At 63.8% G+C, this 57,671-nt stretch carries 51 protein-coding genes, 1 tRNA gene and 1 pseudogene (2 of these 53 running past the window's edge); 32 read left to right on the top strand and 21 right to left on the bottom strand.

What is annotated here, in order from left to right; genetic code table 11:
* Positions 1-52, bottom strand: partial view of a DUF1345 domain-containing protein gene (locus CXY78_RS16635; RefSeq protein ID WP_233206222.1) — the start only. Its footprint begins 596 nt before the window's first position; the window shows 52 of its 648 coding nt (coding positions 1-52); its start codon is at positions 50-52; the stop codon falls past the left edge of the window.
* A gap of 134 nt (positions 53-186) precedes the next feature.
* Between CXY78_RS16635 and CXY78_RS16630 the strand changes: the two genes are divergently transcribed.
* Complete coding sequence (locus tag CXY78_RS16630) at positions 187-1,122, top strand: DnaJ domain-containing protein (protein ID WP_104090307.1); 936 nt, start codon at positions 187-189, stop codon at positions 1,120-1,122.
* Here CXY78_RS16630 and CXY78_RS16625 read toward each other — a convergent pair.
* Complete coding sequence (locus CXY78_RS16625) at positions 1,119-2,018, bottom strand: hypothetical protein (RefSeq protein ID WP_104090306.1); 900 nt, start codon at positions 2,016-2,018, stop codon at positions 1,119-1,121. The two genes, CXY78_RS16630 and CXY78_RS16625, sit on opposite strands and share 4 nt — an antisense overlap.
* Before the next feature lie 90 nt (positions 2,019-2,108).
* Here CXY78_RS16625 and CXY78_RS16620 point away from each other — a divergent pair, with 90 nt between their 5' ends.
* The 4 genes from CXY78_RS16620 to CXY78_RS16605 all read left to right on the top strand — a co-directional run bounded on the left by CXY78_RS16620 (position 2,109) and on the right by CXY78_RS16605 (position 5,520).
* Entirely contained in the window at positions 2,109-2,489 is a 381-nt protein-coding gene (locus CXY78_RS16620; RefSeq protein ID WP_092340146.1) for a hypothetical protein, read from the top strand.
* Positions 2,490-2,580: 91 nt separating this feature from the next.
* Positions 2,581-3,687: an outer membrane lipoprotein carrier protein LolA gene (locus tag CXY78_RS16615; protein WP_104090522.1), complete on the top strand. Its 1,107-nt coding sequence runs from the start codon at positions 2,581-2,583 to the stop codon at positions 3,685-3,687.
* The gene (locus CXY78_RS16610; protein WP_104090304.1) at positions 3,684-4,658 is read left to right on the top strand and encodes an ABC transporter ATP-binding protein; all 975 of its coding nucleotides are present in this window, start codon (positions 3,684-3,686) and stop codon (positions 4,656-4,658) included. The genes CXY78_RS16615 and CXY78_RS16610 overlap by 4 nt, the downstream gene beginning before the upstream one ends.
* Complete coding sequence (locus tag CXY78_RS16605; protein WP_092340148.1) at positions 4,645-5,520, top strand: ABC transporter permease; 876 nt, start codon at positions 4,645-4,647, stop codon at positions 5,518-5,520. Before CXY78_RS16610 ends, CXY78_RS16605 begins: the two co-directional genes overlap by 14 nt.
* A gap of 90 nt (positions 5,521-5,610) precedes the next feature.
* On the opposite strand, the gene CXY78_RS16600 is transcribed toward CXY78_RS16605, so the two are convergent.
* Positions 5,611-5,695, bottom strand: a tRNA-Leu gene (locus tag CXY78_RS16600).
* 106 nt (positions 5,696-5,801) lie between these two features.
* Between CXY78_RS16600 and CXY78_RS16595 the strand changes: the two genes are divergently transcribed.
* The 3 genes from CXY78_RS16595 to mshC all read left to right on the top strand — a co-directional run bounded on the left by CXY78_RS16595 (position 5,802) and on the right by mshC (position 9,469).
* Positions 5,802-7,169, top strand: a complete 1,368-nt coding sequence (locus CXY78_RS16595; protein WP_104090303.1) for a M20/M25/M40 family metallo-hydrolase — start codon at positions 5,802-5,804, stop codon at positions 7,167-7,169.
* Positions 7,170-7,240: 71 nt separating this feature from the next.
* Complete coding sequence (locus CXY78_RS16590; protein WP_104090301.1) at positions 7,241-8,095, top strand: undecaprenyl-diphosphate phosphatase; 855 nt, start codon at positions 7,241-7,243, stop codon at positions 8,093-8,095.
* Between the two features lie 66 nt (positions 8,096-8,161).
* The gene (mshC, locus tag CXY78_RS16585) at positions 8,162-9,469 is read left to right on the top strand and encodes a cysteine--1-D-myo-inosityl 2-amino-2-deoxy-alpha-D-glucopyranoside ligase (protein ID WP_092340151.1); all 1,308 of its coding nucleotides are present in this window, start codon (positions 8,162-8,164) and stop codon (positions 9,467-9,469) included.
* Between the two features lie 3 nt (positions 9,470-9,472).
* Here mshC and CXY78_RS16580 read toward each other — a convergent pair whose 3' ends face one another.
* Positions 9,473-10,441 carry a PAC2 family protein gene (locus CXY78_RS16580; protein WP_092340152.1) on the bottom strand — a complete coding sequence of 323 codons (969 nt, stop codon included), beginning with the start codon at positions 10,439-10,441 and terminating at the stop codon, positions 9,473-9,475.
* A gap of 81 nt (positions 10,442-10,522) precedes the next feature.
* Between CXY78_RS16580 and CXY78_RS16575 the strand changes: the two genes are divergently transcribed.
* From CXY78_RS16575 to lnt, 9 genes are all read left to right on the top strand, one after another.
* Positions 10,523-11,290, top strand: coding sequence for an HAD family phosphatase (locus tag CXY78_RS16575; protein WP_255410062.1), 768 nt, complete (start codon positions 10,523-10,525; stop codon positions 11,288-11,290).
* The gene (locus CXY78_RS16570) at positions 11,287-12,288 is read left to right on the top strand and encodes a tRNA (adenine-N1)-methyltransferase (protein WP_104090300.1); all 1,002 of its coding nucleotides are present in this window, start codon (positions 11,287-11,289) and stop codon (positions 12,286-12,288) included. The genes CXY78_RS16575 and CXY78_RS16570 overlap by 4 nt, the downstream gene beginning before the upstream one ends.
* A gap of 120 nt (positions 12,289-12,408) precedes the next feature.
* Positions 12,409-13,347 carry an FKBP-type peptidyl-prolyl cis-trans isomerase gene (locus CXY78_RS16565; RefSeq protein ID WP_092340154.1) on the top strand — a complete coding sequence of 313 codons (939 nt, stop codon included), beginning with the start codon at positions 12,409-12,411 and terminating at the stop codon, positions 13,345-13,347.
* 66 nt (positions 13,348-13,413) lie between these two features.
* Entirely contained in the window at positions 13,414-15,558 is a 2,145-nt protein-coding gene (locus tag CXY78_RS22195; protein WP_369827335.1) for a helix-turn-helix transcriptional regulator, read from the top strand.
* Positions 15,559-15,561: 3 nt separating this feature from the next.
* A complete protein-coding gene (locus CXY78_RS16550; protein WP_104090298.1) occupies positions 15,562-15,876 on the top strand; it encodes a hypothetical protein in 315 nt (104 codons plus the stop codon).
* A 46-nt stretch (positions 15,877-15,922) separates the two neighbouring features.
* A complete protein-coding gene (tatA, locus tag CXY78_RS21915; protein WP_092340156.1) occupies positions 15,923-16,180 on the top strand; it encodes a twin-arginine translocase TatA/TatE family subunit in 258 nt (85 codons plus the stop codon).
* A gap of 45 nt (positions 16,181-16,225) precedes the next feature.
* Complete coding sequence (gene tatC / locus CXY78_RS16540; protein ID WP_092340218.1) at positions 16,226-16,978, top strand: twin-arginine translocase subunit TatC; 753 nt, start codon at positions 16,226-16,228, stop codon at positions 16,976-16,978.
* A 38-nt stretch (positions 16,979-17,016) separates the two neighbouring features.
* On the top strand, positions 17,017-19,476 hold the full coding sequence (locus CXY78_RS16535; protein ID WP_092340157.1) for an RNA helicase: 2,460 nt from the start codon (positions 17,017-17,019) through the stop codon (positions 19,474-19,476).
* Positions 19,477-19,483: 7 nt separating this feature from the next.
* Positions 19,484-21,040 carry an apolipoprotein N-acyltransferase gene (lnt, locus tag CXY78_RS16530; protein WP_104090297.1) on the top strand — a complete coding sequence of 519 codons (1,557 nt, stop codon included), beginning with the start codon at positions 19,484-19,486 and terminating at the stop codon, positions 21,038-21,040.
* Positions 21,041-21,094: 54 nt separating this feature from the next.
* On the opposite strand, the gene CXY78_RS16525 is transcribed toward lnt, so the two are convergent.
* The 4 genes from CXY78_RS16525 to CXY78_RS16510 all read right to left on the bottom strand — a co-directional run bounded on the left by CXY78_RS16525 (position 21,095) and on the right by CXY78_RS16510 (position 23,798).
* Complete coding sequence (locus CXY78_RS16525; RefSeq protein WP_092340159.1) at positions 21,095-21,463, bottom strand: RNA polymerase-binding protein RbpA; 369 nt, start codon at positions 21,461-21,463, stop codon at positions 21,095-21,097.
* 111 nt (positions 21,464-21,574) lie between these two features.
* On the bottom strand, positions 21,575-22,339 hold the full coding sequence (locus CXY78_RS16520; RefSeq protein WP_233206221.1) for a glycerophosphodiester phosphodiesterase family protein: 765 nt from the start codon (positions 22,337-22,339) through the stop codon (positions 21,575-21,577).
* Between the two features lie 3 nt (positions 22,340-22,342).
* Positions 22,343-23,323: an SPFH domain-containing protein gene (locus tag CXY78_RS16515; RefSeq protein ID WP_104090295.1), complete on the bottom strand. Its 981-nt coding sequence runs from the start codon at positions 23,321-23,323 to the stop codon at positions 22,343-22,345.
* Positions 23,316-23,798, bottom strand: a complete 483-nt coding sequence (locus tag CXY78_RS16510; protein ID WP_104090294.1) for an NfeD family protein — start codon at positions 23,796-23,798, stop codon at positions 23,316-23,318. The genes CXY78_RS16515 and CXY78_RS16510 overlap by 8 nt, the downstream gene beginning before the upstream one ends.
* A 165-nt stretch (positions 23,799-23,963) precedes the next feature.
* Here CXY78_RS16510 and CXY78_RS16505 point away from each other — a divergent pair, with 165 nt between their 5' ends.
* From CXY78_RS16505 to CXY78_RS16495, 3 genes are read left to right on the top strand one after another with little or no spacing between them, the layout of a single operon-like run.
* Positions 23,964-24,728: an SDR family oxidoreductase gene (locus CXY78_RS16505; protein ID WP_104090292.1), complete on the top strand. Its 765-nt coding sequence runs from the start codon at positions 23,964-23,966 to the stop codon at positions 24,726-24,728.
* A gap of 14 nt (positions 24,729-24,742) precedes the next feature.
* Entirely contained in the window at positions 24,743-26,920 is a 2,178-nt protein-coding gene (locus CXY78_RS16500; protein ID WP_104090291.1) for a S9 family peptidase, read from the top strand.
* On the top strand, positions 26,883-29,273 hold the full coding sequence (locus CXY78_RS16495; RefSeq protein WP_104090289.1) for an excinuclease ABC subunit UvrA: 2,391 nt from the start codon (positions 26,883-26,885) through the stop codon (positions 29,271-29,273). The genes CXY78_RS16500 and CXY78_RS16495 overlap by 38 nt, the downstream gene beginning before the upstream one ends.
* 12 nt (positions 29,274-29,285) lie before the next feature.
* On the opposite strand, the gene CXY78_RS16490 is transcribed toward CXY78_RS16495, so the two are convergent.
* Positions 29,286-30,008, bottom strand: coding sequence for a hypothetical protein (locus tag CXY78_RS16490; RefSeq protein WP_369827334.1), 723 nt, complete (start codon positions 30,006-30,008; stop codon positions 29,286-29,288).
* A 561-nt stretch (positions 30,009-30,569) separates the two neighbouring features.
* Between CXY78_RS16490 and CXY78_RS16485 the strand changes: the two genes are divergently transcribed.
* From CXY78_RS16485 to CXY78_RS16475, 3 genes are all read left to right on the top strand, one after another.
* A complete protein-coding gene (locus CXY78_RS16485) occupies positions 30,570-31,145 on the top strand; it encodes a CPBP family intramembrane glutamic endopeptidase (RefSeq protein WP_158253338.1) in 576 nt (191 codons plus the stop codon).
* 632 nt (positions 31,146-31,777) lie between these two features.
* Positions 31,778-32,707 (top strand): aldo/keto reductase family oxidoreductase, encoded by a 930-nt coding sequence (locus CXY78_RS16480; protein ID WP_104090286.1) that lies wholly within the window; start codon positions 31,778-31,780, stop codon positions 32,705-32,707.
* A 30-nt stretch (positions 32,708-32,737) separates the two neighbouring features.
* Positions 32,738-34,636, top strand: a complete 1,899-nt coding sequence (locus CXY78_RS16475) for a Na+/H+ antiporter (RefSeq protein WP_104090284.1) — start codon at positions 32,738-32,740, stop codon at positions 34,634-34,636.
* On the opposite strand, the pseudogene CXY78_RS16470 reads toward CXY78_RS16475, so the two are convergent.
* From CXY78_RS16470 to dhaK, 4 genes and pseudogenes are all read right to left on the bottom strand, one after another.
* Positions 34,633-35,005: pseudogene (locus CXY78_RS16470) on the bottom strand (multidrug efflux SMR transporter). The gene CXY78_RS16475 and the pseudogene CXY78_RS16470 overlap by 4 nt on opposite strands.
* Positions 35,006-35,472: 467 nt before the next feature.
* Entirely contained in the window at positions 35,473-36,171 is a 699-nt protein-coding gene (dhaM, locus tag CXY78_RS16465; RefSeq protein WP_233206220.1) for a dihydroxyacetone kinase phosphoryl donor subunit DhaM, read from the bottom strand.
* Positions 36,172-36,181: 10 nt separating this feature from the next.
* Positions 36,182-36,865, bottom strand: a complete 684-nt coding sequence (dhaL, locus tag CXY78_RS21765; protein WP_092340168.1) for a dihydroxyacetone kinase subunit DhaL — start codon at positions 36,863-36,865, stop codon at positions 36,182-36,184.
* 11 nt (positions 36,866-36,876) lie between these two features.
* Positions 36,877-37,878: a dihydroxyacetone kinase subunit DhaK gene (gene dhaK / locus CXY78_RS16455; protein ID WP_092340221.1), complete on the bottom strand. Its 1,002-nt coding sequence runs from the start codon at positions 37,876-37,878 to the stop codon at positions 36,877-36,879.
* Positions 37,879-38,121: 243 nt separating this feature from the next.
* Here dhaK and CXY78_RS16450 point away from each other — a divergent pair, with 243 nt between their 5' ends.
* Together CXY78_RS16450 and glpK are read left to right on the top strand one after the other, a co-directional pair.
* A complete protein-coding gene (locus CXY78_RS16450) occupies positions 38,122-38,886 on the top strand; it encodes an MIP/aquaporin family protein (protein ID WP_092340169.1) in 765 nt (254 codons plus the stop codon).
* Between the two features lie 101 nt (positions 38,887-38,987).
* Positions 38,988-40,502, top strand: a complete 1,515-nt coding sequence (glpK, locus tag CXY78_RS16445; protein WP_092340170.1) for a glycerol kinase GlpK — start codon at positions 38,988-38,990, stop codon at positions 40,500-40,502.
* A 30-nt stretch (positions 40,503-40,532) separates the two neighbouring features.
* Here the strand turns inward: glpK and trpD are convergent, their stop codons facing one another.
* Positions 40,533-41,585, bottom strand: a complete 1,053-nt coding sequence (gene trpD / locus CXY78_RS16440; RefSeq protein WP_092340222.1) for an anthranilate phosphoribosyltransferase — start codon at positions 41,583-41,585, stop codon at positions 40,533-40,535.
* A 143-nt stretch (positions 41,586-41,728) separates the two neighbouring features.
* On the opposite strand from trpD, the gene CXY78_RS16435 reads away from it, so the two are divergent.
* From CXY78_RS16435 to CXY78_RS16415, 5 genes are all read left to right on the top strand, one after another.
* Complete coding sequence (locus CXY78_RS16435; protein ID WP_233197528.1) at positions 41,729-42,358, top strand: heme-copper oxidase subunit III; 630 nt, start codon at positions 41,729-41,731, stop codon at positions 42,356-42,358.
* 37 nt (positions 42,359-42,395) lie between these two features.
* Entirely contained in the window at positions 42,396-43,208 is an 813-nt protein-coding gene (locus CXY78_RS16430; protein WP_092340171.1) for a cytochrome c, read from the top strand.
* A 92-nt stretch (positions 43,209-43,300) separates the two neighbouring features.
* The gene (locus CXY78_RS16425; RefSeq protein WP_104090282.1) at positions 43,301-44,374 is read left to right on the top strand and encodes a ubiquinol-cytochrome c reductase iron-sulfur subunit; all 1,074 of its coding nucleotides are present in this window, start codon (positions 43,301-43,303) and stop codon (positions 44,372-44,374) included.
* Positions 44,371-46,020 carry a ubiquinol-cytochrome c reductase cytochrome b subunit gene (locus tag CXY78_RS16420; protein ID WP_092340173.1) on the top strand — a complete coding sequence of 550 codons (1,650 nt, stop codon included), beginning with the start codon at positions 44,371-44,373 and terminating at the stop codon, positions 46,018-46,020. The genes CXY78_RS16425 and CXY78_RS16420 overlap by 4 nt, the downstream gene beginning before the upstream one ends.
* 26 nt (positions 46,021-46,046) lie before the next feature.
* On the top strand, positions 46,047-46,871 hold the full coding sequence (locus CXY78_RS16415) for a putative RNA methyltransferase (RefSeq protein ID WP_092340174.1): 825 nt from the start codon (positions 46,047-46,049) through the stop codon (positions 46,869-46,871).
* 89 nt (positions 46,872-46,960) lie between these two features.
* Here CXY78_RS16415 and CXY78_RS16410 read toward each other — a convergent pair whose 3' ends face one another.
* The 5 genes from CXY78_RS16410 to CXY78_RS16390 form a co-directional block, all read right to left on the bottom strand.
* The gene (locus CXY78_RS16410) at positions 46,961-47,383 is read right to left on the bottom strand and encodes a cytochrome c oxidase subunit 4 (RefSeq protein WP_092340175.1); all 423 of its coding nucleotides are present in this window, start codon (positions 47,381-47,383) and stop codon (positions 46,961-46,963) included.
* Positions 47,384-49,114, bottom strand: a complete 1,731-nt coding sequence (gene ctaD, locus CXY78_RS16405) for a cytochrome c oxidase subunit I (protein ID WP_092340176.1) — start codon at positions 49,112-49,114, stop codon at positions 47,384-47,386.
* A gap of 3 nt (positions 49,115-49,117) precedes the next feature.
* Positions 49,118-50,008: a cytochrome c oxidase subunit II gene (gene coxB, locus CXY78_RS16400; RefSeq protein ID WP_104090280.1), complete on the bottom strand. Its 891-nt coding sequence runs from the start codon at positions 50,006-50,008 to the stop codon at positions 49,118-49,120.
* A 227-nt stretch (positions 50,009-50,235) separates the two neighbouring features.
* Positions 50,236-50,616 (bottom strand): iron-sulfur cluster assembly accessory protein, encoded by a 381-nt coding sequence (locus CXY78_RS16395; RefSeq protein WP_092340224.1) that lies wholly within the window; start codon positions 50,614-50,616, stop codon positions 50,236-50,238.
* Positions 50,617-50,774: 158 nt separating this feature from the next.
* Positions 50,775-52,262: a dipeptidase gene (locus CXY78_RS16390; protein WP_104090278.1), complete on the bottom strand. Its 1,488-nt coding sequence runs from the start codon at positions 52,260-52,262 to the stop codon at positions 50,775-50,777.
* 38 nt (positions 52,263-52,300) lie between these two features.
* On the opposite strand from CXY78_RS16390, the gene CXY78_RS16385 reads away from it, so the two are divergent.
* A complete protein-coding gene (locus CXY78_RS16385) occupies positions 52,301-52,894 on the top strand; it encodes a DUF3043 domain-containing protein (protein ID WP_092340179.1) in 594 nt (197 codons plus the stop codon).
* Positions 52,895-52,925: 31 nt separating this feature from the next.
* Here the strand turns inward: CXY78_RS16385 and CXY78_RS16380 are convergent, their stop codons facing one another.
* Positions 52,926-54,086, bottom strand: a complete 1,161-nt coding sequence (locus tag CXY78_RS16380; RefSeq protein WP_233197527.1) for an alkaline phosphatase family protein — start codon at positions 54,084-54,086, stop codon at positions 52,926-52,928.
* 122 nt (positions 54,087-54,208) lie between these two features.
* Here CXY78_RS16380 and CXY78_RS16375 point away from each other — a divergent pair, with 122 nt between their 5' ends.
* The gene (locus CXY78_RS16375; protein WP_104090277.1) at positions 54,209-56,698 is read left to right on the top strand and encodes a DNA topoisomerase (ATP-hydrolyzing) subunit A; all 2,490 of its coding nucleotides are present in this window, start codon (positions 54,209-54,211) and stop codon (positions 56,696-56,698) included.
* 94 nt (positions 56,699-56,792) lie between these two features.
* On the opposite strand, the gene CXY78_RS16370 is transcribed toward CXY78_RS16375, so the two are convergent.
* A protein-coding gene (locus tag CXY78_RS16370; protein WP_174776442.1) for a type IIA DNA topoisomerase subunit B crosses the window boundary here: on the bottom strand, positions 56,793-57,671 show its 3' portion. The gene runs 1,200 nt beyond the window's last position; the window shows 879 of its 2,079 coding nt (coding positions 1,201-2,079); its start codon lies beyond the right edge, outside the window; its stop codon occupies positions 56,793-56,795.

Below are 57,671 nucleotides of genomic sequence, written 5' to 3'. Positions count from 1 at the left end.
TGACGACCAGTCGGGTGCTGTACCGGTGCACTGACGCTAGGGAAATGGTCACAGGCTGATCGTGGCACAGAATGGCCCGGTCACCCGTACAGCGCACCCTCGGCGCGGTGTCAGAATCGCACGGTATTGTAAGTTTCCGATCGACTTCGCATCGATTGTCGTCGAACACGAAAGGTCCCGCCCAGGATGCAAGACAGCCCGGCCGCATCCACCCCCTACGAGGTCCTGGGAGTGAGTCCGACCGCGACCGAGGATGAGTTGCGTCGCGCCTATCGGCTGCTGCTGCGCCAGACCCACCCCGACGTCGGCGGAAGTGCCACCAAATTCCATGCCGTACAGCTCGCCTGGGAACGTATCGGCAGCCCCGAGAACCGGGCCGCCTACGATCGCCGCCGCTTCGGTGATGCAGACCCGACCGCTCCAGCGGATGCCTACGCCGCCCCGTCCGCCCGCGGCCCGGCCACCAAGTCCAGCCTGAAAACCCGCATGCACGGTCACCCAGGCGGCCAGGCTCGCCTGAGATACCTTGATCTAGTACGCGAATGGGCCGGCCGAGGCACGGTCATCGACGACCCGTACGCCCCCGCGTTGATTCGCAGTGCCCCGAAATTCGTGCGGCACTGCCTGGCCAAGGCCCTGGCTGAGGAGGCCACGGCCCAGCTCGTGGCCAATCTCGGTATCGGTTTCACCGCCTGGCATGACATCGACACCGGCGGCCAGACCGACAAACTCGACCACATCATCCTCGGCCCGGCCGGACTGTTCGGCCTGCTCTCCGAAGACTGGGGCGGCGCGGTGCAGTTGCGCCGCGGCGAACTGGTCGGCGAAGAAGTACCGGAGGAGGATCGCCCGATCCACCAGTTCGAGGACGCCGCTCGCTCCATCAGCCGAGCGCTCAAGGTGCGCTTCACCGCGCTCATCGTCGTTCTCCCCGATGGTGCGCTCGACGAACCGGTCTCACTGCCGAAGCGCGGCAGACGGCCGATGATCATCATCATCCCGCGGTCGCGCCTGGTTGGCGTGCTGCGCGAGGGACTGGCCGGCATGGAACGCGGCAGCTTCGAGAAAGTGTTCGAGCTGCGCAGTACCCTGCAAAACGGCATCCGTTTTGTGAATACCTAGGCGGGCAGGGCCAGCTTCTCGACCCAGTAGCGCAGAAACGTCGCCCCGGCTTCATCGTGGATCTGGTCGCCGATCACGATCACCGGATAAGGCCGGTCCAAAATGCCGTCGGACGGCCGCACGTCAACGTGGGACACGTCGTAGCCGGCCTCGTGCAGGTGATCGGCCATGCGATAGTCGCTGCGGGAATCGCCCACCGACCGCCAGAGTCGGGGCAACGGCCCGGTCTCGGCAAAGTAGGCGAGGGCTCGCTTGGCGGCATGGTCTTTGTCGAGTGTGACCGACTCGATGTCGGTGGAGATGATGGTGGCATCCAGCCGAAACGGAACCTGACCGGATTCGTCTGGCGACTCTCGATCGTCGAAGCGAACGCCGAGCCCGTGTTTCACCAGGAGGGCAAAAGCGGCCTCGTTGAAGCCGGATTGGCGGGCGAGATAATTCGCGTGGCTCACGTCCGTACGTTGTTCGACCGAGATCATCGCCTGCTTGGTCTCATCAAAGAACATCTCGGCCGAGAACGAGTCGGCGACGAGCTGGCGCACCTCGTCGATGACCGCGGTCGGCAGGGCAACACTCTGATCGATGACCACGTCTCCCATGCCTTCCACCCCGATCGGAAACCACACCGCGCCCTTCTCGCAGACGCCGTACATGCGAAAGGAATCCGGCAGCCCGGCCGCGACGAGCGGCGCGACAACCTGCGCGCGAATAAAATCGGCTGACCGGCCCGTGATGAACGCGATCGGCACGTGTCCGGCCGCGAGGGTGATCAGATCGGTCAGGATGCTCGGCGTTGCGATGGTGCGCGTGATCGGGCTCGCAATCGGACCGTCGACGTCAAGAAGCAGTCCCAGCGGGGATACGGGCAGTCCGGGCGAGGAGAGAGGTGTAGACATTTCGCCATTGTCCCATAGCGGTCGAAATCGGATCCGCAGGGGAGAGCGGATGCTGCGCGGGCCCAGCCGAGCGCCTATCGTTGTCCAAAGATGATTACGCGACGAGAAGTAGCACTGCGCCTGGACATACCGTTGGAAATGGCGGCACGCCACGGAATTCCCTCACGCCTCAGCGAGGGCCAGCTCGCCAAACTAGAGGCCGAACCGCCGGCCTGGCTGGTGCAGTCGCGAGCCAATCGCACCGGCAAAAAGCCCGTCTGGGCGCAGCTGACCTGCACGATCTGCGGGTACACCGAAGCTGTTCGCCCCAAGAAATGGTGGCCGACGTTCACCTACATCAGCTGCTCCAACCACGGCTTCGATGAGTTGCCCGAACCGGCCGCCGGTTTTGGCCGCACCGAGTGTGACGGCATCGGCAGCCAGTTCATCGGCATCACCGATGAGGCGCTGAGCCCGCCCGAACCGACCTGACCCTGCTGAAAGTACGCTGATCGCGTGGCCGATGGGCACCGCGCAGGGCGTACGATCACGGTATGAATCTGAACGCATCGGGCCGTTGATCATGTCCCGCAATTCATTGAAGTGGCTCCCTGCCATCGTCGTGCCGGCCGTTGTCGTCGCAGCGGTCATCGCCGCGCCGCTTGCGGCCGGTGCTGCCGTCGATCTGCCCGACAAGACGGCCGAGCAGGTTCTGCTCCTGGTCAACGACAGCACCGTGTCGACCTTCTCCGGAACGGTCGCCCAAACCACTGATCTGGGCCTGCCCAGTCTTGACCTGGGCGCGGGAATGCCCGGCACGTCGTCGGCCGCTGCCGTGAGCACGGCCCTCGAATTGCTCAGCGGCTCCCACGAGTTTCGTGTGTACGTCGGTGGCGAGAGCCAGTCCCGCGTGCAGATCAAGGACCGGATGGCTGAGCGCGATGTCGTGCACAACGGCAGCGACGTTTGGTTGTACGACTCGAGCACGAACGCGGCGACTCATCTGAGCATTCCGGCCGATCTTGCCGCCACCGCCCAGGCGAAGGCCGCCGAACTCGAGTCACAGCTCCCGGCCGACCTGTCATCTCCGGCTCAGGTCGCCGAACGTTTCCTCGCCAACCTTGACCCGAGCACAGCGGTCTCGGTGGGCACCGACGCCCGGGTCGCCGGCCGTAACGTCTATCAGCTGGTCCTGACGCCGAAAGCGACCGACACCCTCGTCGCATCCGTTTCAATCGCGGTGGACTCCGAGACCGGCCTGCCGCTGCAAGTGACCGTCGAGGCCCGGGGCCAGAGCGCACCCGCGCTGCAGGTGGGCTTCACCACCATTGACTTCTCCGCTCCAAACGCTGACCTATTCGACTTCGTGCCGCCGGTTACCGCCACGGTGACGACCCCGGCCTTCCCGACCAAGCCCGACGGCTCTGCCGCCAGCGACACGGGCGACCACAGCCCGGCAGCGGGAGGGTCCCCGGTCATCACGGGCACCGGCTGGTCCAGCATCATCGAGGTGCCCGCCCTCGCCGTACCGGCCGAGTTGGGCGATAATCCCATGCTCGAGCAGCTCACCGAACCCGTCGCCGGCGGTCGTACACTGACCACGTCACTCCTGACGGTATTCCTGGCCACCGACGGTCGCGTCTTCGCCGGGGCAGTTCCATTGGCGCAGCTCCAGGCCGCCGCCGAGTGACCCCGGCGCTCACCCCGCCCGCCCCAAGCCTCGCCATCGAGAGTCGGGGGCTGACCAAACGGTTTGGCAGCCAAACCGCGGTGAACGGCATCGACCTCGCCGTTCCCCGCGGTTCCGTCTTCGGTTTTCTCGGTCCGAACGGTTCCGGTAAGACCACCACGATTCGCATGCTGTTGGCCCTCAGCCAGGCCAGCAGCGGAACGATCACCGTGCTCGGTCGGAGCATGCCGGCCGGGCTGCACGATGTTCTGCCCCGCGTGGGCGCCCTGGTTGAAGGTCCCGCCTTCTATCCCTTTCTCTCCGGGGCGGCCAACTTGCGGCGGCTGGACACCGCCGATCAGTACGCGCCAGGAGCGACCCGCCGGGCTCGGGTGCAGCTGGCCCTGGAACGCGTGGGCCTCACCCACGCCGCCGACAAGAAGGTGCACGCCTATTCACTTGGCATGAAGCAACGGCTGGGCATCGCCAACGCCTTGCTGCTCCCCAGGGAGCTGCTCATCCTCGATGAGCCCACGAACGGACTCGACCCCCAGGGCACCCGGGAAGTCCGCAGCTTGGTGCGCTCACTGGCCGCCGAGGGCACGACCGTGTTCGTTTCCAGCCATCTGCTGGCCGAGGTCGAACAGATGTGCACGCACGCCGCCGTGATGAGCGCCGGCAGCATCGTCGCCCAGGGCACCCTGGCCGCTCTGCGTGCGGTCGGCGAGACCCGGATCCGCGTGCGTACCCCGGATACCGCGGGCGCGGTGCGCGTGCTCACCCACCTCGGTCTGATGCCGCAGGCGGGATCGCCTGATGATGGTGACTCGATCGTAACCGCGCCGCTCGTCGGCACGAGCTGGCTGCCGGAGGCGATCGTGACGGCTCTCGTGGCCAGCGAAGTGCGCATTCGCGGCTTCGCGATCGAGGAACCGAGCCTCGAAGAAAGCTTCGTCGCACTGACCGGGGAGGGTTTCGATGTCGTCCAGTGAGGTTCTGCCGGGCGAACGCCCGAGCGTAGTGTCGGCGCGCCGCGGCAGCGGATGGTCGCTGCTCGGCTCCGAAATCTCGGTACTGTTTCGTCGGCGCCGCACCTGGGCCATGCTGGTCGCCGTGGCGCTCATCCCCATTCTGCTCGCTGTGGCCGTGCGTCTGTCGTCGGAGGCGCTGGCCCCGGGGGAGGGACCGCCGTTTCTGGATCGAGTGACCCAGAACGGTCTTTTCGTGGGCTTCACCGCCATGGTCGTCGCTATCCCGCTGTTCCTGCCGCTGACCATCGGTGTGGTCGCCGGGGATACCATCGCCGGGGAAGCCGGCCTCGGCACCCTGCGCTACCTGCTGGTGGCGCCGGCCGGCCGTGTGCGGCTCCTGCTCGTCAAATATGCCGGAGCTGCCCTGTTCTGCCTCGTGGCGACGCTGACCCTCACGGTGTCCGGAGCGATTATCGGGGCCGCGCTCTTCCCGGTCGGCCCGGTCACGCTGCTCTCCGGCGACACCATCAGCGTCAGCGAGTCGCTCGCGCGCTCACTGCTGGTGGCGGCCTATGTCACGGTGTCCCTGCTGGGCCTGTCGATGATCGGGCTGTTCATTTCCACGCTCACCGACGTTCCCGTCGGGGCCATGGCGGCGACGATCGTGGTCTCGGTGGTCGCGCAGATCCTCGATGTGATTCCGCAGCTGTCCTGGCTGCACCCGTGGCTGTTCAGCCACTACTGGCTCGGTTTCGCCGACCTGCTGCGGCAGCCTCTCGACCTCGGCTCGTTCGGTCAGAATGCGATCGTGCAGCTGGGTTACCTGGCCGTTTTCGGGGCGCTGGCCTACAGCCGTTTCGTGACCAAGGACATCCTGTCCTGACGGAGTTAACGAGACAGGGCCGGATCCAATGGATCCGGCCCTGTGAACTGTCTCAACCAGTCCTCGTTGATTTCTCGAAAGAAATCTCCGTGTCCGAGATGGGAATTGAACCCACACGCCCTTAACGGGCACTGGCACCTCAAGCCAGCGCGTCTACCAATTCCGCCACCCGGACTGGGTGAAACGGCCTCCGGATGAACCGGCTGCCGAGGTAATAACTTAGCACGGATTAGAACACCCGTTGTGTCACCGGCGCCGGCGCCGACGGGTAGCGTTTGACCATGGCTTCCCTTTCGAACGTGCCCCCGGCCGCAACTTCCGCTGATTCAGTGGGTAGCCCGCCCGCAGCGGTCGCCCAGAAACTCGACCTGACCGCCGAAATCGCGCGGGATCTCATCCGCTTCGATACCACGAACTACGGTGAGGGTCGCTCCAACGGCGAAACGGATGCCGCCGAGTACGTGGCCGAGAAGCTGCGCGGCCTCGGCCTGAAGCCCGAGCTGTTCGATTCCGAACCGGGCCGAACCAGCGTGGTGGCCAGGGTGAAGGGCCGCGATGCGTCGCGGAGCGCCCTGGTCGTGCATGGTCACCTCGACGTTGTGCCGGCCGACGCGGCCAACTGGAGCGTTGATCCGTTCGCCGGCGTCATCAAGGACGGACTGCTCTGGGGTCGTGGTGCCGTCGACATGAAGAACATGGACGCCATGATCCTGGCGTCCCTGCAAGACGTGATCGCCGCCCAAGGCGCACCGGAGCGTGACCTCGTCATCGCGTTCTTCGCCGACGAAGAGGCCGGCGGCGTGCTTGGTTCGCACTTTCTGGTCAAGGAACACCCGCACCTGTTCGACGGAGCCGCCGAAGCCATCAGCGAGGTCGGTGGCTACTCGATCACGCTCGGCGGCAAACGCGCCTACCTGCTGCAAACCGGGGAGAAGGCGCTGATCTGGGTCAAGCTCGTCGCGCGCGGCGAGGCCGGACACGGCTCCCGCATGCACCCGAACAACGCCATCACCCGACTTGCAGGCGCCGTGGCGAAACTCGGACGGCACGAGTGGCCGATTCGCCTGACCGATACGACCGAGCAGCTGCTCGGCGAAATCGCTCGCATTCTCGATGTCGATCCGCAGCGGGTCGGCCCCGACGAACTCGCCCTGGCAACCGGCACGGCTTCCGGTTTCATCCAGGCCAGCCTGCGCACGACGGCCAACCCCACCGGCCTGACCGCCGGCTACAAGCACAACGTCATCCCGGACATGGCCGAAGCCCTCATCGACATTCGATCGCTGCCGGGCGAGGAAGACCTCGTACTCGCCCAGATTCAGGAGATTGTCGGTTCCGACATAGAGATCGTCACGATGCACCGCGATATCGGTTTGGAGACCGAATTCAGCGGACCGCTGATCGAGGCCGTCGTGGGCACTCTGGAGCGCCACGACCCCGGAGCCCCGGTGTTGCCCTACCTGTTGTCGGCGGGAACCGACAACAAGGCGCTCAGCACGCTCGGCATCAAGGGCTACGGTTTTGCACCACTTCGCCTCCCGGCCGACTTGGACTTTCCTGCGATGTTCCACGGAGTGGATGAGCGGGTGCCGCTGGACGCATTAGTGTTTGGCAGGCAGGTTCTGACCGACCTGTTCTCCAGTTACTAGCACCAGGTTCGATCCCAACGGGTTTGAGCTCAGTCGGCGTCAGCTGAAAAAAATCTGAGAAAGCGAAGCGCGTGGACTTTCTGAATGCGATCATCCTGGGCCTCGTTCAGGGGTTGACCGAATTTCTTCCGGTGTCGTCGAGTGCCCACATCACGATCGTCGGCCAGTTTCTCGGCACCGGTGAAGACCCGGGGGCTCGGTTCACGGCCATCACCCAGATCGGCACCGAGGCTGCCGTCGTCATTTTCTTCTGGCGTGACATCGTGCGCATCATCGGCCAGTGGGCCAAGTCCCTCACCGGCCGGGTTTCCCGCAAGGATCCGGATGCCCGCATGGGCTGGCTGATCATCCTCGGCTCGCTGCCGATCATCGTGCTCGGCCTGCTGTTTCAAAACCAGATCGAGACCGTGCTGCGCTCGCTCTGGATCACCGCAACCATGCTCATCGTCTTTGGAATCCTGCTTGGCATCGCCGACCACGTCGGTGCCAAGAGGCGCCAACTGCGAGACATTACCTACGGGCACGGCGCAATCTATGGTTTCGCCCAGGCACTCGCGCTCATCCCCGGCGTGTCCCGCTCGGGTGGAACCATCACCGCCGGGCTGTTCCTCGGCTACGAGCGCGCCGCAGCGGCCCGCTACGCCTTCCTGCTGGCGATTCCCGCCGTGCTTGGTAGTGGCTTCTACCAGGTCTACAAGTCCATCGCCGATCCCTGCCTGGCCGGCGCGACGACGTGTACTCCGGAGATTTTCGGACCGCTCGAAATATTGGTCGCGACGGTCATTGCCTTCATCGTCGCCCTCGGAGTCATCGCGTTCTTCATGAACTACATTTCTAAGCGGAGTTTTCTGCCGTTCGTGATCTATCGCATCGTGCTGGGCATCGTGCTGTTCGTGCTTCTCGGCACCAACGTCATCTCGGCCTAGCCATAACGCCCCGGCCCGATCGGCCGGGGCGCGAAACCACTGCCGCATCAAAGCTAGGCTGGTTCAATGCGTGCATGGGAACGACCCGAAATTGTCTCCGTCCCCGGCGAGTCGGGTGCACCCTGGCTCCATGATACGAAAACTGACAGCCTGGTGCTGGCCCAGCCACGCGATGCAGCCCGGCTCTACGTCTGCGGCATCACGCCGTACGACGCCACCCACATCGGCCACGCAAACACTTACCTCGCCTTCGACACCCTGCAGCGGGTCTGGATCGACGCCGGGTTTCGCGTGCACTATGCCCAGAACGTGACGGATGTCGACGACCCGCTCCTGGAGCGGGCGAGCGCCACCGGCGTCAACTGGCGCGACCTGGCCGAGTCCCAGGTTGATCTGTTCCGCACCGACATGCAGGCCCTCGGCATCATTCCGCCGAACGACTTCGTCGCCGTGACCGAGGTCATTGACGAGGTCGCCGCTGCCGTCGCGCTGCTGCAGCAAGCCGGACTGGCCTACCCGGTACCGACCGACGACGCCATCGCCGGCGCCGACGGAACGATCGCCGCCGACCTCTATTTCGATATTCAGGCCGCCGAAGCCAGCACGGACTGGACCCTGGGCGACGAGAGCAACCTCGACCCGGTCAGCATGCTCCGACTCTTCGCCGAGCGCGGGGGAGACCCCGACCGGGCAGGCAAGCGCGATCGCCTCGACCCCCTGCTCTGGAAGGCGGCGCGCGCCGGCGAACCCGTCTGGGAATCGCCCGTCGGCGCCGGGCGCCCCGGTTGGCACATCGAATGTTCGGTCATCGCCCTCAAAGAGCTCGGGACCGACTTCACCGTGCAGGGTGGCGGATCAGACCTGATCTTCCCGCACCACGATATGAGCGCCGGGCACGCGGAGGCGCTGTCCGGGCATCCGCTCGCCGGGGTCTACAGCCACACCGGCATGGTCGCCTACCGGGGCGAGAAGATGAGCAAGTCCCTCGGCAACCTTGTACTGGTCTCGAGACTTCGTGCCCAGAATTTTGACCCGCGCGCGATCCGGCTGGCTCTGCTGGCCCGGCACTACCGAACCGACTGGGAATGGACCGCCGCGCTCCTGGACGAGGCCGTCGCGCGCCTGTCCGCCTGGTCGGCGGCGTTCGGTGCTGCGTCGCTCGGCACGGTCGCCGTGAACGCCTCCGAGGGTGCCGCCAGTACAGCAACACCTGGTTCGGCTGCCGCTCTGGTCGACGCCCTCCGCCTCGCACTGCGCCACGACCTGGACACACCACAGGCCCTGCAGCTCATTGACGACGCGGTCGCCAGTGAGCTCGATGACGTCGCACTGGTCAATCAGGCCATCAGCGCTCTCCTCGGCGTCGCTCTGTAAGGCCTAGTGCCGTGGCCCGTCGGGCCTGGTGCCGGGCCCGTCGGAGCGGCCGTCTGGCCGACCATCGGCACGTCCGTCGCGTCCGTCGGTACCGCGCTTGCGCAGGTACTTCTCGAATTCCTGCGCGATGGCCTCGCCGCTCGCCTCCGGCGAGTCGACCGTGTCGCGGGCCTGCTCCAGCTGGGCGATGTACGCGGCCATCTCCTCATCCTCACCGGCCAGCACATCAATACCGCTCTCCCAATCGGCGGCCTCGGTTACCAGCACGCCCCGGGGGATCACCACGTCGATGACCTCTTCCAGCTTGTCGATCAAAGCGAGCATCGCCTTGGGCGACGGTGCGTTGTGCACGTAGTGGGGAACGGATGCCCAAATCGACAGGGTGGGAATTCCCACCGTCTCCGCGGCGTCCGACAGAACGCTGAGAATGCCAACCGGACCCTCGTAATTACTGCGTTCGATCTGCAGTTCGGCGCGCACCTGGGCGTTATCGCTCGACACGAAGATCGAAATGGGCCGGGTATGCGGAACATCGGCGAGCATCGCCCCGAGGAACACGACGCCGCTCACGTCAGCGGCGAGGGCGGCGTCGAGAATCTCCGCGGCAAAACTCTTCCAACTGCGCGACGGCTCCGTACCGATCAGCAGGTAGATGTTGCCAGCATTCGTTCCACTGACGCGCAGCTGCGCGTCGTCGGCCAGCGGCACACCGGCCACACCGGGATTCGTCGGGCCGTACATGATCGCGCTCGGCCAGCCGAGCGAGCGCACGCCATCTTCATTGGTTGACACGGTCGGCCGATTGAACTGGTAATCGAAGTACAACTCCGGATCGACCTCGGTGATCATCTCGACGTCGAGGAGTTCCTTCAGCGCGCGAACCGCGCCCGTTGCGGCCTCGCCGGCGTCATTCCAGCCTTCGAAAGCAACGACTAGCAGCCGTCCGCCCAGAAACCCATTACCGTCAGCCACCGTGTTTGTCCTCAATTCCTCGTGCCTTCCGCGTGGAGGGCCTTCAGTCAAGGATAGGCGGTGGCCCTACACTTGAACCCCGTGAATGTTTTTCCTCTGCCGCTGCCCACGCCCGCTTCCCTCCCCGCCGCTGTCCTCTGGGACATGGACGGCACGATCGTTGACACCGAACCGTACTGGATGCGCGCGGAAACCGAGCTGGTAGCCGAATTCGGCGGTGTCTGGACCCACGACGACGGCATGCTGCTGGTCGGGTCCGGACTGTGGAACTCGGCAGCGATCCTGCAATCGCGCGGGGTGGACCTCACCCCGGATGCCATCGTCGCGCGCCTCACCGACCGCGTGCAGGAGCAGCTGGCCGAACACGGCATTCCCTGGCGTCCCGGTTCTCGTGAGCTCCTGCAGCAGCTGAAGGTGGCCGGCGTGCCGACTGCGCTCGTCACCATGTCGGTGGAGCGGATGGCCCGCCAGATCATCGACCTCATCGACTTTGCAGCCTTCGACGTTGTCGTCGCCGGCGACATGGTCGAAAACAGCAAGCCGCATCCGGATCCCTACCTGGTCGCCGCCCGGCAACTCGGCGTCAACCCGGCGGAATGCATCGCGATCGAGGATTCCGGGCCCGGTGTCGAATCCGCCGTCGCTGCCGGCACCATCACCATCGCCGTTCCCCACCAGATCGACCTGCCGGAGAGCGCCCTGTACACGCGCTGGTCGACGCTCGACGGGCGAACGATCCACGACATTGCGGCGTTGTTCCACTCCTCGGAGCGTTCCGATTCGGCCGCTCCCGTTCATTCTCTCGCCCCCACCGGGTTCGCCCGCAACGAAAGCGCACCACTCGCATGAGCAGCAACCAGGTTATTCAAAACAGTGGACTCTTTCGCATTGGCGACCGGGTGCAACTCACCGGGCCCAAAGGGCGCATGAACACCATCACCCTTCAGGAAGGTCTGACCTTTCACACCCATCGCGGCATTCTCGCGCACGACGACATCATCGGGCAGCCCGACGGCTCGGTCGTCACCAACAACGTCGGCGTTGAACACCTCGCGCTGCGCCCGCTGCTGGTGGACTTCGTGATGAGCATGCCGCGCGGTGCCGCCATCATCTATCCCAAGGACGCTGCCCAGATTCTGGCGCAGGCGGACATCTTTCCCGGTGCCACTGTCGTCGAGGCCGGAGTCGGTTCCGGGGCACTGTCTCTCTGGCTGCTTCGCGCAATCGGACCGGCCGGCCGTCTCGCATCCTTCGAACGGCGTGAAGAATTCGCCGATGTCGCCCGCGACAACATCGCCACCTTCCTCGGAAACGATCCGCAGAACTGGACCATCACGCTCGGCGACCTCGCCGAGACGCTGCCCGACACCATGCCGTCGCACAGCGTCGACCGGGTGGTCCTGGACATGCTGGCGCCCTGGGAATGCCTGGGCGCAGTCTCCGAAGCTCTCAAGCCCGGGGGAGTGCTGCTCTGCTACGTCGCCACGGTGACGCAGCTGTCCCGCGTGGCCGAGGCCATCCGCGGTACCGGTTTTTACACCAATCCGGATTCCAACGAAACGATGATTCGCGGATGGCATGTGGAAGGTCTCGCGGTACGACCCGACCACCGCATGATCGGCCACACCGGTTTTCTGATCACGGCTCGTCGCCTCGCGCCCGACACGATCCTGCCCGAATTGAAGCGGCGTCCGTCGAAGACGGACTTCAGCGACGCCGATGTCGAAGCCTGGACGCCGGGAGCGCTCGGTGAGCGCAACGTCAGCGCGAAGGTCATGCGCAAGCGCGTGCGCGCCGCGGGATCCAGCGCGGAGCTTTCCAAGGCCCGAGGCCTCAACGCCGGTTAGGATGAGTCCCGGCCCTTCTGGTTGTACCACGCCGAAGCCTGCGCCCCCGTAGCACCCGCACCCCTCACACCCGCGCAACAGATCCACGCTGCGCACCACCCTGTACTGAAAGAAGGACCTGTGCGCAAAGCATCCGCGCTGATCATCACCGCCGGCCTCGTGATGACGGCACTGACCGCGTGTGCCGGCCCCGGCACTGCTCAGGCATCCTGTGACGCTGGGGCGCCCTCGGGCGCCGCGTCGAAACTGGTCTCGGTGACCGGTGATTTCGGCGCTGTTCCGGACATCAGCTTTCCGACACCCTTGAAGTCATCCACTACGCAGCGCACCGAAATCATCGCGGGTTCAGGGCCGCAGGTCGTTCCCGGCCAGATGGTCTCCGTCGAGTCGAACCTGTACAACGGCACGACCGGCGAGCCTCTGCAGCTGAGCGCTTTCGACGGCAGTACCGCCGTGGAGTTCGGACTGGGCGATGCTACCAATCCCGGATTTGTCGCCGGTCTGGTCTGTGCGCGCGTGGGTGAGCGCATCGCGGTCGTCATCGCGCCGGACGACGGCATCGGCGTCAACGATCAACTGCGCGTCAGCGCGACGGATTCTCTCGTGCTCGTCGTTGACATCGTGAAGGCCTTCCTGCCGCGAGCAGATGGAGCCGACCAGGCCGTCGCGAACGGTCTTCCTGCCGTCGTCCTCGATGCCGACGGCACCCCTGGAATCGTCCTTCCCTCCGGTGATGTGCCGAAAGCGCTGGAATTCGGCGTGCTCAAGAAGGGAACCGGCGAGAAGGTCGCGTCAGACGCTACCGTGGTGATCCACTACACCGGCCTCTTGTGGGCGAGTGACAAGGTCTTCGAGTCCACGTGGGCGACGAGAACGCCTCGGGTAGTGCCACTTTCTGACCTTCCGCAGGGCCTGGCCACCGCGATTTCTGGTCAAACCGTTGGCTCCCAGCTGGTCGTTGTCGTTCCGCCAGCGCTGGGCTTTGGCCCAGCGGCGCAGGGCCAGGTCCCGGCTGGTTCAACGCTGGTGTACTCGGTCGATATTCTGGGCATCAACTGATTGTGGCGTTCCCACCGCGCCCGTGCCACCGCGTCTGACGCCTGGTTCGGGCGATAGGATCACACAGTGACTTCGACGCCTCTGCATCCCGATTCGACCGAGGAAACCGGTCCCAAACCATCGGCGATCACGGCTCCTGAGCGACTGTTCAGCCTGGTCCTGGCCCTCGTGGCGACGGATTCGGGGTTGACCAAGGCTGACATCCTCCAGAACGTTCAGGGCTACCGGCAGCGCTATGTACCCGCCGGTTCGAACGAGAGCCTGGAGCGCCAGTTTGAACGCGACAAGGACGACCTCCGTGAGCTGGGCATTCCGCTCGAGACGATTGAGCCCCCGGACGATCCGGGAAGTAACCACTTTCTGCGCTATCGAATTCCGAAGGGTCTCTACGACCTGCCCGCCGACGTGACCTTCACTCCCAGCGAGGTGTCCCTCCTGAAACTGGCAGGCACGGTGTGGCGCGAAGGATCCCTGTCGGGGGAGTCTCGCCGTGCCCTGATGAAGTTGAACTCGCTCGGCATTGAACCGAGCGAACCGGTACTCGGCTACGCGCCCTTACTGCGCACGCGCGATGCGAGTTTCGAACCACTCAGCAAGGCGCTTGACCGTGCGCAGGTCGTGGTTTTTCTGTACCTCAAGCCGGGGGAAACCACACCGGCGCGTCGTGTGGTTGCTCCGCGCGCGCTCGTGCAGCACGAAGGCCGCTGGCACCTGTACGCCACGGATGAGGCCGTTCACGCCCCACGCACGTTTCTGCTGTCTCGCATCGTCGGCGCTGTCGCAGTCGTCAGCACAGCGGCTGCGGTCGCCAACGCGACTCCGGGTCCGGTTATCGATTGTGCGACCGACAGTGCTCGAGCCCTGGCCGAACTCGAGGCTCTCTGGGCCGGTAATATCGCCCGCATCGCCGTCGTACCCGGGTCCGACGCCGCTGTTCGTCTCGGCGCGCGCCAGGCGGCGCAGCACCCGGTACCCCCAGGCCAGCAGTCCGCCGGAGTCGAGCGCCTCCTGCACTTCACCGACCTGAATATCCTCGCCGACGAACTGGCCGGATTTGGCCCGGAAGTAGTCGTCGAGAGTCCGCTCGCCCTGCGCACCGCGGTGGAGAATCGGCTGCTCGCCGTCAGGGACGCTCATGCGGGCCCCCGGCCCGCCGGATCGTCCGGAAGTACGCCTCGCCGCCGAACACAGTCGCTGCGCGCGCGGTCGGGTGCAGCTTCCCAACCACGGGTGGCCGGCGACCAGCTCACGCTGCTGCTGTCCCTCGTTCCGTACCTTATCGATCAGGGGCGCGTCAGTGTCACCGAGGTGGCGAAGCACTTCGATCTGTCGGCGGAACGGGTTCGTGGTCTGGTCAGCCTCATTGCCCTGTCCGGCATCCCCGGGGAGACCCGCCAGTACCTGCACGGCGACCTGTTTGACATCCTCTGGGACGAATTCGAAACAAACGATCGGATCGTGCTCACGCATCAGGTCGCCATCGACGATTCCCCGCGATTCTCCGCCCGCGAGGCCGCGGCGTTGATCGCCGGTTTACAATACCTGTCGGCGCTGCCCGACAATGCCGATACCGACGCCATCGCATCGCTGATGGCCAAGCTGACCCGCAGCGCATCGGCGCCCCCGACCCAGGTGGCCGTCGCCCAGCGCGATGCCGGCACCACCCGCGACATCGTCCAGACGGCGCTCAGCACGCAGATGCAGGTTGAGTTCGACTATCTGAACGCTCGCGGGGGCCAGGAACACCGGCTTGTCGACCCGCTGCGCATAGAGTCCGTCGACAACGACTGGTACTTGCGCGGCTGGTGCCACCTCCGCGAAGCCGTCCGAACGTTCCGACTGGACCGCATGAGCGAACCGCGCGTGACGGACGTGCCACGCAGCACGCACCCGACCGACCTGGTTCTGCCCGATACCCTGTTTCAGGCGTCGACCACAGACGTCGATGTGCGACTCGAGCTCCCGACCACGGCACTGCCGTTGCTGGCGGATTACCGCCCCGAACGCGCAGAGCCGGTCGGATCGGGCGAACGCACTCGCACCACACTGCGCGTCGCCCATTCCCACGCGCTCAAGCGTCTGGTCACCGGCCTGGCCGGCATCGTCACCGTTCTCGAACCTGCCGAATCACGCCAGGCGGTCGCTGACTGGGCCGCAGCCGGGTTCGCCCAGTACGCCGCCGACCGCCAGCGCCCGACGGAGGAGGAGTAGCCGATGCCGTGGTGGTCGTGGCTGCTCATCTGGACTGGTCTAACACTGGGACTGCTCGCACTGCTCAGCTGGTTTGCCCTCTCGCTGTTTCGGAAGGCTCGCGGCACCCTGCAGGCGCTGGAATCGCTCCGCGGTCAGTTGCCCACGGGCGAATTCGATGGGCTGGCGGCTTCTGCTGTCGGTATCCCGGCCGTGTTCGCAGATTCGGCCGTGCTGCTGGGAAGGGTCGAGCAACTGCGTGCAGAACGCACCCACCGAAACCAGGTGCGTCGCGACGCGCGGATCGTGCGGGGTAAACTGATGCGGCACGCCCGTTAACCGCCACGCCCGCTGCAATACTCGCTGACACAGAGGACACACCCTCATGCTGCAAAACCTGACCGGATGGCACTTCCTGATCATCCTTGTCGTCGTCCTGCTTCTTTTCGGTGCGCCCAAGCTTCCGGGACTCGCCCGCAGCCTGGGGCAGTCGATGAAAATTTTCAAGAGTGAGATCAAGAGCGACGCGGTCGACCCCGATCCGAACGCGCCTGCTCGCTCAACGAGCACCACGGGCGACGACGCGTCGACGACGTCCGGCTCCACCGCGGTCGGCCCCACCGACCCCGCCGCGAAGCCTTAGCGCCGCATGGTCCGCGCCGAGCGGAGTGCGACCAAAGCGGGAAAGATGTCGTTGGGGCAGCACCTGATCGAACTGCGCAAGCGCCTCTACCTGGCTGCTGCCGGGCTCCTCATCGGGGCCATTGCGGGTTGGTTCCTCTCCGACTTCGTCTGGGATCAGCTGCGTGAACCCATTTACGCCATCATCAACGCCCAGCATCGTAACGCCCAGATCAACTACCCCGACATCACGAGCGCTTTCGACCTCAAACTGAAGATTTCGCTCTACGTCGGTCTGATTGTGTCCAGCCCGGTATGGCTCTATCAGGTCTTCGCTTTTCTGGTACCGGGGCTCACCCGAACCGAGAAAAAATACACCTTCGGGTTTCTCTTCACGGCCATTCCGCTGTTCCTGGCCGGCTGCGCCGCGGGTTGGATCGTCCTGCCGCACGTAGTCGAGCTCATGACGAGTTTCGCCCCCACGGAGGATTCGGCGTTCATCAACGCTCAGGGCTACTTCGATTTTGTGCTCAAGCTCGTCGTGGCGATCGGTATCGCGTTCGTGCTGCCCGTGTTCATCGTGCTGCTCAACTTCGCCGGGGTCATCAGCGCAGCGTCGATCATCAAGTCCTGGCGGATCGCGATTCTGGTCATTGTGCTGTTCACGGCGATCGCCACCCCGGCCGCCGACGTGGTGTCAATGTTCCTGCTGGCCATTCCCATGGTCATGTTGTATTTTGCCGCCTACGGTATCGCTTGGCTGCACGATCGGCGCGCGGCCAGAAAAGTGCTCGCCTTCGAAAAAGAATTCGCGCTTTAGTCTCACCTGAGACTCGTTGCAGTAATTGTTAGGATCACGTGACTCACACGCAATCGCCGGCCGAACGGTACTCGGCTGCGCGCATCCGGGCCGCCCAGCCACTCTTGCAGGGGTTCGAGCGCGGCCTGGGCTTCGACCTCGACCCGTTCCAGCGTGAAGCCTGCGCGTGCCTGGAGGCGGGCAACAGCGTGCTCGTTGCGGCGCCGACCGGAGCCGGCAAGACGATCGTGGCCGAATTCGCGATCTACCTGGCGATGCAGCGGTCCCGTGCAAAGGTGTTCTACACGGCCCCGATGAAGGCGCTCAGCAACCAGAAGTTCCAGGAATTCGCGGCCGAGTACGGCGCTGACCAGGTCGGGTTGCTTACCGGAGACAGCAACGTCAACCCGGGGGCGCGCATCGTGGTCATGACCACAGAAGTGCTGCGCAACATGCTCTACGCCGATTCCGATCTGCTGACCGACTTGGCCTTCGTGGTGATGGACGAGGTGCACTACCTCGCTGACCGCTTTCGCGGAGCTGTCTGGGAAGAAGTGATCATCCATCTGCCACAGCAGGTGCGCATGGTGTCGCTCAGCGCGACGGTGTCGAACGCGGAAGAATTCGGCGATTGGCTGCAGGCAGTGCGCGGTGAGACCGACGTGATCGTGTCTGAGGAGCGACCAGTTCCGCTCGAGCAGCACGTGCTGGTCAAGAACAATATGCTCGATCTGTTCGACTCCACCGGACTGATCGGTACGCATCGGGTCAATCCTGAACTCGTGCGTCTGGCACACGCCGGCGGACGTTCGGCCGGCGGGCGCGGCCGAGGTTCCGGTCGTCAGGGCGGCCAATCCGGGGGCTACCGGGGTCATGACAAGCAGCGTCCTCAGTTCGATGCCGGCCGGATGGACCGCGGCGACATCGTGCGTATGCTCGACGGTAAACATCTGCTGCCGGCCATCTTTTTCATCTTCAGCCGGGTCGGCTGCGACCAGGCCGTGCGACAGGTGCTCCGTTCGGGGGTACGCCTGACCCAGGAACACGAGCGTGAAGAAATCCGCCAGATCGTCGACGATCGATGCCGTACCCTACTGGACGAAGACCTCGGCGTGCTTGGCTACTTCGAGTGGCTGGACGGGCTCGAACGCGGAGTCGCGGCCCACCACGCTGGTCTGCTGCCGGCCTTCAAGGAGGTCGTCGAGGAGCTCTTCCAGAAGAAGCTGGTCAAGGCCGTCTTTGCCACCGAAACGCTTGCCCTCGGCATCAACATGCCTGCCCGCACGGTCGTGCTCGACAAACTGGAGAAGTTCAACGGTGAGGCGCGCGTGCCGATCACACCGGGGGAGTACACCCAGCTGACCGGTCGGGCCGGTCGCCGCGGAATCGACACCCTTGGGCACTCGGTCATCCAGTGGGCCCAGGGACTCGACCCGCAGGCCGTCGCCTCGCTCGCCTCTCGGCGCACCTATCCGCTGAATTCGAGTTTCAAACCGACCTACAACATGGCCGTCAATCTGATCGACCAGTTCGGGGTCACGCGAACGCGCGGCGTGCTCGAGTCGTCGTTCGCCCAATTCCAGGCCGACCGCGCCGTCGTCGATCTGGCCCGCTCCGTGCGCCAGCAGGAGGAATCTCTGGCCGGGTTCAAGACCAGCATGACCTGCCACCTCGGAGATTTTGAGCAGTACTCGGCCATTCGTCGGCGTCTCACCGAGGTGGAGCGCGAGGGCACCAAGGCCGACAACTCCCAGCGAGGGGAACGCGACAAACGCCAGCGTGAGGTCGCCAGCCTCCGCAAACAGATGCGTGCCCACGGTTGCCACCACTGCGCAGATCGCGAGGCACACTCCCGCTGGGCGGAACGCTGGTTCAAGCTCAAACGCCAGACGGATGCCCTCAACCAGCAAATCTCGCAACGCACTGGGGCGATCGCCCGCGTTTTCGACCGGGTGACCGACGTGCTGCTCGGCTACGGCTATCTCGAATCCGATGCCAGCGGTGCGATCGCGCTCAGCGAAAGCGGACGGATTCTGCGCCGCATCTACGCCGAACGGGACCTGCTGGTTGCTGAATCCCTGCGCCGCGGCCTGTGGAACGAACTCGACGCCGCGAGTCTCGCTGCGATGGCCTGCGCGCTCGTCTTCGAGCCGCGACGTGAAGAGGGCCTCATCGATGCCCGCTACCTGCCGAAGGGGCCTTTTCGCCCGGCGTTGGACGACACCCATGAGCTGTGGAATCGCATCGACGACCTCGAGCGTGACCACAAGCTCCCCGGCACTAATCCGCTCGCCGTTGGCCTCAGCCTCGCCATGTGGAAGTGGGCCCGCGGCGCGTCGCTCGCCGACGTGCTCGACGAGGCCGAGATGGCGGCCGGCGATTTCGTGCGCTGGACCAAACAGACCATCGATCTGCTTGACCAACTGTCCATCGCCGGCGACGCCCAGGTCGGATCAACCGCTCGGAGCGCCATGGACGCCATCCGTCGCGGCATTGTCGCCTACTCTTCGGTGGCCTGAACCCGCCATGTGGGCGAGTGAGCGTGCGTTCAGCCTGCCGTTGTGGGCATCCGTTCTGGTCGCCGCCGGTGCGGGAGCGGTTCTCGATGCCGGTTTCCCGGATCGCGACTGGTGGTTTCTCGCGCCGGTCGGGGTCGCGCTCATGCTCCTGGCGCTGCTCGGTCGAAACCTCGCGACCGGACTGCTCGTTGGCCTGGTCGCGGGCCTGTCGTTCTGGCTGATTCACATCTACTGGATCACCCTGTATCTCGGTCTCGTGCCGTGGTTCGCGCTCGGCGGGCTGGAGAGCCTGTTCTTCGCCGTTGGGCTCGGGCTCACCGCGGTCGTGCTACGGCACGGTCCTCGGGTCTGGCCGAGCATCTGGGGTCGCCTCGGTGTGGTGCCGGTTATCGTCGCCGGGTTGTGGACGGCCAGGGAGGCAATCAGCGCCGTCTGGCCCTACGGCGGCTTCGCCTGGGGCCGCGTTGCGCTCTCCCAGTCCGAGAGTCCGTTCGGCCCGCTCGTGGCCTGGGTGGGACTCTCGGGCCTCAGCTTCATTATGGTCTGGCTAAGCGCCTTGGCCGTACAGTTGCTCCGCGAACCCGAACTGAAGCGCAGGCTGCGCACCGGCACCGCTGTCGGTGCCGTTGCGCTGGTGCTCGCCGTGCCCGCGTGGCCGACCATCCCCAGCGGTGAGGTTCGCCTCGCCGCAGTGCAGGGCAACGCTGACGCCGGGCTCTTTGCTGAATATTCTCCGGGCCAGATCCTGCAGGACCACGTTTCGGCCACGCTGCCGCTGATCGGCCAGAAAATCGATTTCGTGGTCTGGCCGGAGAACGCGAGCGATATCGACCCCGCCCGGTCGGAAGCGGCCGCGCAGGTGCTCGACTACGTCAGCACCGAAATGGATGCCCCGCTCATCACCGGCACCATCACGAAGCCGGGAGACACCTTCTACAACAGCTCGCTGCTCTGGGAGGCCGGGCGCGGAGCCGTTGACGTGTACGACAAGGTGCACCCGGTGCCCTTCGCGGAATATATGCCGGATCGCGCCTTCTGGCGTCCGTTCGCCCCGGAGCTGATCGACCTCATCGGCCGGGACTACGGCATCGGTACCCGGGACAATACCTTCGACATCAACGGGATCCTGGCTGGGATCGCGATCTGTTTCGACATCGCCGACGATCAACTCGTGCACGAGATGATCGACGACAAGGCCCAGATCATCCTCGCTCAAACCAACAATGCCGATTTCGGTCACACCGATGAGAGCGTGCAGCAGCTCGCGATCGCCCGGCTGCGCGCGATCGAGACGGGTCGTACGGTGGTGAACATCTCCACGGTCGGTTCGAGCGCCATCATCACTCCCGACGGGCACACTCAGGACAGCCTGCCGACCTTCACGGCTGGCGCGATGGTGCAAACGGTGCCGCTCAGCGACATCATTACGCCGGCGATGGTGGCTGGGCGAGGCATTGAATGGTTCGTCTCCGGGTTGGGTCTGGCCGGTCTGGCGCTCTGTTTCGGCGCCGCCGGAGGCCAACGTCGCCGCTTGGCGCGCACCGCTTCGCGAACACAGCGTTAACCAACAACGACCCCGGCACACACGTGCGGGGGTCGTCTGGGGTGGAACCGGCGGTTAAGCGCCGATCTTCTGCTGGCCACCACGGCGCAGGCGCAACACGGAGAGACGCTCTTCGAGCAACTCTTCGAGTTCATCCCTGGTGCGACGTTCCAGCAGCATGTCCCAGTGGGTCCGAGGAATCTTCTCGTCGGAGTGGTCAACGATCACCGGCAAGGAATCGACCAGTCGGGTCGCCGTCCGTGCGCAGTATTTGCATTCCCATTCGTCCGGTGCCTCGGCTTCGGCCGAAAAAATCATTACCGTCTCGCGCCCACATGTTTCACACCGGTAGGTGTGCTGTACCCGGGGGGAGAAGGTGACGCCTTCTTCGCTCTGTAGGCTTTGTGCGCCTAATCTCATGCCACGCAAACTGCGGTCAGCCATAGTGTGGTCTCCTCTCGCTCGCGATCACAGATCGATCACGATGCCTTCACATTTGTAAACCATCAAGCTGGGTGTTAACCTTCCCGAACCCCCCGTTCTGGGAGGTAATTCTCAGGTTCGGCGAGTAAGGGCCGCCACAGCCAGATCGGTGCGATCCGTGACAATGCCGTCGACACCCAGATCAAGCAGTCGAATCATGTCTGCCGGGTCGTTCACCGTCCACACGTGCACCTCGACATTCACCCGGTGCATCATCGCGATGAAACGGGGTGTCACGATATGAATCATTCCGGCACGCTCGGGTACCTGCACGGCAACGCAGCCCGCCAGGGTACGGCGAACGAGCGCAGGAAGGCCCAAATTCGCCGCCGCTAAGGCCCGGGCCACAAGCGGTGACGAGGCGGACGACACCACACCGGGCAGCAGATCCACGATCCGTTGGCGGCGCGGTTCGTTGAACGAGGTCACGAGAACCCGGGGAGTGGCTCGCTGGTCACGAATGGCCCGAGCGGCGGGCTCGGCGGCGGCATCCGTTTTGATATCGATATTGAACCGCGCCGTCGGAAAGGCCTCGAGGGCATCGGCGAGGGACGTGAACGATTGCCCGAAGCCCAGGTTGATGCGTTTCAGTTCGGTCATAGTCAGTTGGTCGATGAGCACGTCCCGTTCGAGGGCGGTGAGATCGGGGTCGTGGCTGATCACGGCCACACCGTCGAGCGATACGTGCACGTCGGTCTCGAGGTGGGTGGCCCCGCCCGCCAGCGCTTTCACGAAGGCGAGTAGGGTGTTTTCCGGCGCTTCATGCGCCAGACCGCGGTGGGCGAAGACCCGGGGATACGGTGCGTCCAGAAATACTGACGGGGCGTTCTCGGCCACCGCCTAGGCCTGCGGAGTTGCGGGCGTTGCGGGCGTTGCGGGCGTTGCGGGCGTTGCGGAGGCGGCAGGCGCGGCTGCCGGGTTGTGGGCGTTCGCGCCGAAGGCGCTGCCGATACCCTTCATGGCCTCGGTCAGTTCGCTCGGCACGATCCACAGCTTGTTAGCGCTGCCCTCGGCCAGCTTGGGAAGTGTGAGCAGGTACTGGTAGGCGAGCAGCTTCGGGTCGGGGTCTCCATCGTGAATGGCCTTGAACACCGTGGTGATGGCTTCCGCCTCACCCTGCGCGCGCAGGACGGCAGCTTTGGCATCACCTTCGGCTTCGAGGATCGCCGCCTGGCGAGCGCCCTCAGCGGTGAGAATGGCGGACTGTTTGGTGCCCTCGGCGGTGAGGATCAGCGCACGACGGTCACGTTCGGCGCGCATCTGCTTCTCCATGGAGTCCTGGATGGAGTGGGGCGGCTCGATGGCCTTGAGCTCGACTCGGCCCACGCGGATACCCCATTTGCCGGTGGCCTCGTCGAGCACGATGCGCAGCTGGCTGTTGATATTGTCGCGACTGGTCAGCGCTTCTTCCAGGTTCAACCCGCCGACCACGTTACGAAGGGTGGTCGTGGTGAGCTGCTCGACCGCGCCGAGGTAGTTGTTGATCTCGTAGGTGGCGGCGCGGGCATCCGTCACCTGAAAATAAACGACGGTGTCGATGGAGACCACGAGGTTGTCCTCGGTGATCACGGGCTGCGGCGGAAACGAGACGACCTGCTCGCGAATATCGAGCAGCGGCCGCACCCGGTCGACGAACGGCACGAGCAGGTTCAGACCGGGCAGCAGCGTCTTGTGGTACTTGCCGAGGCGCTCGACCACCCCGGCGTTACCCTGCGGAATGATGCGAATGGCGCGCACGAGAATGACGATGACGAACACCGCCAACACGGCGAGCAGGGCGATCACGAAGATCTGACCGATGAAAGCTGCGGGGTCAAGCATTGTTCTGGGTCCTTTCGGCGGGGATGACGATGGCGGTGGAGCCTTCGATGAGATGCACGGTGACGCGCTCGCCCGGTTCAGCGGGTGCTGCGGTGCCGCCACCCGGCAGCACCAGACGAGCAGTCCAGGTTTCGCCGTTGGCCAGCTTCACCAGTCCGCCGGTCTCGGTGACGGTCGAGAGAACACGACCACTCATGCCGATCAGGGCATCGATATTGGAAAGCGCCGGATCGCCGCCCTTGCGCAGGGCGCGCAGCAAAAACGGCCGAATCGTCAGCAACAGCAGCACCGACAAGCCGCCGGCAACGACGATCTGAAGCCACCAGTCCAGGCCGAGCAAATTCGCGGCCAAACCGCCCAGGCTGCCGATGGAGATCATCAGGAACGTGAATTCCAGGCTCAGCAATTCGATGATGATGGCCACGAGAATGAACACGAGCCACAAAATCCAGAGATAATCGGTCAGGTCGACCATGCGTGACACCTTCCACATTTCGTTCACCTCGAAACTAGCAGGTACCGACGACAACACGCCGGGGGAGCGGCCGAGGCTTGTTGATAAGGTCGAAAGCGTAGGTAGTGGCCGATCAGGCCACACTTCATCACGGACACAAACAGACCGAATTCTTGAGGAGCACGCGTGACCAATCCACTTGCAGCAGGATCACTCGAGGGCAAGCGTGTACTCGTCACCGGCTCGTCCCGTGGCATCGGCGCCGACACTGTCGGCTATTTCGCCGAGGCCGGAGCGCGCGTCGTCATCAACTACCGCAATAAAGAGGCACGCGCGAACAAGCTTCGCGACGCCATTCGCGCCGCCGGGGGAGACGCCATCACCGTCGGTGCCGACCTGACCGATCCGGCATCGGTCGCCGCGATGTTCGCGACCATCACGAGCGAATTCGGTGGCCTCGACATTCTTGTGATGAACGCATCTGGCGGCATGGAGAGCGGCATGGCGGCGGACTACGCCATCAAGCTCAATCGTGACGCACAGGTCAATCTACTCAACGGCGCCGTACCCCTGCTCGGTGACGATTCCCGGGTGGTCTACGTCACCAGCCACCAGGCACACTTCGTCAAGACCACACCCACCATGCCGGAGTATGAGCCGGTCGCCCGCAGTAAGCGCGCCGGCGAAGACGCCCTGCGCGCCGTCATTCCCCAGCTCGAAGAGTCCGGTATCGGATTCGTCGTGGTGTCCGGTGACATGATCGAGGGCACCATCACGGCGACGCTGCTCGAACGGTCCAACCCTGGCGCTCTGAGCGCCCGCAAGGAGGCGGCCGGTCGCCTGTACAACGTGAGCGAGTTCGCAGCGGAAATCGTCCTGGCCGCGACCTCGCCGGTCCCGGCCGGCAACACTCGCCTGGTCGGCGACACGTCCGGGTTCGCCGGCGAATAGCGGGCGACCAAGCGATGAAGGCTGCCGATCTTCCCTTACTCGGGTCGCTGTCACGCCCGACGATCCATCCCGATGGGTCGCGGGCGGTGTTCTCCCAGGTACACGCCGACTTTTCAGCGGATGATTACGTCGGCCAGCTCTTTACCGTCGCGCTGGCAGGGGAGCCGGCTCCGCGCCGCATCACGCGCGGCTTTCGTGACTCGGCGCCCCGGTTTTCTCCGGATGGCAGCCTAATCGGGTTTCTGCGCGCCGATGCCGGCGGCGCCGCGCAGCTGCACGTTGTTGATGCGGCCGGCGGCGAGCCCGTGGCGGTCACCGACGCGGTTCTCGGCGTGAGCGACTTTCGCTGGCATCCGGACGGTGACCGGATTGCCTTCCTGGCCCGGGTCCCCGAGCAGGGTCGTTATGGCACGGTTGCGGGTCTGTCGGCCGACTCGGAACCGGCCCGCCGCTTCGATACCCTGCGTTATCGTTCGAACGGCGTCGGCTACACCAGTGACCGTCGCGTACACGTGTTTCTCGCCGTCGTGCCCGATGTCTGGGGCGAACCGACCTCCGCCGTAGCGCCGTCCGTGACCGACGCACCGCAGGCGCCGTCCGGCAACCCGCCGGGTAGCGCGCCAACACCGGACCTTTTGGATCCGGCCAGCTTCGCGAGTGGAGTACCGGTCGCCCGCCAGCTGACCGAGGGAGACTTCGATCATTCCGGGCTGGCCTTCTCGCCCGACGGTTCCAGGCTCCTGACCATCTCGGCCCGTCAGGCCGAACGGTACACCGACCTCCGCAGTGAAGTGGTCGAACTCACACTCCGCGACAGCACCGATACCGCTTCAAACGGGACCATCGCGCCGCTTCGCACCTTCGTGCCTGCGGCCCAAAACCTCAGTATCTCGGCGCTGGCCTCTGCCGAGGACGGTACCCTCTGGCTGCTCGCAACCGACGTGGGTGCGAGCGGGCGAGACTTCGTCGGCCGGGTGACCGCTCTTTACCGAAGTGGTGTCTCGCTTGACGGTTCAGCACCCATTCGGGTGACCGACCCGAACCAGACCGACCAGGATCTGCTCGACCTCGATGCCACCGGGGGGATCTGTCCGTTGACGGACGGCTCCGTGCTCGTGCTCACGGGTCGTCGTGGCCGGGTCGAGCTGGTACGGGTGGAGCGCGAGGGGCGGGTGCAGTCACTCGACTGCGGAGCCACCGTCGCCGCCTCTATGGATGCCTGCGGCGACGCCGTCGTTGTCGCGGTGCAGTCCGCCCGCACGACAGGTGACCTCGTTCTCATCCACCCGGGCCTCACCGGCAGTCACGCTTCGGAGACCCCGCCGAAACGCCTCACCGATTTTTCCTTGGCCCTGCGCGCCACCGGACTGATCCCCGGAATCGAGCTCACGGTCACCGGACGAGACGGCTATCCGGTGCACGGCTGGGTGCACACTCCGGCAGGGCCGGGACCGCATCCGGTGCTTCTGACCATTCACGGAGGACCGTTCGCTCAATACACCGGTGCGCTCCTCGATGAGACCCAGGTCTACGTCGACGCGGGCTACGCGGTGGTTCTCTGCAACCCGCGCGGGTCATCCGGTTATGGCCAGGCCCACGGGCGCGCCATCCGCCAGCGCATGGGCACCCTCGACCTGGCCGACGTGCTGGACTTTCTCGCTGGCGCTCTCAGCGCCGAGCCCACCCTCGACGCCCACCGTGTCGGTATCATGGGTGGATCCTACGGCGGCTATCTGACCGCGTGGACGATCGCGCACGAGCACCGGTTCGCGGCGGCCATCGTGGAACGCGGCTTTCTGGATCCGCAAGGGTTCGTCGGGACGAGCGACATCGGCGACTTCTTCGGCGACGAATACGCCGGTACAGATGCCGCCCTGCTGCAGGCACAGAGCCCACAGTTTCTGGTCGGCCGGGTGACGACCCCGACCCTGGTGCTGCACTCAGCGCAGGACCTGCGCTGCCCGCTGTCGCAGGGCGAGCGCTACTACGCTGCGCTCAAACGTGGGGGAGTGGAGTCCGAACTGGTCGTTTTCCCGGGGGAGAACCACGACCTCAGCCGCACCGGTCACCCCCGCCACCGTTTGCAACGGTTCGAGATTATTCTGGACTGGTGGGCCCGACACCTGCCCAGTGCCACTAATCACAGGAGCAAAGATGAGCGAGACCCTCACCACGAACATCCCGTCAGCTGAACGCCAGGTCGCAGACAGCCATGACCTGATCCGCGTGCAGGGCGCCCGCGAAAACAATCTCAAGAATGTCAGCGTTCAGATTCCCAAGCGCCGGCTGACCCTGTTCACTGGCGTGTCCGGGTCCGGAAAGAGCTCCCTCGTGTTCGGCACCATCGCTGCCGAATCCCAGCGCATGATCAACGAGACCTACAGCACGTTCGTGCAGGGTTTCATGCCCACACTGGCCAGGCCGGATGTCGATATGCTCGACGGGCTGACGACGGCCATCATCGTCGACCAGGAGCGGATGGGCGCGAACGCGCGTTCTACCGTCGGCACGGCCACCGACGCGAACGCGCTGCTGCGCATCCTCTTCAGCCGCCTCGGTCAGCCGTACCTCGGCTCGCCGCAGGCCTACTCGTTCAACGTCGCCTCGATCAGCGGAGCGGGCGCGGTCTCGATCGAACGCGGCGGAACGACCGTGAAGGAACGCCGCACCTTCAGCATCACCGGGGGCATGTGTTCCCGCTGCGAGGGGCGGGGTTCGGTCACCGACATCGACCTGACCGCGCTTTACGACGAGCGCAAGTCCATCAACGGTGGCGCCCTGAGTATCCCCGGGTACAGCATGGACGGCTGGTACGGTCGCATTTTCAACGATTGTGGCTTCTTCGACGCCGACAAGCCGATCAGGGATTTCACCAAGAAGGAACTGGCCGACCTTCTGCACAAGGGGCCGACCAAGATCAAAATCGAGGGAATCAACCTCACCTACGAAGGCCTGATTCCGAAGATCCAGAAATCGATGCTCAGCAAGGACGTCGACACCCTGCAGCCGCATATTCGCGCGTTTGTCGAGCGGGCGGTCACGTTCACGGTCTGCCCCGACTGCACCGGCACCCGACTCAATGAGGGTGCCCGGTCGTCGCAAATCAACGAGATCAGCATTGCGGATGCCTGTGCCATGCAGATCAGCGACCTCGCCGAATGGGTCACCGGCCTGAACGAATCGTCCGTTGCGCCCCTGCTCACGGCCTTGCGGCTGCTGTTGGACTCCTTTGTGCAGATCGGGCTGGGGTATCTGTCCCTCGACCGTGCTTCCGGCACTCTCTCCGGCGGTGAGTCGCAGCGCACAAAGATGATCCGTCACCTCGGATCCTCGCTCACCGACGTCACCTATGTCTTTGACGAACCGACCATCGGGCTGCACCCACACGATATCCAGCGTATGAACACGCTGTTGATGCAGCTGCGCGACAAGGGCAATACCGTGCTCGTTGTCGAGCACAAGCCGGAGATGATCCAGATCGCCGACCACATCATCGATCTCGGCCCCGGCGCGGGAACGAACGGCGGCGAGGTGGTCTTCGAGGGTTCCCTCGCCGGGCTTCGTAGTAGCGGCACGCTGACCGGTCGGCACCTGGATGATCGCGCGACCGTGAAACCGAGCGTGCGTGCACCCACGGGTGTCCTGCCAGTGCGCGGTGCGAGCGCACACAACCTGACCAACGTCGACGTCGATATCCCGTTGGGCGTGCTGACGGTGCTGACCGGCGTCGCCGGGTCGGGGAAAAGCTCACTGGTCACCGGCTCAGTCTCGTGGCGGGACGGCGTGGTATCAGTCGACCAGGGTGCGATCAAGGGATCCAGGCGCAGCAACCCCGCAACCTACACGGGCATGCTCGAGCCGATCCGCAAGGCGTTCGCGAAGGTTAACGGGGTGAAACCGGCCCTGTTCAGTTCTAATTCCGAGGGCGCCTGCCCGAGCTGCAACGGCGCCGGCGTCATCTACACCGACCTTGGAATCATGGCCGGCGTCGCTATTCCCTGCGAGGTCTGCGAGGGGAAGCGGTTCCAGGCATCCGTTTTGGACTTCCACCTGAATGGACGCGACATCAGCGAGGTGCTGGCGATGTCGGTGACCGAAGCCGAGGAGTTCTTCGGAGCGGGGGAGTCTCGAATTCCGGCCGCTCATGCCATTCTGGTGCGCCTGTCCGATGTGGGGCTCGGCTATCTCCGACTCGGCCAGCCGTTGCCGACGCTGTCAGGCGGTGAGCGCCAGCGGCTCAAACTCGCCACCCAGATGGCCGACAAGGGTGAGGTGTACGTTCTGGATGAGCCGACCGCCGGTCTGCACCTTGCCGACGTGGAGAATCTGCTCGGCCTGCTGGACCGGCTCGTCGACTCGGGCAAGTCGGTCATCGTGATTGAACACCATCAGGCGGTGATGGCGCACGCCGACTGGATCATCGACCTGGGTCCAGGGGCCGGCCACGACGGCGGCCGAATCGTCTTTGAGGGAACGCCGGCCGACCTCGTGGCCAGTCGAGCCACACTCACCGGCCAACACCTCGCGGCCTACGTCGACGCCTGACCCGGCAGCCGGTTACGCGAGCAACTCAACCAGAGTCGCTCGCGCACCGACGGTGTGCAGCAACTCGAGCGCCCGGTCGTAGGCCCGGGCAAACGTCGGTTCGTCGACGAGGTCGCCGAACCGGTCGCGGTCCTGCAGGAAGGAATGCCGGTCGGCGGCGAATCCGGCGGCGTTCTGCATGACGGGATATTTGAGACGGTCGGCGACGTCGATGGGCTGGCCCAGCTCATCCGTGCCCTCGGCGTAGCGGACCCAGTTCGCCACGATGGCCGCCGACAGGGCCATCGAACGCCCGGCCGCGAGTTCGTCGACGATCACCGGCACGAGCCACTTGGGAATTCGGTCGGAGGATTCGTTGCAGAGCCTGGCGACGGTGTCGCGCACGCTCGGGTTGGAGAAGCGCGCGATGAGCTCGCTCTTGTACGCATCGAGGTCGATGCCGGGCACCGGCTTGAGTGTGGGGGAGGCCTCCTCGTCCATGTAGGCCCGAAGGAACGCGGCGTTCAGCGGATGGACCGCGGCATCGCGCACGAGCCGGTATCCCATCAAATGTGCGAGATAGCACAGGCCCTGGTGGCTGGCATACAACAACCGTAGTTTCATCAGCTCGTAGGGCTCGACATCGGCGACGAGCTGGGTGCGCAATCGTTCGTAGGGCGGGCGTGCGTCAGCGAAGGAGTCCTGCAATACCCACTGGAAGATGGGTTCGCAGACCACGGGCCAGGCGTCGCACACGCAGATGGTATCGGCGACCAGGGCGCGGTCGGCATCCGTGGTTCGGGGGTGATGCGGTCGACCATGCTGTTCGTACCCACCCGGTCAGGCGAGTTCTCTGCGACTCCTGGCTGCTTCAAGCCGGGTTCAGGCCGGGTGGAAGCTGCGGACGGCGCATCAGGCACCCCTCTCGGAAGCCCGGGCCCATGACCGATAATGCACATTATGTCAATACCGAGGTATGACAGCGAGCCCGGGGCGTGAAATTCACATCGCCGAGATTCTTGATGATATTCCCAACGATGCAGGAGCTTTACAACCCTCTGAGGTGGCGGTGTTCGGCATGACGCCGACGAGGAGACTTCCAGCAGCGAAGTTTTGATGCGAACAAAATCACACGGACCTTGCAAGCAATCGGCGCGTCGGGGGCCTCCTCCGCCTTCGCGAGTCCATACGTTGAGCGTATTGCGAAATACGCACGCTGCGCCCTGAACAAGCCGCAGCTTTTTCGATGTTGGGGCCGTGTCGTGCGCACTGTGTTAACCGTTTCCCGTCCCGTTTGCCGAGGCGGTGTTCCGGGTAGTGCCGAACGGTCTCACGGATCAGCCACCAGGTTTCGGCCTCTGGACTCTCACGCTCCTCCTGGTCGGATTCAATGAAGAACTCATCAGCCGTGGAGTCGTGCTCAGTCGGTTGAGCCGAAGCTTCACCGCCATTCCTGCCGTTGCGGTAACAGCAGCGCTATTCGGGTTGCAACACCTGTCCGCCTTCGCCACCACGGACAGGGAAACGTACGACGTCCTGACGAACGTGCTCGCCTCAGCGACCTACGGCTTCGCTCTCGCCGCGTTTCAATACCGCTTCTCGTGGATCTGGCCGCTGATAGTCATTCACGGACTCGCGGATTTCACGTCGATCCTCGCGCGCACTTCTTACGGCGATCTCGTCGTGGCCGTCACGTGTGTGATCTTTGTGATTTACGGGCTTGCCGCACTGCGGCACATCGCCCGGCGCGCAGCACGCGCCCGGTTTAGGTTGCCCCGTGAGCCGAGCGGACAAGCATCTGCAATGGCGCCGTATTCACGGCCTGCGACAGCCGGTCAGGGCTGTGCCGCGAAGGGGCTCCGAGACCAGAATGACTCGCACCCAGCCATCTAACTGACACCGGCGCTCGGCTACAAGTGTTCCAAGCGACGCCGCGAAAAGTGGTCAACGTCAGCACCTTCAACTTGCGATCTCGCAGCACGCTCACCAGCGATATCGGAGAGCCGCGCCCCACCCGCTTATTTCCCGAAAGCTGCTGCGCTGATTGCCTCATCGGCAGCGACGCTCTCCCTAGCAACGTGTAAACGCGTGCCCTGCTGGGCGCCCAATCTCCTGAGCCTGAAGACATCGTTGACAGTCGCTACCGGTGCATGTTTTCAGCTGACACCGAGCGAGATCAGAGGGACGAAACGGGAGCGCCCGCTAGTGGGACCTCCTACGGACGCTCCCCCGAAAGTTGGCGGTTCTGACCGTGCTGGGAGGCGGCGGCGCCCGTTTGACTGTCCCGAAATTATGCCCAATGACCGGGCGTCAACCGTAACAGCCCTTTGCCCTAAATGAGGTAGCGGCGAAATTCCGGCCATCTCTGCCTCACTTTAGATGAGACGGGGCAACCCAGATCGATGAGAGGTCCGGAATATAGGATTTTTCCCCTACTCCGGTCCGCCTGACGCACAGAAAGCGTTCCCTTCCAAAAGTAATAGACCGGGGTGTTGTTCTGGCCCGTCTGCACCCAGACTGGAGGTATGAAGACAATGACGTTACCGAATACACACTTCGAGGTCTCCAACATCATTCTGGGGCTGATGCGGATCGTTCCCCTGGCCGACGAAGAGATCCGATCCTTGGTTGGAGCGTCCAGAGAGGCCGGCATAAATTTCTTTGATCACGCCGACGTGTACGGCAGCGAACCCCACGAATGTGAGCGGCGTTTTGGCGACGCCGTATCGTTTTCGGCAGAAGATCGGGCACGTGTCGCTATCCAGTCAAAGGTCGGCATTCGATCGGGCTTCTGGGACTTCTCCAGGGAGCACATCCTTCGATCGGTCGACGAGTCGCTCACGGCGTTGAAGACCGATTACCTCGACATGCTGCTGCTGCACCGCCCTGACGCCCTGGTGGAACCCGACGAGGTCGCGGAGGCGTTCAACATTTTGCACAACGCGGGAAAAGTACTCAATTTCGGCGTCTCCAATCACACTCCGGGACAGGTAGGGCTATTGAAAAGCTCGGTGGCCCAGCCGCTCATCGTCAACCAGGTGCAGTTGAGCATCACGCATGCGCCCCTGATTGCCGCCGGCGTCTCGGCCAACATGGCTGGCCTGGACCAGTCCATCGACCGGGACAACGGCATTCTCGATTACTGCCGACTGAACAACATCACCCTGCAGGCATGGTCGCCGTTCCAGAAGGGTTTCTTCGACGGTATTTTCCTGAACGATCGAGAAAACTATGCCGCGTTGAACAACGTCATCGAGGACCTTGCTCGAACCTACGATGCTCCCCCGGCTGCCATCGCCGTAGCCTGGATCACTCGTCATCCCGCCCACATGCAGGTTGTACTCGGCACGACCAGCGTTCACCATCTGATCGATTCGGCCGCGGGGTCTGATATCGCCCTCACGCGCGAAGAGTGGTACCGACTCTTCACGGCCGCTGGACATATCTTGCCGTAGTCAGGCACCTTAAACTCTTGGCGGTAATGGATGGACGTATCACTCGGTCTTCTCACTCTCGTCGTTGTCGTCTGCGCGGCCAGCGCACTCGCTAGACGCTTGAACCTGTCTGTTCCACTGCTGCTCGTTGTGGTCGGTGTCATCGGTTCATATCTGCCGTTTATTCCAGCGGTGAAGTTGGATCCGGAACTGGTGTTGGTGGGAATTCTTCCTCCACTGCTGTACGCGGCCGCTATCCGTACCTCCCTGGTTGAATTTCGCACGAACCTGCGGTCTATCGGCCTGCTGTCGGTCGGATATGTCATTTTTGGCACCGTGGCGATCGGCTTGATCGTCTGGTCGTTGATCCCAGAAATTCCCGTGGCTGCTGCATTTGCCCTGGGTGCGGTGGTGGCTCCGCCGGATGCAGTCGCGGCGACCACGATCGCGCGCCGAGTCGGGCTCCCGCGGCGGGTTGTGAGCCTTTTGGAGGGTGAGTCGCTGGTCAATGATGCGACCGCGCTGGTGCTTCTTCGCACGGCGATCGTCGCCATTGGCGGGAGCGTCACCGTCTGGCAAGTGGCGTCAGACCTCGCTTTTGCTGCCGGTGGGGCTGTAGTGATCGGCTTGGTCGCGGCGTGGCTCCTGCTGCAGATCCGAAAACGGGTTCGCAACGTGGCCATAAACACGTCTATGTCTCTTGCAGCCCCGTTTGTGGCCTATATTCCTGCTGAGGGAGTCAACGCATCTGGCGTGTTGGCTGTCGTTGTCGCCGGCCTCGTGATCGGTACAAGAACGCCAGCTATGCCGGGCGGCGCGTCGCGATTGAGCCAGCGCAGCAACTGGGCGACGGCGCAGTTTCTGCTCGAGAACTCCGTTTTTCTTCTGATCGGATTACAGGTACGGTCGATCATTGAGGCGACCTCAGGCGACTCGCTCGGTGCCGGGCGTATCTGGGGTGCTTGCGCTGTCATCCTCGTTGCGGTTCTCCTGTTGCGCCCGATTTGGGTGTTCCCAGCGATTTATCTCCCTCGGCTGATACCCAAAATTCGACAGGTCGACCCCGCACCGCCCTGGCAGTTGCCCACCATCGTGTCGTGGGCTGGCATGCGCGGTGTCGTCACCCTGGCTGCGGTGTTCGCCCTACCGGAAGGCGTCGCCCACCGTCCAGTCCTCGTTCTCGCCGCCCTAGGAGTGGTGGCCGGAACCCTGGTTGTGCAGGGCCTGAGCTTGCCGCGGCTCGTTCGCCTGCTGGGGGTACGTGGTCCTGATACCAAAGCGGATGCGCTCAGCCAGGCTGCGCTAATGGATCAGGCCACCGCTGCGGGAATAGAAAACTTGCGGCGGCACACTCGGCCCGACGATCCGCCTGAGGTGCTCGACATGCTCGAACGCCGCACCCAGGAACGCAACCGGGCGGCCTGGGAACGCCTCGGACGATCGGAGTTCGCGGACCGCACTCCCAGTAAACGCTACGTACAGTTGCGGCTGGCTATGCTCGATGCGGAGCGCGCCCGGGTTCTGAAACTGCGCCGCTCGGGAGAATACGCCCACGAGGTAATCAGCGAAGTGCTTGAGATGCTCGATGTTGAAGAATCTATGTTGGACACCTCGCCTGACGACGCGGGCAGCACCTTCAGTGCCGAAGCTCCTGCCGCGATCCGGCCCGACACCGCTGGAGTCCCCCTGGGCGCCGGCGGCTGCGAGCATTTACGGGCCATCGGTGAGCATCCAGTGCCACCGGACTCGGAATGCTACGACTGTGTACGCGAAGGCACTACCCCGGTACACCTTCGGATGTGCCTACTGTGCGGCAAGGTGGGGTGCTGCGATTCATCCGTCGGTCAGCACGCGACCAGGCATTTCCAAGAGTCCGGCCACCCCATCATGTGCAGCGCCGAGCCGAGGGAATTGTGGCGTTGGTGTTACGTTGACGAGCTCCTCGGTTAGCGCGAGCTCGTCGACGCGCCTCGAGATGTGTCCCCGAGGGTTGTAGCCTCGGTAGGGGCGTGCACGAGCTTGAGGCCGACGACGCAGCCGATGAGCCCGACAAGCAAAGCGATCTACAGCCAGAAAATGCTGGTGTCCCGCTGACCATCGCCCCGATCACCGTTAGAGGTGCGCCGATGCCAACCCCGACGGCATAGCCTCCCCAATTAGGATTTCGCGCATTGCCCCGGCCAGGCCTCCCATGCTCAGCGCGAGCCCTGCACCGAAAATGACGGTCGGCCACAATTTGGTGAAACCCACGGACCTGCCGAGCGCGGTCGTCCAGACGGCCTCCAGCACTCCGGACGCGATAAGTACGATCCACGACATGACTGTCACTCCTCGGCCAGTCTTGTCGTGCTCCGGGGCTGATCCACCGTCCGGGGTCGCATTCCACGGCCTCCTCGACTATGAGCAGACCCACTGGGCACCCCCGTGCACACAGGCCAGACCCGCGAATGCGGAAGCATCCACTCAGCGCCACTTCGCCCTGACGACTTAGGCGTGCGAGTGGTGAATCACCATTCCGAATTCATTGACCGGCTCGAAAGCGTCTCGGTCCCAGGCTCCGGGGTGCGGAACCGGGCAGTCGACCACGGTATTTCGCGATGAATGGTCGATGGCGTGTTCTCGCATGGCGTGTGAGCAGATCGGGCATGACCGAAAATCGGTCGCGTCCCACTGTTCCGGGCCTCGTGGGGTCTTCCTGTCCTGAATCATGCCATTACGATACGCCGAATTGGACAATTAGGCACGTAACCGCTCTGCGACTTTGCGGCAAACCTCTGGAGTCTGGCCTACTCTTCCCCGAAACCTGATTCCAACAGTTCTGCGAGGGCGGTGATCGCCGGGCCGGCCGACTGGTCAGTCGACGACAGCTGCACGCTGCTTCCCCGAGCCAGACCGAGCGACATGATGCTCAGCAGGCTGCTGGCGTCCGTGCCGTTCACGGTGATCGGAACCGAGAACGTGCTCACCAGATTCACGAATTCTGCGGCGGGTCGTGCATGCAATCCGTCTTTGTTGACGAGGATCACGGTGCGCGAGACCCCGGCCGCTGCGGGCTGTTCAGCGGCCGTTGGGGCGCTACTCGACGGGTGCAGCGCTGACTGCGCGGCCGCCACGACCGCATCGAGGTCTCCCCCGATCTCTGCGGCCACGGCTGCGGCCACCCCGCCCTCGACCAGCGGCGCGTCCACAATTCGCACCTGGTTTTGCTCGGCATCGTCAAGAAAATCACGCGCGGTTTCCGCGGTCAGAATCGCCGAACCCAGATCACACAGAATCACCACGCCGACGCCGCCGTTCGCCGCGGTGATGCCGTCGCTGATCTTCTCAAAGCTGGTACCGATCCCCCCGGTATCCGTTCCTCCCGCAGCGACCAGTTGCACCGTCGGCGCCATCTGACGCGCAAGTTCAACCAGCCCCGCCGCGATTTTCTCGCTGTGCGAGACAAAAACCAGGCCAACGCGGTCAGCGGATACCGCCGCGCTCACTCGCGGACCATCACGCGGTCGCCAGCACGTCGAAAGCGGCGCGGAGCAGCAGCGACGTCGACTGAGAACCCGGATCCCGGTGGCCGATCGCCCGCTCACCGAGATAGCTCGCCCGTCCCTTGCGTGCCACCAACGGCTCGGTGGCTTGCGCGCCGCGCGCTGCGGCATCCGCTGCGGCCAGCAAGACGACGTCGACGCCGGTACCGGCCGCTTGCGCAGACAACGCCGCGTTCACGGCCGGTGTCCAGGCGTCGATCATGGTCTTGTCGCCCTCATCCGCTTTGCCACGCAGCACGATGCCGTCGCGGGCTGCAGCCAGAAGGGAAACCAGAGCGGCCGCATCCACCCACTCGGCGTCCCCGACAGCACCGGAGGCCTTCAGAAAAGCCGTGCCGTACAACGGACCGGCAGCACCGCCAACCGTTGAGATCAACGTCGTGGCGACCAGTTTCAGCACCGCTCCGGGCGTTGTCTCGTCGGGCAGAGCGTCGAGCTTCGGCAGGATCGCCTGAAAACCGCGATCCATATTCTCACCGTGATCGCCATCGCCGATTTCCCGGTCGAGGGTATTCAGGGCGGCACGGTTGGCCGCGAGCACCTCAGCGCTCCGGCGAATCCAGCGCACAGTCCAGGCGGTGTCCAGCGTTGGCGCGGCGTCAGCGAAAACGGAGTCTGGTTGATCGTTCAGGGTCATCGAATCTCCTTCTACCGTCCCCACCGTAGCGCCGCAGTCTGCACCGGGGCGTCCCACAGCCCCGTGAGCTCGTCGTCGAGTTTCAGAACGGAGATGGACGTTCCCGCCATCTCGAGGCTGGTCGTGTAGTTGCCGACGAGGCTCCGGGTGACCGTGATTCCCTTCTCTTTGAGCACTTCGGCGGCCCGGCGGAAGACGATGTAGAGCTCGATCTGCGGTGTACCGCCCATGCCGTTGACGAACAGGAGTACTTCGTCGCCGCTTACAAAGGGCAGGTCTTCAAGGATCGGGCCGAGCAGCCGGTCCACGATCGCGTCGGCGGGCTCGAGCTTGATCCGCTCCCGCCCCGGCTCGCCGTGAATTCCAATGCCGATCTCGATCTCATCGTCGGCGAGCACGAAACTCGGCTCCCCGGCGTGCGGCACCACACAGGGAGTGAGCGCGACTCCCATTGTGCGCACGCGGGAATTCACCTTTTCGGCGACGGTAACCACGGCATCGAGGTCATCGCCGCGTTCGGCGGCGGCCCCGGTGATCTTCTCGACCAGAACCGTGCCCGCCACGCCCCGGCGACCTGCCGTGTAGAGCGAGTCCTTGACGGCGACATCGTCGTTAATGATGACCGCGCGCACGTCGATACCCTCAGCGGATGCCAGATCGGCCGCCGTCTCAAAGTTCAACACGTCCCCGGTGTAGTTTTTCACGATGTGCAGCACGCCGGCGCCGCCATCGACGGCCTGGGTTGCCGCGAGGATCGGGTCGGGAGTCGGTGAGGTGAAAACAGCTCCGGGCACCGCGGCATCCAGCATGCCGTAGCCGACGAAACCGCCGTGCAGCGGTTCGTGCCCGCTTCCACCACCGCTGACGATTCCCACCTTTCCCTGCACCGGGGCATCGTTACGCACAATGTAGACCGGATCGTGCGAGATACGCACAATGTCACCGTGCGCCGCCTCGAATCCGGCGACGGCGTCGTTGACCACGTTCTTGGGATCGTTGATGAGCTTCTTCATGACCATCCATTCACTCGGTGATGCCACGGTTCGACAGAGAGAGGACCACGGCAAGGCCCGGGCAGCACCGCCCGGGGCAGCCGTCTTCCAAAAATTACCATACGCGCTGAAACCACGCCCGGAAAGGGGCCCAATGAACCCCGCCAGCCCATTCCCCTCCACGACACCGCGCGCTATGTTATTGCCAACCGCTCGCCGCAGAGGGGCAGCTTCGGCGTCCCCGACCTGATCAGAAAGGTTCTCGTGGAAAATATCGGAGCTGTATTCGTCTCGGAGGTCGTGGGCACTGCAATGCTGGTTCTCCTCGGAACCGGCGTCGTCGCCAACGTCGCCCTGGCCAAGAATAAGGGCCTTGGCGGTGGGTTCCTTATGGTGACCATCGGCTGGGGCTTCGCAGTGTTTGCCGGAGTCGTGGTCGCCTACCGTTCGGGGGCACACCTCAACCCCGCCGTTACCCTGGGGCTCGTCGCCAACGGAGCCAAGGAATTCGGGATGGGAGTCCCCGTCAACGTGGTGTCCGTGCTCGCGTATATCGGGGCGCAGCTGATTGGAGCCATCCTGGGCGCTGTCGCCTGCTGGCTCGCCTACAAGCAGCACTTCGACGCCGAACCCGACCCGGCCAACAAGCTCGGGGTATTCTCCACCGGACCAGCCATCCGCTCCTACGGCTGGAACCTCGTCACGGAAATCATCGGCACGTTCGTGCTGGTCTTCGTCGTCATCGCCTTCGGTGGAGACCGGCAGGGCGCCAACGGCGGTCTGGCGTCTCTCGGAGCGCTTCCCGTGGCCCTGTTGGTCATCGTCATCGGTACCTCGCTCGGTGGGCCCACCGGGTACGCCATCAACCCGGCCCGTGACCTTGGTCCGCGCATCGCGCACTTCATCTTGCCGATCAAGGGCAAGGGCAGCTCCGACTGGGCCTACTCCTGGGTACCCGTAGTCGGGCCCGTCATCGGCGGTCTGCTCGCCGGCTGGGTGGCTATCCCGCTCCTTCCCCTGCTCACCTGACCTGAACAAACGGGCCGGTCCCCGCGGACCGGTCCGTTGTCGTGCGACCAGATCTGCACACGCGCAAACGCCAAGCACACTCACTAGGAGGACACGCACCAATGACTGACTACATTCTCGCCATCGACCAGGGAACTACCAGTTCCCGGGCCATCATCTTCGATAAGGCCGGATCGATCGTGTCGACCGGGCAGCTCGAACACGAGCAGATTTTCCCGCAAGCCGGCTGGGTCGAGCACAACCCGAAGGAAATCTGGGACAACACCCGCGAAGTGATCGGGCAGGCGCTCTCCAAGGCCAACCTCACCCGGCACGATATCAAAGCCATCGGAATAACCAACCAACGTGAAACCGCGGTGGTCTGGGACAAGACAACCGGAGTCCCCGTCTACAACGCCATCGTCTGGCAGGACACCCGCACCCAGCCCATCGTCGACCGCCTCGCCGCTGACGGTGGGGTCGAACGGTTCAAGAAGAAGGTCGGGCTGCCGCTGGCGACTTACTTCTCCGGCACCAAGATCGTCTGGATCCTCGAAAACGTCGAGGGCGCTCGCGCCAAAGCGGATGCCGGCGACCTTTTGTTCGGCACCACCGATTCCTGGGTCCTGTGGAACCTCACCGGCGGCGTTGACGGCGGAGTGCACGCCACCGACGTCACCAACGCCAGTCGCACGCTATTCATGGACCTTGAAACCCTGCAATGGGACGATGAGATCGTAGCCATCTTTGACGTTCCGAAGTCAATGCTGCCGTCGATCCGTTCCTCGTCGGAGATCTATGGCACTGCGCACACCTCGAGCCTGCTGCGCGAGGTCCCCGTCGCCGGTATCCTCGGCGACCAGCAGGCCGCGACCTTCGGTCAGGCAGCGTTCGATCAGGGCGAGGCCAAGAACACCTACGGCACCGGAAACTTCCTGATTTTCAACACCGGCACCGAAATTGTGCACTCCAAGAACGGCCTGTTGACCACCCTTGGGTACAAGCTCGGCGATGACGCCCCGCACTACGCCCTGGAGGGTTCCATCGCGGTGACCGGTGCGCTGGTGCAGTGGATGCGCGACAACCTCGGCATGATCAGCTCAGCCTCAGAAATTGAGGCCCTCGCGAAAACAGTCGACGACAACGGCGGAGCGTATTTCGTTCCCGCATTCTCGGGACTGTTCGCGCCGTACTGGCGTTCAGACGCCCGCGGGGCCCTGGTCGGGCTCACCCGGTTTGTGAACAAGGGGCACATCGCGCGAGCGGCACTCGAGGCGACGGCTTTTCAAACGCGGGAGGTCATCGATGCGGTCAACGCCGACTCGGGTGTCCCCCTCACCGAGATCAAGGTCGACGGCGGCATGATCGCGAACAATCTGCTCATGCAATTCCAGGCCGACATCCTCGGTGTTCCAGTGGTCCGACCGGTCGTCGCCGAAACGACGGCGCTGGGCGCAGCCTACGCTGCCGGCCTCGCCGTCGGTTTCTGGAGCGGCCTGGACGAGCTGCGCACCAACTGGCAGGAAGACAGCCGGTGGACGCCGCAGATGGACGAAGCCGAACGCAGCCGCCAGCTGCGCAACTGGAAGAAGGCGGTCACGAAGACCTTCGGGTGGGTCGACGAGGACGTCCTCTAACGAACAGCCCAAAACTGCGGCGGCCCGATCTCAGACCTGGGTCGCCGCAATCCACGACGCCAGCTTGGCCGTGGCCGCCCCGGAATCAATCGCCTCGGCAGCCACCGCCAATTTGCTGCGAAAACGGTCCAGGATGGCGATCTGCACCTGCGACGCATCATTGGCCAGGTCGAACGCAACCAGTCCGGCCGCGGCGTTCAGCAGCACGATGTCACGAATCGGGCCCGGCTCGCCGGCGAGCACGGCGTGCACGATATCCGCGTTGTGCTGGGGCGAACCGCCCACCAGCTCGCTGATGTGCGCTCGCTTCAGGCCGAGATCCCGCGGGTCGATGTCGTGTTCGGTCACGAGGCCGCGCGAGACCTCCCAGACGTGACTGTGCCCGGTGGTCGTCATTTCATCGAGCCCATCATCCCCGCGAAAGACCAGTGCCGTCGCGCCTCGGGTCTGAAAGACGCCGACGAAGAGCGGCACTCGATCGAGGTCGGCGACCCCCACAGCGGATGCCTCCGGCCGCGCCGGGTTGCACAGCGGGCCGAGATAGTTGAACACGGTGGGGATCCCCAACTCCTTGCGGGTGAGGGCCGCGTGGCGGAATCCGGGATGAAAAGCAGCCGCGAAGGCGAAAGTGATCCCGGTTTCTTTGAAGACCTGGGCGACCCGGGTCGCGTCTCGGGACAGATCGATGCCCAATTCGCCGAGTACATCGGATGACCCGGATGCGGAACTGGCGGCCCGGTTGCCGTGTTTGACGACCGGAACACCGGCCGCTGCGCAGACTATAGACGCCATCGTCGAGATGTTCACGGTGCCGAACTGGTCACCACCGGTCCCGACAATGTCGAGTGCCATCGGATTGACCGGCAGCACAATGGCCTGTTCAAGAATCGCATCCCGGAATCCGACAATCTCATCGACGGTTTCCCCTTTGGCGCGAAGGGCAACGAGAAAAGCGCCCAGTTGGGAAGGAGAGGCTTCGCCGAGCATGATGCGTTCCATGCTCCAGGCGGCGTCTGCCACACTCAGGTCCCTGCCGGAAAGAAGAGAATTTAATATGTTGGGCCAAGACTGCGATTCAAGCATGATTCCGATCATAGGAGAACGGGCCCAACTCCCCCGAATTCACGGCCTGTAAGTGCTGAATTTTCCCACCCCGACGGGGTAGAAACTCTCACTTGCACGCCTGTTTGAGAAAAAACTGTGGGAATATCGGCCATAATAGAAGGGTGACCAGCACCTCAATTACTCAGACGGCGAGTGCGCCCGTCGTGAACCGGCCCAACAGCGTGGCTGTAGGCACCATTGTGTGGTTGGGGAGCGAGGTGATGTTTTTCGCGGGGCTCTTCGCAATCTACTTCACGCTCCGTTCAACCTCCCCCGAGCTGTGGCTCTTTGAGGCCGACAAGCACAACTTCACCTTCGCATTGATCAATACTCTGGTGCTGGTGTCGTCGTCGGTGACCTGCCAGTTCGGAGTATTCGCCGCCGAACGGCTGCAGGCTCGTTCAACCGGCTGGAAGCCGAGTGAGTGGGGCATGGTTGAGTGGTTCTTCCTGACCTACGCTCTCGGCGCAATCTTCGTCACCGGCCAGGTGTTTGAATACGCCACCTTGGTGTCCGAGGGTATTTCACTCTCCTCCAACGCCTACGGCTCAGCGTTCTACATCACGACCGGCTTCCACGGCATTCACGTGACCGCTGGCCTGCTGGCCTTCCTTCTTGTGATTGGGCGCGGCTTCGCGGTCAAGAACTTCGGCCATAAAGAAGCCACCAGCGCGATCGTGGTTTCCTACTATTGGCACTTCGTCGACGTCGTCTGGATCGGGCTCTTCCTGGTCATCTACGTTCTCAAATAGAAGTACATACCTAGAAACGGGAGCGGACTACTTCAGCATGACCACGATCAAAACCCCTCGCGCACGCCGACCACGCAAGACCGGGCGTCGCCATCCACTCGCCAGCGTTGCGCTCATTGCCATCGGACTGCTCTTTACGGGAGGCGCCTATGTCGCCTTCAGCAGCAGCACTGCCGTTGCGACAACGGATGCTTCCTCCCAGCAGACAATCGCCCAGGGTGAAAAACTCTTTGCGGCAAACTGCGCCACCTGCCACGGCCTCAGCGCTCAGGGCTCGTCAGAAGGTCCCAGCCTGATCGGAGTCGGCGCTGCCTCGGTCGACTTCCAGGTCGGCACCGGCCGCATGCCGATGCAGATGCAGGGTCCGCAAGCGCAGAAGAAGCCGGTGCAGTTCACGGCCGAGCAGACTGCAGCGCTTGCGGCCTACGTGGCCTCGCTGGCTCCCGGTCCGGGTATTCCCGCCGCCGAGCTGCTGGACGCTGCCGGCGATGCCGCAACCGGAGCTGAGCTGTTCCGCATCAACTGCGCTATGTGCCACAACGTCGCCGGTGCCGGTGGCGCACTGACCGAGGGCAAGTTTGCTCCTGCCATCGAGAACGTTTCTGCCCAGCACATCTACGAGGCCATGATCACCGGCCCGCAGAACATGCCCGTCTTCAACGACATGAACATCTCGCCCGAAGACAAGCGCGACATCATCACGTATCTCAAGTACGTCGAGGACAACCCGTCACCGGGCGGGCTAGCTCTCGGTTCTCTGGGGCCGGTAGCTGAAGGACTCTTCATCTGGATCTTCGGACTGGGCGCAATCGTGGCCCTCACCGTGTGGATCACGGCAAAATCAAACTAAGAGTCGGTATCCGGTCTTGACACTTCATTCGGTACCGATTGAACGTCGCGTAGCACCACAGTGCACAGTATTTACACCCACAAAGGAGACCCATGGCCAAGGACGATAACGGCGCGGAGGACGTAACCGCCGCCGACTCGCCTGGCGCGCAGCTCGCGACATCCGCCGCAAGCACAGCCGTCGTTACACGGGATGCCCTGGCTAACCCAGGATTCCCGCCGCACCGTCCGCGCATCACCGACCTTGAACACAAGGAAGAGCGCAAGGCTGAGCGCACCGTTTATACGCTGTTCTATGTATCCATCGTGGGTAGTGTCTTCGCGATTGCCGCGTACATGGCCTTTCCGATCGTGGCCGAGGATCCGGGGTCGGTTCGACTGAACAACCTCTTCATTGGTCTCGGCCTCAGCCTCGCGTTGCTCGCCATCGGTATCGGCGCTGTTCACTGGGGCAAGGCGCTCATGAGCGATCATGAGGGTGTTGACGAACGCCACCCCGTGCGTGGGACCGAGCCAGTTCGGGCCCGTGCCGTAGAAATCTTCCAGCAGGCCAATGAGGAATCGGGCTTCGGCCGCCGCACACTCATTCGCAATAGCCTCATCGGCGCGCTCGTCGTCTTCCCGCTCCCGGCGGTCGTTCTGTTTCGTGGCCTCGGCCCGATGGACCAGGATCCGGTGGCCTTGCTCAACGAGACCATGTGGAAAAAGGGCGTTCGCCTCACCATGGACCCGAGCGGAACCCCGATCAAGGCAGCGGATGTCACGCTTGGCTCGTCGTTCCACGTCATTCCCGAAGGCCTGTCCGAAATGGGCCACGGCCGTTTGGAAGAGAAGGCGAAAGCAGCCGTTCTGCTCATCCGAATGGATCCGGACGATCTGGTCGAAACGGAAGACCGCAAGTCCTGGTCCTATGACGGCATCGTGGCATATTCTAAGATATGCACCCACGTTGGATGCCCGGTTGCCCTTTATGAACAGCACACGCACCACCTGCTTTGCCCGTGCCACCAGTCGCAGTTCGACGTTGAGAACCACTGCAAGGTCATCTTCGGTCCGGCCAAACGGGCACTACCCCAGCTCCCGATCGCCGTGGACGCTGAGGGATACCTGATCGCGCAAAGCGATTTCACTGAACCAGTCGGCCCGAGCTTCTGGGAGCGAGCATGACCACGATAATCACCCGCGAATCCGCTGAGGACCAGGGCGTCGGGGTGAAGAAAGCCGGTGGCTTCACCGCCTCCGCCGCCAACTACATTGACGAACGTACGAGTATCTCGGGCGCAGTCAAGGAGTTGGGCCGCAAGATCTTCCCCGACCACTGGTCGTTCCTGCTCGGTGAGGTGGCGCTGTACAGCTTCGTCATCATTCTGCTCTCGGGATCATTCCTGACCTTCTTCTTCCAGGCCTCCATGGCAGAAGTCGTCTATAACGGCTCCTATGCCCCGCTCAAGGGCATCCCCATGTCGGCGGCAATGTCCTCCACGATGGACATCTCGTTCGACGTTCGTGGTGGCCTCCTCATGCGTCAGGTACACCACTGGGCGGCCCTGCTGTTCGTGGCCGCCATCGGCCTGCACATGCTGCGCATCTACTTCACGGGTGCGTTCCGCAAGCCGCGTGAGCTCAACTGGGTCATCGGTTTCATCCTCTTCATCCTGGCCATGGCCGAAGGCTTCACCGGCTACTCCCTCCCCGATGACCTCCTCTCCGGTAACGGACTGCGCATCATCGACGGCCTGATCAAGGGCATCCCGGTCGTTGGTACCTGGGTCTCCTTCCTGCTCTTCGGTGGCGAATTTCCAGGTACCGACATCGTTGGACGGCTGTACTCGCTGCATATTCTGCTGCTGCCGGCCATCATCGTCGCGTTGATCGCCATGCACCTTCTGTTCGTCGTCGTGCACAAGCACACCCAGTACCCGGCTGCCGGACACACCAACCAGAACGTGGTCGGCTACCCGGTTCTGCCGGTATACGCCGCCAAGGCCGGTGGATTCTTCTTCATCGTCTTCGGCGTGGTCATGCTCATCGCCTCGCTCTTCACGATCAACCCGATCTGGAACTATGGCCCATACGACCCGTCACCGGTGTCAGCCGGTACCCAGCCCGACTGGTACATTGGCTTCGCCGACGGTGCAATGCGGCTGATCCCGACCGGGTGGGAGTTCGTCTGGCTCAACCACACCTACTCGCTTAACATCCTTGTGGTGCTCATCGTGGTCGGACTGTTCATCGTGACAGTCATGGTCTACCCGTTCATCGAGGCATGGATCACCGGCGACAAGCGTGAGCACCACGTGCTCGATCGCCCGCGCAATGCTCCGACCCGCACCGCAATCGGCGCGGCCGGCGTGACGTTCTACGCGTCCTTGTGGGCGGCAGCGTCGTCGGATATCATGGCCACGCATTTCCACCTGACCATGGAGGGCGTCATTCACACGCTCCAGGCCACTACGTTGCTCGGACCGTTCCTTGCGTTCTTCATCGCCAAGCGGGTCTGCCTCGCTCTGCAGAAGAAGGATCGCGAGATTGTCCTGCACGGCTACGAATCCGGCCGCATCGTTCGGCTGCCCGGTGGCGAATTCGTCGAGGTACACCAGCCGGTTGACGAGTACGAACGCTGGAAGCTGGTCAGCTACAGCGACTTCAAGCCGCTCATGCTGCGCCCGAACGCTCAGGGCAAGATCGGCCCGGCCGAGAAGGTGCGTGCCGGACTATCCCGCTGGTTCTTCGAGGACCGGATTACTCCGGTCACGCAGGCTGAGCTGAATCAGGCTCACGGCGATCACCCCGCGGAGATCACCGACAAGTAGACAGAAATCAAACAGAACGGGCATCGATGTCACTCCAGACTTTATCGGAGTGGCTTCGGTGCCCGAACTGTTTTCTCCCCCTGCATCCCCGCGGCGAACTCATGCTGGCCTGTGAACGGGGTCATTCCTTTGACGTGAATAAACGGGGGTTCGTCAACCTGCTCACCGGCCCACGCAAATTCATCGGCGATAGCGCGGCCATGCTGGAGGCCAGGGACCGATTCCTTCGCGCCGGGTGGTACGACCCACTGCGAGACGCCATCCACACTGTCGTCGCCGGTGAGTCCCCCCGGCGGCTTCTCGACGTGGGTTGCGGAACCGGCTACTACCTGGGCGCAGCGCTGCCCCCGGGAGCCGACGTGCGAGCGCTGGGAATGGACCTCTCCCCCACTGCCGTGAGTCGCACCATCCGCTCGCACGATCGCGTTGACGGGCTGGTGGCGGATGTCTGGTCGCCCCTTCCCATTCGGGCCGGCGCCGCCGACGTGATTCTGAACGTGTTCGCACCGCGCAACGCTGCGGAATTCCAACGCGTTCTGCGGCCCGACGGTCTACTGCTCGTCGTAGTGCCGCAACCGACGCACCTGCGTCAGCTTCGGGAGTCGGGGCTGGCCGTAGAGATGCAAGCCGACAAAGCCGCCCATTTGACCACGAGCCTGGCCGCCTGGTTCCGCCTCGAGCATCACGACCAACTCGACCGCACAGTGCACCTGTCACCATTCGAGGTTGCATCGCTCATCGGAATGGGACCGTCCTCGCACCATTCGCGCTCTTCCGCCGGCGAGGACAGCACGGGTCTCGACCAACTCGTGACGGTTGCCTTCGATATCTTCGGCTTTCGGCGTCGATAGCAGGCCGCTGGATGCCCCGGCGAAACGGGCACGTTAAACGACAATACCGACCACCCGTGAGGGAGATCGGTATAGTCCGCGTCGTGTGCTTAGCGGGCGAACAAGCCCCGGTAGTACTCGTAGACCCAGCCGGTCAGGGCCACCAGGCCGAGCCCCAGTCCGATGAAGCAGATCCAGATTCCGACCGCGAGCCCGAGAAAGAGCAGCGCTGTGGATGCGGCCAGGAAGATCGGCCACCAGCTCCACGGGCTGAAAAAGCCCATCTCCGGGTCACCGTCATCGATGTTGCCATCCAGACGGTCTTCGGGCAGTTCCGCGCCCTGGGCGGCATGGACCTTGTCCAGGTAGAAGGCGATGAACGCTACCAGCAGGGTTGACAGCCCCAGCGTGAACGTTCCCGCCCATTCCACTTTTCCGTGGGCTGGGTCGAGTAGGCTCCACGCCACGTAGACGACCGTGACGATTCCGAAGAAGGCGGTGAGGACCCAAAGGATGTTGACGTTGGTCTTCATTTACTTGACCTGATTCGAATCGATGTCGTAGACCGCGGCGTCGGGCGCATCCTTGCCAGGGCCGATGCCGACGGGCAGGCCGGCTTCGGGGTGGTTCAGGTCGAAGGCCGGACGCTCGGAGCGGATACGGGGAATAGAAGTGAAGTTGTGGCGCGGCGGCGGGCACGAGGTGGCCCACTCGAGCGACGAACCGTAACCCCACGGATCGTTCACGGTCACCATCGGAGCCTTGCGGGCCGTGATGTACACGTTCAGGAAGAACGGAATCATTGACACCGCGAGAATCATGGCGCCAATCGTCGATACCTGGTTCATCCAGGTGAACCCGTCTTCCGGTGAGTAGGTCGCGTACCGGCGCGGCATGCCCATAACACCGAGCCAGTGCTGGATCAGGAAGGTGGTGTGGAAGCCGATGAACAGCAACCAGAAGTGCCATTTCCCGAGGCTCTCGTTGAGCATCTTGCCCGTCCACTTCGGCCACCAGAAGTAGAACCCGCTGAACATTGCGAACACCACCGTACCGAAGACCACGTAGTGGAAGTGGGCGACAACAAAGTAGGTATCAGACACGTGGAAGTCGAGCGGCGGCGAAGCCAGGATGACACCGGTCAAGCCGCCGAAAGTAAACGTGACGAGAAAGCCGATGGCCCAGATCATGGGGGTCTCGAAGGTGATTGACCCTCGCCACATGGTGCCGATCCAGTTGAAGATCTTCACCCCGGTGGGTACCGCGATCAACATCGTCATGAGCGAGAAGAACGGGAGCAGAACCGAGCCGGTGACGTACATGTGGTGCGCCCAGACGGTGACGGACAACGCGGCAATCGAGATGGTCGCGTAGATCAGGGTCTTGTACCCGAACATTGGTTTGCGGCTGAAGACCGGGAACACTTCGGAGACGATGCCGAAGAACGGCAGCGCAATGATGTACACCTCGGGATGGCCGAAGAACCAGAACAAGTGTTGCCAGAGGATGGCACCACCGTTGGCTGGATCATAGATGTGCGAACCGAAGATGCGGTCCGAGGCTGCGGCGAGCATCGCTGCAGCGAGCACCGGGAAGACCATGAGCGCGAGGAGCGACGTGATGAGAGAGTTCCAGGTGAAGACCGGCATGCGCCACATCGTCATGCCCGGGGCACGCATGGTGATGATGGTGGTGATGAAGTTCACTGAGCCGAGAATCGTGCCGAAACCGGAGAGACCCAGGCCGACCATCCAGAGGTTGCCGCCAACACCCGGCGAGAACGTCGTGCTGGCCAGGGGCTGATAGGCGAACCAGCCGAAGGATGCCGCCCCCTGCGGGGTGAGGAAACCGGCGACGGCGATGAGGCTGCCGAAGTTGAAGAACCAGTAGGCGAGAGCGTTCAGGCGAGGGAACGCGACGTCAGGGGCGCCGATTTGCAGCGGAACCAGAAAGTTGGCGAAGCCGAAGAAGAGCGGCGTCGCGAACATCAAAAGCATGATCGTGCCGTGCATCGTGAACAGCTGGTTGTACTGTTCCTTCGTCTGCACGACGTCAAGGCCCGGGGCGAACAGCTGGGCGCGAATGATCAGCGCCATGACGCCGCCGAGGCAGAAGTAGATGAACGAGGTGATCAGGTACATGTACCCGATGACCTTGTGGTCGGTGGAGGTGATCCACCGAACAAGGACGTTGCCCTTGCGCTCCGCCGACGTGGAGACCGGCGCGGCCGGGCGAGACTCCACTGGTGCGATGGTCGTAGTCATGGCTTAGTTGCCCTCCGGAGCCGTCGGGGCACTGGTGCCCGGCTGATTCTGATTGCGGTCGAACTCATTGTCGAGCTGACCGACGTTACCCGCGGTGCGCAGGGACTCGATGTACGTGTCGTAGTCAGCTTGGGAGACGACTTTGACGTTGAAGAGCATGAGGGAGTGGTATTCGCCACAGAGCTCAGCACACTTGCCCGCATAGGTTCCGATGCGCTGGGGGGTGACCGACATGTAGTTGGTCTTGCCGGGAATGACGTCCTTCTTGTACAGGAAGTCAATAACCCAGAACGAGTGGATGACGTCCCGAGATTCCAGTGCTATCTCGATGGTCTTGTCAACCGGGAGTACCAGCACGGGAAGCTCGGACTGGTTAATCGCGCCGGTTTCGCCCTTGGGATCAAGCTGGCCCTGGATTCCGGGTGAGTACACGTCTTCGTCGACGTAGTTGAAGTCCCAGGCCCACTGCTTGGCCTGAACTTCAATCGTCACATCGGGATTGTCGTAGCGTGCCTCGATGGCGATCTGGTCGCGCACGGTGAAGGCGAAGAAGCCGACGACGAGAATGAGCGGCACGACGGTGTAGAAGATCTCGATCGGCATGTTGTACCGAAGCTGAACCGGAAGCCCGGTCTGGCCCTTTCGTCGACGATAAACGACGATCGTCCAGATGATGAGGCCCCAGGTGATGAGGCCCACGACCAGGAGCACGATCCACGAGGTGGTCCAGAGACCCGCAATGCGATCGGTCTGATTGGTCACCGCCGTCTCGCCCTCTTCTTCAAAGCCGGGCAGGAAACCATGGAGCTGGGCTTGCGTGCATCCGGCCAGTACAACGGCTAACGTCGCTGCGAGCGGAATGGCAGCCCAACGAAGGCGGTGATTATTGCGCACCGGGGACCTTTCGGGAGATTCGAGGACGCTTCTCAGGAAGCGTTTTGATCGATTCCTAGCTTACTCCGCGAGAGTGCACACGAAGTGCACTCCGGGTCGGGTCGCACACGATTTGTGCGCGTGAAACCCTGTTGATGGAGCATTTCCGGGCGAATCCGGTGCAGATTGGGTAGAAAAAAAGCGGGGACACCATCAAAGTGATGATGTCCCCGCCGGTGGAACTTTTTTTAGTGGAAGGAATCCCCGCAGGCGCAGCTGCCGCCAGCGTTCGGGTTGTCAATGGTGAAACCCTGCTTCTCAATCGTGTCTTCGAAGTTGATCGAGGCGCCGTCGAGATAGGGAACGCTCATCTTGTCGACAACGACCTCGACACCGTCGAAATCGACGAGCGCATCCCCGTCGAGTACGCGTTCGTCGAAGTAGAGCTGGTAGACGAGGCCGGAGCAGCCGCCGGGCTGCACGGCAACGCGCAGACGCAGGTCTTCGCGACCTTCCTGAGTCAACAGGCTGCGGACCTTGAGCGCCGCTGCCTCGGTGAGTCCGACGCCGTGTGCAGCGTGTGCGGTGTCAGTAGGCGCGGTGTCAGCAACGCTGACGGTTTCTGTCATGGTGTCGGTCATGCTTCTCCTCGGTTCACGCAATCACGCTCAGTGCGGTCTCATAGATGACGATGTCATAAATTCTACCTTCGACAACCAGAAAGTCGACGCGGGCATTCCCACGCTCTCACATTTCTTTGGCCGTCGGCAGTTGACCCGGTGTTTGTTCAGTGTCCGTTGCGGTCGTTCAGGCTTCCGAGCAGGAATGCCTCACTGAGTACGGCGCGTTTGAACACGCCGAGGTGCAAAGACTCATTTGGGCTGTGGGCCCGGGAGTCAGGGTCTTCCACTCCAGTCACCAGGATCTGAGCCGTCGGAAAGACCCGCACCAGCTCGGCAATGAACGGGATCGACCCCCCGACGCCGATGTCGACGGGGGGAACGCCCCAGGCAGCCGTCATGGCGGAACGAGCTTCGGTCACGGCCCAGCCGCTGATATCGACGAGGAAGGGCTCGCCGGTATCCACATCGTCGATCTCGAGAACCGCGCCGAACGGCGCGTGCTCGTGCAAGTGCGCCTCGATGGCTGCGGCGGCTTCAACCGCGGACTGGCCGGGAGCGATGCGAGTGCTGAGCCGAACCGTCACCGCGGGGGTGAGAGTGTTGGAAGCGTTGTCGACGGTGGGTGCGTCAATTCCGGTCACAGTGAGGGCTGGTTGCGACCAGATCCGGCTCAGGATCGAGCCGTGGCCGATCGGGCTGACGCCGGGCAGCAGGCCGGTTTCTGCGCGTAGCTGTTCCTCTGAATAGTCCGGTGTAGGAACGTCAATGGCGGTGAGGCCGTCGACGGCCACCGACCCGTCTTCGTTGTACAACGTTGACAGCAATTTGATGGTGGCGAGCATCGCATCGGGGACGGCTCCACCGAACATACCCGAGTGTGAAGCGTGGGCGAGCGTGCGCACGGTCAACCGAAGCGTCACGTTTCCGCGCAGGGCCGTGGTGATTGCCGGCGTGTTGATGTCCCAGTTGTTGGAGTCGGCTACCACGATGACATCCCCGCGCAGAGCCTCGCGGTTCTCGTCGAGGAACGTGGCGAAGGAGCGGCTGCCGAATTCTTCCTCGCCCTCGATGAACAGCGCGATTCCCAGATCGAAATCGGTGCCGACGGTCGCAACGAGAGCGCGGATGGACGCGACGTGCGCCATGACGCCAGCCTTATCGTCGGCAGCTCCCCGCCCATAGAGTCGGTCGCCGCGCACGGTGGGCGTGAACGGATCGGACTCCCAATCCTCGTCCTGGCCGGGAGGCTGCACGTCGTGGTGCGCGTAGAGCAGGACGGTCGGTCGTCCGTTGCGGGCCGCGCGCGACGCCAGAATCGCTGGCTGCCCGAGTTCGGCAGCGCCGCCCGAGTTGCTGGGAGCAATGGCGGCCTGCACGATGTCGACCGACTCGAACACGTCAAGCCCGCGCACCAGCGCGGCGACGGCGTCGGCACTCGCGGCGACGTGCGAACGATCGAAGGCCGCCCAGGACACCGACGGGATGCGCACCAGCGCGCACAGGTCGGCGATCGTGCTAGGGAGACCCCGTTCGACCGCGCCCCGGAGGCCGGCCTTGGTGACCGAATCGGCGGCTGAATTGTCGCCGGAATTGGCGGCAGCGTCGGGCGTTCGGCCAGTGGAATGGGAATTCGTCTGTGGGTTACCAGTCATACCGGTAATCTTAAGGCACCCAATTGCAAGGATTTGATGTGGCCAAGCCTCCCGTAAACCCCGACGCCCAGCCGTCGATTGAAAGTTCCGACGAGACCGCAGCGCGCCTCGGTCTCTCGCACACAGCAGGCAAGGGTCAGGCAACCCCGACCCGCAAAAAGCAGGAAGCGGCCAACAAGCGCCCACTGGTTCCGGATGACCGCAAACTCGCAGCCAAGCAGGCGCGCGCTAAGTCGACCGCCGCGCGCGACGTCGCGCGTGCCGGAATGGCTGCCGGTGTGGACAAGTACCTGCCACTGCGGGAACGCGGCTTGCAGAAACGCTACGCCCGCGACTACGTTGATGCCCGGTTCAACGTCGGGGAGCTGATGATCCCGATCATGTTCCTGGTCATCCTCCTCACCACGATCCCGAGCATCTCGAGCTACTCGATCATCGCCCTGTGGGCGTTCTTCATCTTCGCTGTCGTCGACTGCGTCGTACTCGGCTTCGTACTCACTAAGAAGATCGAGGCCAAGTTCGGTTCTGACAAGGCTGAACGCGTGCGTTGGTACGCGGCTATGCGCGCGCTCCAGCTGCGGCCGATGCGGCTGCCCAAGCCGCAGGTAAAGCGCCGCCAGTACCCGGTTTAGCACCGGGTACTCCGCGGGCGGTTTCGGCGGGTTACCGAGCGAAGGCGCCCGCTCGGATCAGCGGCACACGCACTTCCTCATCGGTGAGGGAACCGTGCTGTCCGATCATGCCGCGTGCCTTCTGGTTCGCCGGGCGGGAGTCGTAATACGCGATGGACTTGCGCGCGGCGACCAGCACGTCGCCGATGCGCGGCAACACCTCGTCGGCTACCCGGCCGTACAGGCCGGCCGCCACCGCTTCATCGCGGGTGTAGACCCAGGCGCGGTCCCCCTGAGACGCCCGCCAGGCATCCGCCAGCGTGTCGGCGGCGTTCGAGTCGGACCCGGCCGCTGACCACTGCGGCTCGAGGTAGAGCTGCACGCAGCGCGGGTCCCCCGCAATGTGGCGCACGCCGGCCACGAGCGCTGGCTCGGTGTCAAAGAGCACGTGTTTGGTACTCGGCACGTCGATCACCCCGTGGTCGGCGGTGAGCAGCACGCCCTCGTCGGAGCGCAGAGTGGCAGCGAACCGGGTCACCTCGGAGTCAAGATTCTCCAGCTGGGCCAGCCACCGATCAGACTCCCACCCGTGCGCGTGCGCTGCCACGTCGAGCTCGGCCACGTAGAGGTAGATCAGGGCGGTGGGATTCTCATTCAGGATGCTCCGCGTGGCGGCAAAGCGATCGGCCACCTTCTCGGCCGGCACGTACTGGGCGCCGCGCAGTACCGCCTGGGTGAAGCCGGAGGCCACGAATCGTTTGGGGCCAATGGCGAAGCTCGGCACGTTGTCATCGGCGGCCAGGTCGAAGACGGTACGGGCCCGTTGCCAGGTGGCCGGCTGCATGCCGTCATCCCAGCCGGTGAGCTGATTCACGACGCGGTCGTTGGCCCCGTCGAGCACCTGGTAGCCGACCAGTCCGTGCTGGCCAGGTTCCACGCCGGTGGTGAGCGTCGCGATTCCCGCGGCCGTCGTGGCCGGGAAGACTCCGTCGATGATGCTCGATTTGTTGAGCCGGGACGACAGGAATCGTGCGTGCCCGGCACGTGCCCGGATCGAGCTGACGCCTAGCCCATCGGCCAGAATCACGACCGCCTTGCGCACGGCGGGCAGGCCCAGCGTGTTCGGCCGGGCGCAGACGGCGTCGAGGGAACTGGTGAGAACATCGGCAAGGCGCAGAGCACTGAATTGGCGGGCCGGTAGCATGGTGGGCATCGGGTCTAATTCTTTCACAGGGACGAACCCGAGCCCTCCAGCGCTCCCGAGAGCGCTCCCTACGCAGTGCAGCGGTGACCGTTCGATCGGTTGCCGTGGCACGCTTGAAGCAGAATTTTTCAATGAGCCGCTCAGACAGCACCGCACCAGCCGCCAGCACAGCCAGCACCGAGCGCATCGAAGACGTCGATGTATCGGTGGAGATGCAGGGGTCGTTCCTCGAGTACGCCTATTCGGTGATCTACTCCCGGGCTCTGCCCGACGCCCGCGACGGTCTCAAACCGGTGCAGCGTCGCATCCTGTATCAGATGAGCGAAATGGGATTGCGCCCCGACAAGGGCCACGTGAAGAGCGCCCGGGTTGTGGGCGAGGTGATGGGGAAGCTGCATCCGCACGGCGATACCGCGATCTACGACGCCCTGGTGCGCATGGCCCAGTCGTTCTCCCTGCGGGTTCCGCTCATCGACGGGCACGGCAACTTCGGCTCGCTCGACGATGGGCCGGCCGCGCCCCGCTACACCGAAGCCCGCCTAGCCGCGCCCGCTCTCGCAATGACCGAAAACCTCGACGAAGACGTCGTCGACTTCGTGCCGAACTACGACAACCAGCTCACCCAGCCCGACGTGCTGCCAGCTGCCTACCCCAACCTGCTCGTCAACGGCACGAGTGGCATCGCCGTCGGGATGGCCACCAACATGGCGCCGCACAACCTGATCGAGGTCGTCGGGGCCGCCCGGCACCTGCTCGCCCACCCGAACGCAACACTCGATGACGTCATGGAATTCGTGCCTGGGCCGGACCTGCCGACCGGCGGTACCATCGTGGGATTGGCCGGCATCAAGGACGCATACAGTACCGGCCGCGGCAGCTTCAAGACCCGCGCCCGCGTCTCGGTCGAGGCGATCAGCGCCCGAAAAACCGGGCTCGTCGTGACCGAACTCCCCTACCTGGTCGGCCCGGAAAAGGTGATCGAGAAGATCAAGGATGGTGTCAACTCCAAGAAGCTGAGCGGCATCTCGGACGTCACCGATCTCACCGACCGCACCAAGGGACTGCGTCTGGTCATCGGTATCAAGACCGGTTTCAGTCCCGATGCCGTGCTCGAGCAGCTCTACCGGTACACCCCACTGGAAGACTCGTTCAACATCAACGCTGTCGCCCTCGTCAATGGAGCCCCGCAGACTCTTGGGCTGCTCGAACTGCTGCACGTCTACGTCAACCACCGCATCGAGGTCGTCACCCGTCGCTCGGCCTATCGACTGGCCCGGCGCAAGGAACGCCTGCACCTCGTGCTTGGCCTGTTGGTGGCGATCCTTGACATCGACGAGGTGATCCAGGTGATTCGCGCGAGCGACGACACTGAGCAGGCCCGCGCAAAACTGATCGACGTGTTCGACCTCAGTCAGATTCAGGCCGAATACATTCTCGAACTGCGGCTGCGGCGCCTCACCAAATTCTCCCGCATCGAGCTCGAATCCGAACGTGACCAGTTGCTCGCTGAAATCGCGAAACTCGAGAAACTACTGTCCTCGAAAGCCGCGATCCGCACCCTGGTGTCAGAGGAACTGGGCGCGGTCGCCGAGAAGTTCGGCACGCCACGTCGCACAGTCCTGACCGAGGCCAAGCCGAGCATTGCCGGCCTGTCGGTGGCTGCCGCCAAACGCCAGGCGGCCGTGCTCGAGGTGCAGGACATCCCCACCCGCGTGTTTCTGAGCGTGACCGGGCGCATCGCCCGGGTCGATCTGGTCGCTGTCGACGATTCGCTGCCGCCGCGGATCCAGCCACCGCAGCGCCGCAGCAAACACGATGCCGTGCTCTCGACGCTCGACACAACCAGCCGCACCGAGGTGGGCGCGGTGACCAACCGGGGGCGGCTCATCCGCTTCTCCCCCGTCGACCTGCCTGTGATGCCGCCGACGTCCATTCAGCTCGCCGCCGGGGTGCGCATCAGCGAATATCTGCTGCTCACCGACCAAAAGGAGCGAGTGCTCGCGATCGTCTCGCTGGACTCCGACCGGGCGATCGCGCTCGGCACGCGTCAGGGCATCGTGAAGCGGGTCACTCCCGGCGACTGGGCCAACAAACCCTCCTGGGAGATCATCGCGCTCAAGCCGAAGGACGAGGTGGTCGGCGCGGTGCAGGGTGCAGAGGACGACGACCTCGTCTTCATCACGACGGATGCGCAACTGTTGCGCTTCACCGCCGCCGGTGTACGGCCGCAGGGCCGAGCAGCCGGCGGCATGGCCGGAATCAAGCTGACGACGGGGGAAACCGTCGTGTTCTTCACCAGCCTGTCAGCCGAGGACGTGGCGGCGGCCGTTGTGGCCACCGTGGCGTCAAGCAGTCAGACCCTCCCGGGCACCGACCCGGGGAGCGCGAAGCAGAGCGATTTCTCGGAGTATCCCGCCAAGGGTCGCGCCACCGGCGGTGTTCGCGCCCAGCGCTTCCTCAAGGGTGAGGACACCCTCGCCGTGGCCTGGGTCGGGCGAGCTCCGGCCCGGGCCGTCGGTCCGGACGGCACTCCCCGCACCCTGCCGGACTCCGGCTCCCGCCGGGACGCCTCCGGAGTCATGCTCGACGCGTCAATCGGAGCAATCGGCACCGAAATCTAAGCCCGCGCACCTCGTGGCACGCGTTGGAGAACGCGGCACTGGTTTGAACACGTGCCGGCTTCTCAAATACGTGCCACGAGGGCGCTGGGATGCCTCAGACGTCGATGCGATCGCGGGACAGCTTGTCGGAGCTGTCGATGATGAACTCCTTGCGCGGGGCGACGTCATTGCCCATAAGCAGCTCGAAAACCTTGCCGGCGGCTTCGGCGTCGTCGACACGCACGCGCCGCAGGGTGCGGTGGGCACGTTCCATCGTGGTGGTCGCGAGCTGGTCGGCATCCATTTCGCCGAGGCCCTTGTAGCGCTGGATCGGGTCCTGATAACGACGATTCTTCTTCTCGAGGGCGCTCAGCACCCCGTGCAGCTCGGTTTCGGAGTAGGTGTAGATGGTCTCGTTGGGCTTCGAGCCCGGGTTCATCACGACGACCCGGTGCAGCGGCGGCACGGCGGCGAAGACGCGGCCCTCGGTGATCATGGGGCGCATGTAGCGGAAGAACAGGGTGAGCAGCAGGGTACGAATGTGGGCACCGTCGACGTCGGCATCGCTCATGATGATGACTTTGCCGTAGCGCGCCGCTGACAGGTCGAAGCTGCGACCGGAGCCGGCCCCGATCACCTGGATGATCGACGCACACTCGGCGTTGGAGAGCATGTCGGCGACGGATGCCTTCTGCACGTTCAGAATCTTGCCGCGGATCGGCAATAGCGCCTGGTGCTCGCTGTCGCGGGCGAGCTTCGCCGTTCCGAGGGCCGAGTCCCCCTCCACGATAAACAGCTCGCTCGTGGACACGTCGTTACTGCGGCAGTCGACCAGCTTGGCCGGCAGCGACGAACTTTCCAGGGCGTTCTTGCGCCGCTGGGTTTCTTTATGGGCGCGGGCTGAGATGCGTGACTTCATCTCGGCGACGATCTTGTCGAGCAGCAGCGCTGACTGGGTCTTGTCATCGCGTTTCGGCGACGCATACCGCTCCGC

Origin of the sequence: Cryobacterium sp. N19 (genome assembly GCF_002929595.1) — a bacterium.
In the GTDB taxonomy this organism is placed as follows: domain Bacteria; phylum Actinomycetota; class Actinomycetes; order Actinomycetales; family Microbacteriaceae; genus Cryobacterium; species Cryobacterium flavum.
Note: the sequence above shows the minus strand (reverse complement) of the source record. Positions and strands in the feature narration are given on the sequence as shown.

Coding starts and splice junctions, on each gene's coding strand:
- CXY78_RS16630 (WP_104090307.1), top strand. CDS start 187: ATGCAAGACAGCCCGGCCGCATCCACCCCCTACGAGGTCCTGGGAGTG.
- CXY78_RS16625 (WP_104090306.1), bottom strand. CDS start 2,018: ATGTCTACACCTCTCTCCTCGCCCGGACTGCCCGTATCCCCGCTGGGA.
- CXY78_RS16620 (WP_092340146.1), top strand. CDS start 2,109: ATGATTACGCGACGAGAAGTAGCACTGCGCCTGGACATACCGTTGGAA.
- CXY78_RS16615 (WP_104090522.1), top strand. CDS start 2,581: ATGTCCCGCAATTCATTGAAGTGGCTCCCTGCCATCGTCGTGCCGGCC.
- CXY78_RS16605 (WP_092340148.1), top strand. CDS start 4,645: ATGTCGTCCAGTGAGGTTCTGCCGGGCGAACGCCCGAGCGTAGTGTCG.
- CXY78_RS16595 (WP_104090303.1), top strand. CDS start 5,802: ATGGCTTCCCTTTCGAACGTGCCCCCGGCCGCAACTTCCGCTGATTCA.
- mshC (WP_092340151.1), top strand. CDS start 8,162: ATGCGTGCATGGGAACGACCCGAAATTGTCTCCGTCCCCGGCGAGTCG.
- CXY78_RS16570 (WP_104090300.1), top strand. CDS start 11,287: ATGAGCAGCAACCAGGTTATTCAAAACAGTGGACTCTTTCGCATTGGC.
- CXY78_RS16550 (WP_104090298.1), top strand. CDS start 15,562: ATGCCGTGGTGGTCGTGGCTGCTCATCTGGACTGGTCTAACACTGGGA.
- tatA (WP_092340156.1), top strand. CDS start 15,923: ATGCTGCAAAACCTGACCGGATGGCACTTCCTGATCATCCTTGTCGTC.
- tatC (WP_092340218.1), top strand. CDS start 16,226: ATGTCGTTGGGGCAGCACCTGATCGAACTGCGCAAGCGCCTCTACCTG.
- lnt (WP_104090297.1), top strand. CDS start 19,484: ATGTGGGCGAGTGAGCGTGCGTTCAGCCTGCCGTTGTGGGCATCCGTT.
- CXY78_RS16525 (WP_092340159.1), bottom strand. CDS start 21,463: ATGGCTGACCGCAGTTTGCGTGGCATGAGATTAGGCGCACAAAGCCTA.
- CXY78_RS16515 (WP_104090295.1), bottom strand. CDS start 23,323: ATGCTTGACCCCGCAGCTTTCATCGGTCAGATCTTCGTGATCGCCCTG.
- CXY78_RS16510 (WP_104090294.1), bottom strand. CDS start 23,798: ATGGTCGACCTGACCGATTATCTCTGGATTTTGTGGCTCGTGTTCATT.
- CXY78_RS16500 (WP_104090291.1), top strand. CDS start 24,743: ATGAAGGCTGCCGATCTTCCCTTACTCGGGTCGCTGTCACGCCCGACG.
- CXY78_RS16495 (WP_104090289.1), top strand. CDS start 26,883: ATGAGCGAGACCCTCACCACGAACATCCCGTCAGCTGAACGCCAGGTC.
- CXY78_RS16480 (WP_104090286.1), top strand. CDS start 31,778: ATGAAGACAATGACGTTACCGAATACACACTTCGAGGTCTCCAACATC.
- CXY78_RS16475 (WP_104090284.1), top strand. CDS start 32,738: ATGGACGTATCACTCGGTCTTCTCACTCTCGTCGTTGTCGTCTGCGCG.
- dhaL (WP_092340168.1), bottom strand. CDS start 36,865: ATGACCCTGAACGATCAACCAGACTCCGTTTTCGCTGACGCCGCGCCA.
- dhaK (WP_092340221.1), bottom strand. CDS start 37,878: ATGAAGAAGCTCATCAACGATCCCAAGAACGTGGTCAACGACGCCGTC.
- glpK (WP_092340170.1), top strand. CDS start 38,988: ATGACTGACTACATTCTCGCCATCGACCAGGGAACTACCAGTTCCCGG.
- trpD (WP_092340222.1), bottom strand. CDS start 41,585: ATGCTTGAATCGCAGTCTTGGCCCAACATATTAAATTCTCTTCTTTCC.
- CXY78_RS16430 (WP_092340171.1), top strand. CDS start 42,396: ATGACCACGATCAAAACCCCTCGCGCACGCCGACCACGCAAGACCGGG.
- CXY78_RS16425 (WP_104090282.1), top strand. CDS start 43,301: ATGGCCAAGGACGATAACGGCGCGGAGGACGTAACCGCCGCCGACTCG.
- CXY78_RS16420 (WP_092340173.1), top strand. CDS start 44,371: ATGACCACGATAATCACCCGCGAATCCGCTGAGGACCAGGGCGTCGGG.
- CXY78_RS16415 (WP_092340174.1), top strand. CDS start 46,047: ATGTCACTCCAGACTTTATCGGAGTGGCTTCGGTGCCCGAACTGTTTT.
- CXY78_RS16410 (WP_092340175.1), bottom strand. CDS start 47,383: ATGAAGACCAACGTCAACATCCTTTGGGTCCTCACCGCCTTCTTCGGA.
- ctaD (WP_092340176.1), bottom strand. CDS start 49,114: ATGACTACGACCATCGCACCAGTGGAGTCTCGCCCGGCCGCGCCGGTC.
- CXY78_RS16395 (WP_092340224.1), bottom strand. CDS start 50,616: ATGACAGAAACCGTCAGCGTTGCTGACACCGCGCCTACTGACACCGCA.
- CXY78_RS16390 (WP_104090278.1), bottom strand. CDS start 52,262: ATGACTGGTAACCCACAGACGAATTCCCATTCCACTGGCCGAACGCCC.
- CXY78_RS16380 (WP_233197527.1), bottom strand. CDS start 54,086: ATGCCCACCATGCTACCGGCCCGCCAATTCAGTGCTCTGCGCCTTGCC.
- CXY78_RS16375 (WP_104090277.1), top strand. CDS start 54,209: ATGAGCCGCTCAGACAGCACCGCACCAGCCGCCAGCACAGCCAGCACC.